Annotated in this window: 53 protein-coding genes (1 of these 53 only partly in view); 17 read left to right on the forward strand and 36 right to left on the reverse strand. The window is 66.3% G+C overall.

The window, feature by feature from the left end; translation table 11 throughout:
- From HX774_RS04775 to HX774_RS04815, 9 genes are all read right to left on the reverse strand, one after another.
- The coding region (locus HX774_RS04775; protein ID WP_218650278.1) for a hypothetical protein at positions 1 to 195 on the reverse strand (195 nt) is incomplete at its 3' end.
- Positions 196 to 200: 5 nt separating this feature from the next.
- On the reverse strand, positions 201 to 611 hold the full coding sequence (locus HX774_RS04780) for a biopolymer transporter ExbD (protein ID WP_178824695.1): 411 nt from the start codon (positions 609 to 611) through the stop codon (positions 201 to 203).
- A gap of 13 nt (positions 612 to 624) precedes the next feature.
- A complete protein-coding gene (locus HX774_RS04785; protein WP_178824697.1) occupies positions 625 to 2,352 on the reverse strand; it encodes a DUF2341 domain-containing protein in 1,728 nt (575 codons plus the stop codon).
- Positions 2,352 to 3,881: a ShlB/FhaC/HecB family hemolysin secretion/activation protein gene (locus HX774_RS04790; RefSeq protein WP_255500051.1), complete on the reverse strand. Its 1,530-nt coding sequence runs from the start codon at positions 3,879 to 3,881 to the stop codon at positions 2,352 to 2,354. The genes HX774_RS04785 and HX774_RS04790 overlap by 1 nt, the downstream gene beginning before the upstream one ends.
- A gap of 191 nt (positions 3,882 to 4,072) precedes the next feature.
- On the reverse strand, positions 4,073 to 5,011 hold the full coding sequence (locus HX774_RS04795) for a FecR domain-containing protein (RefSeq protein ID WP_178824701.1): 939 nt from the start codon (positions 5,009 to 5,011) through the stop codon (positions 4,073 to 4,075).
- A 47-nt stretch (positions 5,012 to 5,058) separates the two neighbouring features.
- Positions 5,059 to 5,604 (reverse strand): sigma-70 family RNA polymerase sigma factor, encoded by a 546-nt coding sequence (locus HX774_RS04800; protein WP_178824703.1) that lies wholly within the window; start codon positions 5,602 to 5,604, stop codon positions 5,059 to 5,061.
- A gap of 10 nt (positions 5,605 to 5,614) precedes the next feature.
- Positions 5,615 to 6,256 carry an energy transducer TonB gene (locus HX774_RS04805; RefSeq protein WP_178824705.1) on the reverse strand — a complete coding sequence of 214 codons (642 nt, stop codon included), beginning with the start codon at positions 6,254 to 6,256 and terminating at the stop codon, positions 5,615 to 5,617.
- 81 nt (positions 6,257 to 6,337) lie between these two features.
- Complete coding sequence (locus HX774_RS20365; RefSeq protein WP_178824707.1) at positions 6,338 to 6,988, reverse strand: STN domain-containing protein; 651 nt, start codon at positions 6,986 to 6,988, stop codon at positions 6,338 to 6,340.
- A 176-nt stretch (positions 6,989 to 7,164) separates the two neighbouring features.
- Entirely contained in the window at positions 7,165 to 7,377 is a 213-nt protein-coding gene (locus HX774_RS04815; protein ID WP_178824709.1) for a hypothetical protein, read from the reverse strand.
- Between the two features lie 147 nt (positions 7,378 to 7,524).
- Here HX774_RS04815 and HX774_RS04820 point away from each other — a divergent pair, with 147 nt between their 5' ends.
- Positions 7,525 to 8,721: a DUF6880 family protein gene (locus HX774_RS04820; RefSeq protein ID WP_178824711.1), complete on the forward strand. Its 1,197-nt coding sequence runs from the start codon at positions 7,525 to 7,527 to the stop codon at positions 8,719 to 8,721.
- A 79-nt stretch (positions 8,722 to 8,800) separates the two neighbouring features.
- Here the strand turns inward: HX774_RS04820 and HX774_RS04825 are convergent, their stop codons facing one another.
- From HX774_RS04825 to HX774_RS04845, 5 genes are all read right to left on the reverse strand, one after another.
- A complete protein-coding gene (locus HX774_RS04825; RefSeq protein WP_178824713.1) occupies positions 8,801 to 10,063 on the reverse strand; it encodes a peptide MFS transporter in 1,263 nt (420 codons plus the stop codon).
- A 75-nt stretch (positions 10,064 to 10,138) separates the two neighbouring features.
- Complete coding sequence (locus tag HX774_RS04830) at positions 10,139 to 12,361, reverse strand: TonB-dependent receptor (RefSeq protein WP_178824715.1); 2,223 nt, start codon at positions 12,359 to 12,361, stop codon at positions 10,139 to 10,141.
- Between the two features lie 31 nt (positions 12,362 to 12,392).
- The gene (locus tag HX774_RS04835; protein WP_178824717.1) at positions 12,393 to 13,373 is read right to left on the reverse strand and encodes a dipeptide epimerase; all 981 of its coding nucleotides are present in this window, start codon (positions 13,371 to 13,373) and stop codon (positions 12,393 to 12,395) included.
- Between the two features lie 208 nt (positions 13,374 to 13,581).
- Complete coding sequence (locus HX774_RS04840) at positions 13,582 to 14,295, reverse strand: helix-turn-helix domain-containing protein (protein WP_178824720.1); 714 nt, start codon at positions 14,293 to 14,295, stop codon at positions 13,582 to 13,584.
- A 9-nt stretch (positions 14,296 to 14,304) separates the two neighbouring features.
- A complete protein-coding gene (locus HX774_RS04845; protein WP_178824722.1) occupies positions 14,305 to 15,879 on the reverse strand; it encodes a serine hydrolase in 1,575 nt (524 codons plus the stop codon).
- Positions 15,880 to 16,091: 212 nt separating this feature from the next.
- Here HX774_RS04845 and HX774_RS04850 point away from each other — a divergent pair, with 212 nt between their 5' ends.
- The 5 genes from HX774_RS04850 to chrA all read left to right on the forward strand — a co-directional run bounded on the left by HX774_RS04850 (position 16,092) and on the right by chrA (position 20,022).
- Positions 16,092 to 16,427, forward strand: coding sequence for a helix-turn-helix transcriptional regulator (locus HX774_RS04850; RefSeq protein ID WP_178824724.1), 336 nt, complete (start codon positions 16,092 to 16,094; stop codon positions 16,425 to 16,427).
- Between the two features lie 7 nt (positions 16,428 to 16,434).
- Complete coding sequence (arsC, locus tag HX774_RS04855) at positions 16,435 to 16,857, forward strand: arsenate reductase (glutaredoxin) (protein ID WP_178824726.1); 423 nt, start codon at positions 16,435 to 16,437, stop codon at positions 16,855 to 16,857.
- Complete coding sequence (arsB, locus tag HX774_RS04860; RefSeq protein ID WP_178824728.1) at positions 16,857 to 17,942, forward strand: ACR3 family arsenite efflux transporter; 1,086 nt, start codon at positions 16,857 to 16,859, stop codon at positions 17,940 to 17,942. The genes arsC and arsB overlap by 1 nt, the downstream gene beginning before the upstream one ends.
- Positions 17,942 to 18,688, forward strand: coding sequence for an arsenical resistance protein ArsH (gene arsH, locus HX774_RS04865; RefSeq protein ID WP_178824730.1), 747 nt, complete (start codon positions 17,942 to 17,944; stop codon positions 18,686 to 18,688). The genes arsB and arsH overlap by 1 nt, the downstream gene beginning before the upstream one ends.
- A gap of 125 nt (positions 18,689 to 18,813) precedes the next feature.
- Positions 18,814 to 20,022, forward strand: a complete 1,209-nt coding sequence (chrA, locus tag HX774_RS04870; RefSeq protein ID WP_178824732.1) for a chromate efflux transporter — start codon at positions 18,814 to 18,816, stop codon at positions 20,020 to 20,022.
- Between the two features lie 169 nt (positions 20,023 to 20,191).
- On the opposite strand, the gene HX774_RS04875 is transcribed toward chrA, so the two are convergent.
- From HX774_RS04875 to HX774_RS04885, 3 genes are all read right to left on the reverse strand, one after another.
- Entirely contained in the window at positions 20,192 to 22,705 is a 2,514-nt protein-coding gene (locus tag HX774_RS04875) for a TonB-dependent receptor (protein ID WP_178824734.1), read from the reverse strand.
- A gap of 94 nt (positions 22,706 to 22,799) precedes the next feature.
- A complete protein-coding gene (locus HX774_RS04880) occupies positions 22,800 to 23,804 on the reverse strand; it encodes a FecR domain-containing protein (RefSeq protein ID WP_178824736.1) in 1,005 nt (334 codons plus the stop codon).
- Positions 23,804 to 24,364: a sigma-70 family RNA polymerase sigma factor gene (locus HX774_RS04885; protein ID WP_178824738.1), complete on the reverse strand. Its 561-nt coding sequence runs from the start codon at positions 24,362 to 24,364 to the stop codon at positions 23,804 to 23,806. Before HX774_RS04885 ends, HX774_RS04880 begins: the two co-directional genes overlap by 1 nt.
- A gap of 142 nt (positions 24,365 to 24,506) precedes the next feature.
- Between HX774_RS04885 and HX774_RS04890 the strand changes: the two genes are divergently transcribed.
- On the forward strand, positions 24,507 to 25,664 hold the full coding sequence (locus HX774_RS04890) for a metallophosphoesterase (RefSeq protein ID WP_178824740.1): 1,158 nt from the start codon (positions 24,507 to 24,509) through the stop codon (positions 25,662 to 25,664).
- 389 nt (positions 25,665 to 26,053) lie between these two features.
- Positions 26,054 to 26,569, forward strand: a complete 516-nt coding sequence (locus tag HX774_RS04895) for a TetR/AcrR family transcriptional regulator (RefSeq protein ID WP_178824742.1) — start codon at positions 26,054 to 26,056, stop codon at positions 26,567 to 26,569.
- A 3-nt stretch (positions 26,570 to 26,572) separates the two neighbouring features.
- Here the strand turns inward: HX774_RS04895 and HX774_RS04900 are convergent, their stop codons facing one another.
- Positions 26,573 to 28,363, reverse strand: coding sequence for an alkaline phosphatase (locus tag HX774_RS04900; protein WP_178824744.1), 1,791 nt, complete (start codon positions 28,361 to 28,363; stop codon positions 26,573 to 26,575).
- 63 nt (positions 28,364 to 28,426) lie between these two features.
- Complete coding sequence (locus tag HX774_RS04905) at positions 28,427 to 30,742, reverse strand: TonB-dependent receptor (RefSeq protein ID WP_178824746.1); 2,316 nt, start codon at positions 30,740 to 30,742, stop codon at positions 28,427 to 28,429.
- 28 nt (positions 30,743 to 30,770) lie between these two features.
- Here HX774_RS04905 and HX774_RS19975 point away from each other — a divergent pair, with 28 nt between their 5' ends.
- From HX774_RS19975 to HX774_RS04915, 3 genes are read left to right on the forward strand one after another with little or no spacing between them, the layout of a single operon-like run.
- Entirely contained in the window at positions 30,771 to 30,896 is a 126-nt protein-coding gene (locus HX774_RS19975; protein ID WP_255500056.1) for a hypothetical protein, read from the forward strand.
- Between the two features lie 19 nt (positions 30,897 to 30,915).
- On the forward strand, positions 30,916 to 32,166 hold the full coding sequence (locus HX774_RS04910; RefSeq protein WP_178824748.1) for an acyl-CoA dehydrogenase family protein: 1,251 nt from the start codon (positions 30,916 to 30,918) through the stop codon (positions 32,164 to 32,166).
- Positions 32,163 to 33,185 carry a phosphotransferase family protein gene (locus HX774_RS04915; protein WP_178824750.1) on the forward strand — a complete coding sequence of 341 codons (1,023 nt, stop codon included), beginning with the start codon at positions 32,163 to 32,165 and terminating at the stop codon, positions 33,183 to 33,185. The genes HX774_RS04910 and HX774_RS04915 overlap by 4 nt, the downstream gene beginning before the upstream one ends.
- A 24-nt stretch (positions 33,186 to 33,209) precedes the next feature.
- Here HX774_RS04915 and HX774_RS04920 read toward each other — a convergent pair whose 3' ends face one another.
- The gene (locus tag HX774_RS04920; protein WP_178824752.1) at positions 33,210 to 34,352 is read right to left on the reverse strand and encodes a serine hydrolase; all 1,143 of its coding nucleotides are present in this window, start codon (positions 34,350 to 34,352) and stop codon (positions 33,210 to 33,212) included.
- Between the two features lie 326 nt (positions 34,353 to 34,678).
- Here HX774_RS04920 and HX774_RS04925 point away from each other — a divergent pair, with 326 nt between their 5' ends.
- Positions 34,679 to 35,356, forward strand: a complete 678-nt coding sequence (locus HX774_RS04925; protein WP_178824754.1) for a hypothetical protein — start codon at positions 34,679 to 34,681, stop codon at positions 35,354 to 35,356.
- A 219-nt stretch (positions 35,357 to 35,575) separates the two neighbouring features.
- Here the strand turns inward: HX774_RS04925 and HX774_RS04930 are convergent, their stop codons facing one another.
- On the reverse strand, positions 35,576 to 36,166 hold the full coding sequence (locus tag HX774_RS04930; RefSeq protein WP_255500071.1) for a TetR/AcrR family transcriptional regulator: 591 nt from the start codon (positions 36,164 to 36,166) through the stop codon (positions 35,576 to 35,578).
- 102 nt (positions 36,167 to 36,268) lie between these two features.
- Here HX774_RS04930 and HX774_RS04935 point away from each other — a divergent pair, with 102 nt between their 5' ends.
- A complete protein-coding gene (locus HX774_RS04935; RefSeq protein ID WP_178824758.1) occupies positions 36,269 to 37,336 on the forward strand; it encodes a saccharopine dehydrogenase in 1,068 nt (355 codons plus the stop codon).
- Between the two features lie 386 nt (positions 37,337 to 37,722).
- Here the strand turns inward: HX774_RS04935 and HX774_RS04940 are convergent, their stop codons facing one another.
- Positions 37,723 to 39,201, reverse strand: coding sequence for an MFS transporter (locus tag HX774_RS04940; protein ID WP_178824760.1), 1,479 nt, complete (start codon positions 39,199 to 39,201; stop codon positions 37,723 to 37,725).
- Positions 39,202 to 39,312: 111 nt separating this feature from the next.
- Between HX774_RS04940 and soxR the strand changes: the two genes are divergently transcribed.
- Positions 39,313 to 39,798, forward strand: a complete 486-nt coding sequence (soxR, locus tag HX774_RS04945) for a redox-sensitive transcriptional activator SoxR (RefSeq protein ID WP_255500058.1) — start codon at positions 39,313 to 39,315, stop codon at positions 39,796 to 39,798.
- A gap of 19 nt (positions 39,799 to 39,817) precedes the next feature.
- Here the strand turns inward: soxR and adhP are convergent, their stop codons facing one another.
- From adhP to guaB, 10 genes are all read right to left on the reverse strand, one after another.
- A complete protein-coding gene (adhP, locus tag HX774_RS04950; protein WP_178824765.1) occupies positions 39,818 to 40,849 on the reverse strand; it encodes an alcohol dehydrogenase AdhP in 1,032 nt (343 codons plus the stop codon).
- 69 nt (positions 40,850 to 40,918) lie between these two features.
- Positions 40,919 to 42,436, reverse strand: a complete 1,518-nt coding sequence (locus HX774_RS04955; protein WP_178824767.1) for an aldehyde dehydrogenase family protein — start codon at positions 42,434 to 42,436, stop codon at positions 40,919 to 40,921.
- Between the two features lie 132 nt (positions 42,437 to 42,568).
- On the reverse strand, positions 42,569 to 43,537 hold the full coding sequence (locus tag HX774_RS04960; protein ID WP_178824769.1) for a GAF domain-containing protein: 969 nt from the start codon (positions 43,535 to 43,537) through the stop codon (positions 42,569 to 42,571).
- Entirely contained in the window at positions 43,501 to 43,710 is a 210-nt protein-coding gene (locus HX774_RS04965) for a hypothetical protein (protein WP_178824771.1), read from the reverse strand. Before HX774_RS04965 ends, HX774_RS04960 begins: the two co-directional genes overlap by 37 nt.
- Positions 43,704 to 44,276, reverse strand: coding sequence for a hypothetical protein (locus HX774_RS19980; RefSeq protein WP_255500061.1), 573 nt, complete (start codon positions 44,274 to 44,276; stop codon positions 43,704 to 43,706). The genes HX774_RS04965 and HX774_RS19980 overlap by 7 nt, the downstream gene beginning before the upstream one ends.
- Positions 44,277 to 44,567: 291 nt before the next feature.
- Entirely contained in the window at positions 44,568 to 46,130 is a 1,563-nt protein-coding gene (gene guaA, locus HX774_RS04980; protein WP_178824775.1) for a glutamine-hydrolyzing GMP synthase, read from the reverse strand.
- Entirely contained in the window at positions 46,127 to 46,861 is a 735-nt protein-coding gene (locus HX774_RS04985) for a 5'-methylthioadenosine/S-adenosylhomocysteine nucleosidase (RefSeq protein ID WP_370523341.1), read from the reverse strand. Before HX774_RS04985 ends, guaA begins: the two co-directional genes overlap by 4 nt.
- Positions 46,858 to 48,291 (reverse strand): RsmB/NOP family class I SAM-dependent RNA methyltransferase, encoded by a 1,434-nt coding sequence (locus tag HX774_RS04990; RefSeq protein WP_178824777.1) that lies wholly within the window; start codon positions 48,289 to 48,291, stop codon positions 46,858 to 46,860. Before HX774_RS04990 ends, HX774_RS04985 begins: the two co-directional genes overlap by 4 nt.
- A 12-nt stretch (positions 48,292 to 48,303) precedes the next feature.
- Positions 48,304 to 48,696 (reverse strand): MAPEG family protein, encoded by a 393-nt coding sequence (locus HX774_RS04995; protein ID WP_178824778.1) that lies wholly within the window; start codon positions 48,694 to 48,696, stop codon positions 48,304 to 48,306.
- 69 nt (positions 48,697 to 48,765) lie between these two features.
- On the reverse strand, positions 48,766 to 50,223 hold the full coding sequence (guaB, locus tag HX774_RS05000; protein ID WP_178824780.1) for an IMP dehydrogenase: 1,458 nt from the start codon (positions 50,221 to 50,223) through the stop codon (positions 48,766 to 48,768).
- Positions 50,224 to 50,363: 140 nt separating this feature from the next.
- Between guaB and HX774_RS05005 the strand changes: the two genes are divergently transcribed.
- The gene (locus HX774_RS05005) at positions 50,364 to 50,900 is read left to right on the forward strand and encodes a DUF2061 domain-containing protein (RefSeq protein WP_255500064.1); all 537 of its coding nucleotides are present in this window, start codon (positions 50,364 to 50,366) and stop codon (positions 50,898 to 50,900) included.
- Positions 50,901 to 51,097: 197 nt separating this feature from the next.
- Here the strand turns inward: HX774_RS05005 and HX774_RS05010 are convergent, their stop codons facing one another.
- Positions 51,098 to 51,820, reverse strand: coding sequence for an RlmE family RNA methyltransferase (locus tag HX774_RS05010; protein WP_178824784.1), 723 nt, complete (start codon positions 51,818 to 51,820; stop codon positions 51,098 to 51,100).
- Positions 51,821 to 51,900: 80 nt separating this feature from the next.
- Between HX774_RS05010 and HX774_RS05015 the strand changes: the two genes are divergently transcribed.
- Positions 51,901 to 52,365 (forward strand): peptidylprolyl isomerase, encoded by a 465-nt coding sequence (locus HX774_RS05015; protein WP_114816401.1) that lies wholly within the window; start codon positions 51,901 to 51,903, stop codon positions 52,363 to 52,365.
- A gap of 156 nt (positions 52,366 to 52,521) precedes the next feature.
- Here the strand turns inward: HX774_RS05015 and HX774_RS05020 are convergent, their stop codons facing one another.
- The 3 genes from HX774_RS05020 to HX774_RS05030 form a co-directional block, all read right to left on the reverse strand.
- Entirely contained in the window at positions 52,522 to 53,073 is a 552-nt protein-coding gene (locus HX774_RS05020; protein WP_370523342.1) for a hypothetical protein, read from the reverse strand.
- Between the two features lie 8 nt (positions 53,074 to 53,081).
- Positions 53,082 to 53,705: an isoprenylcysteine carboxylmethyltransferase family protein gene (locus HX774_RS05025; RefSeq protein ID WP_114816402.1), complete on the reverse strand. Its 624-nt coding sequence runs from the start codon at positions 53,703 to 53,705 to the stop codon at positions 53,082 to 53,084.
- Between the two features lie 92 nt (positions 53,706 to 53,797).
- Positions 53,798 to 54,754 carry a M28 family peptidase gene (locus tag HX774_RS05030; RefSeq protein WP_178824786.1) on the reverse strand — a complete coding sequence of 319 codons (957 nt, stop codon included), beginning with the start codon at positions 54,752 to 54,754 and terminating at the stop codon, positions 53,798 to 53,800.
- Between the two features lie 142 nt (positions 54,755 to 54,896).
- Here HX774_RS05030 and ligA point away from each other — a divergent pair, with 142 nt between their 5' ends.
- A protein-coding gene (ligA, locus tag HX774_RS05035) for an NAD-dependent DNA ligase LigA (protein ID WP_178824788.1) crosses the window boundary here: on the forward strand, positions 54,897 to 57,063 show its 5' portion. It continues 152 nt past the right edge of the window; the window shows 2,167 of its 2,319 coding nt (coding positions 1-2,167); it begins with the start codon at positions 54,897 to 54,899; its stop codon lies beyond the right edge, outside the window.

Consider the following 57,063-nt stretch of genomic DNA (forward strand, 5'->3'; position numbering starts at 1 on the left):
GGGCGGAGGCGGCGGGGGCGGCAGGACCACCCGCACCGTCTTGTCCTCGCGCTGACGCTCGCTGACCGAGGCGGGCCGCAGGAAGGTCGCGGCCAGCACGGCGGCCAGCACCGCGACCGCCCCGACCACCGGCCAGTTGATCGTGCGCCGACGAGGCGGCGGCGGCGGATCATCCGCCAGATAGGCGTAGGTCATGGCGCTCAGGCCCCCGCGCCGGGCGGGCGGGTCGAGGCCATGCCCAGGCTGCCGACGCCGACCTTGGAGCACAGGTCCAGCACCTGCATGATCTGGTCGTACTGCACCGCCCGGTCGCCGCGCAGGATCACCGGCAGATCCGGCGTCGAGGCGATGGAGGCGCGCAGTTCCTGCTCCAGCTCGGCCATCGAGACGGGAACGGCGTCGATCGACACCGTGCCGTCGTTGGCGACCGCGATAACCCGCGACTTGGGCTGATCCAGCACCTGGGAGGCCGAGGCCGACGGCAGGTCGACCTTGATGCCCTGCACCGCCGCCGTGGTCAGCAGGATGAAGATGATCAGCAGCACGAAGGTCAGGTCGACCAGCGGCGTGATGTTGATCTCGTTATAGGGTTTCTTGCCCTGAACCTGCATGGGTCAGCGCTCCCTATTCCGCCGCGAGGGCGGCGGCGGGAACATCCTGCCAGGTTTCAGCGATGCGCTTTTCCAGCTCGTCGACGAAGATCTGGTTGTCGGCCGTGACGTCCTCGACCCGGCTCAGCAGATAGTTGTAGCCAAACAGGGCCGGGATCGCGACGGCCAGACCGGCGACCGTGGCCAGCAGGGCCGCGGCGATGCCGGGGGCGATGGCGTTGATGTTGACCTCGCCCGCCGCCGCCACCGAGGCGAAGGTGATCATGACGCCCAGCACCGTGCCCAGCAGGCCGATGAAGGGACCGCCCGAGATGGCGATGGTCAGCAGCACCATCCACTTGTTCAGCTTCTGGCTCTCGCGCACCTGACCGGCGTCCAGGGCCGAGCGGATGGCGGCGATGGACTGCGGACGGACGGCGAAACGGCTGCCCGACGCCCTGCCCTCGGCCAGACGCAGGCCCAGTTCGCGCCGACCGATCTGATAGAGACGGGCCAGCGGCGAATGCGCGTTCAGGCTGGCGGGCAGATCGCCCAGACCGTCATGACCGTTCGAGGCGCGCGCCGACTGGCGATAGGCGTCCAGGAACTCCTCGTTGGCGCGCGTGGTGCGGCCCAGCATCAGACCCTTGGAGATCATGACCCAGATGGCCAGGGCCAGCATGAAGCCCAGGATGATGATGACCACCCAAGCGTCGACCGTCAGCGCCTTGAACAGGATGCCGAAGTAGTTGTGGCCCCCGCTTTCGGTCTGCTCGGCCGTGTCGAAGGTCAGCAGCTTGGCGCCCTGCCCTTCGCTGGCGGCCGCCAGCTGGAAGGCAGCCTGCGGCAGGGCGACGCCCGCCACGCGGAACTCGTCGATCTCGCCGGCGAAGCCCTGACCCAGAACGGCGGGACCGGACGCCAGCGCGCCCGCGACCTCGCCGGCTGGCTGGCCGTTGACGAACAGGGTCGACTTCTGGCCGTCGTTGACAAGGGCGACATGGGCCCAGGTTCCAGCCGGAAGCGCCGCGCCCGCGCTGCGCTGGCCGGCGACGTCGAGGAAGAGGGTCGCGCCTTCCGACGTGAGGGCCAGACCCGGCAGAGCCAGCAACTGACCGTCCGAACCCGGCTTGACCCAGAAGCTGACCGAGACCGGCCCTTGCGCAAAGGCTTCGGCCGGCACCGAGACAGCAGCAGCCCCGTCCAGCGTCAAACTCTGGCCGATCAAACCGCCCGTATTGCGGCCCTCGCCGCCGACGCCGTTCAGGCCGTTGGACGTGGCGTCCTGCGGCGCGCCGGCGCCGTCGAAGTGCCAGACCAGCTTGTAGTCGGCGCCGAAGGTCCCGGCGGCGTTCTGGCCGGCCTCGGCTTTCTCGTTGCCGTAGTAGGCGTAGATGGCCGAGGCGGCGCCCGGCTTCAGGTTCGACACATCGACCCAGACAAGGGCCTGCTGTTCAGCCGGCGCCCACTTCTCGATGTGGAAAGCCAGAGGCGTGCGGTCGTCGCCTGCTACGAAGCGCAGGTCCGATCCGTCCGCCTTGACGTCCGCGAAGTCAAAGTTGCCGGTGTGCAGACGGATCAGGACGGGGGCGCGGGCCACCTCGCCGGTCACGCCCGCCGCTTGGGCGTTCAGGTTGATCTTGGTGCGGTAGGCATAGTCCGCCTGCCACCAGCCCGCCGCAGCGGCCGGGGCCGCAGCCCCGATCAGCACGGCGGCGGCGAGGCCGCCGAGCAGCCCCTTCTTGGTCATCGTCAAAGCCATCAGAATTCCCCCCAGATACGGAAGCGAACGGAAACCAGGCCCGCATCGCGGCCCGGCATGGAGATCAGGGGCGTGCCGACATCGACGGCCCCGTTGAGGTATTGGAAGAGGCGCAGCCGCCCGCCGACGCCGGCGCTCATCAGCAGGGTCTCGCCCTTCTGACCCGGGAGCGGATCGTGGATGCCGACGAAGCCCGCATCCCAGAAGCCATAGAGACGCAGCTCATCGACGCCCGGCCAGTCGGCCAGAAGCGACGGCGAACGCATCTCCAACTGCGTGGCCAGACCGTAGTCGCCCATGGCCTCGCTTTCGCGATAGGCGCGGACCGAGTTCTGGCCGCCGATGCCGAACTGCTCGTTGGAAATCAGCGGGCGGTCGGTCCACTGGGCTGACAGCTTGGCCGTCAGTTGCAGGTCGTGGACCATCTCCTCGGTGTGCGAGGCGTCGACCTTGACCGTGAAAAAGCTCTGGCGCGCGTTATAGCGCTTGGCGTCAAAGGCCCACTTGTCATCGCCCAGACCGCGCACGCCCAGGACGCCGCTGAAGGTCAGGTCGCTGCGCCGCGCCTCGCCGCTCCAGTCGCCGCGCCACGAGGCCATCAGCGGGAAATACTCGATGGGCGCGGCGGCCCGGTCCGAGCCCAGGATCACGTCTTCCTTAAAGCTCTTCCAGTCGAACCCGACCGTCAGCGAATGGTAGAAGCCGTCGCCGCCGCCCAGGGCGCGGATCAAACGCAGTCCCGCCAGGTCGCCCTTGCCGATGACGTTGGTGCCGCCGACCACGGCGATGTCGCTGTCGGAATGGACCGCATAGGCCAGCAGCTGCGTGCCTACGCCGAGGCGCATCAGATAGTTGCCGGAATAGACAGTGCCGTCCGTCGTCCGTTCGGGCGCCGTTTGGGCCGACAGGCTGATGCTGTCGCCTCGGCCCCACATATTGTCATGACGCAGCGACGCCGCCGCGCGCAGCTGGGTGGTCGAGGCGCTGGAATAGTTGTTCACTTCCAGCGAGCCGTGCCAGGGCGAGCTTTCCTCGACCGCCAGCACCACGTCCAGCGTGCCCGGCGCCACGCCTGCGCGCAGTTCCGGCGTCACCCGCCGCGACGGGTTCTGGTTAAGCGCCACCACGTCCCGCTGGAAGGCCGGCAGGTTCGGCGTCTGACCCGGCGTCAGCGAGGGCGCCTGGGCGCGGACGGCGTCGGGGTTCTTCGTCCCCTCGATCAGGACCTGACCGATGGCCTGTTCGGCCACCTCCAGCATCAGGACGCCGCCCTCGACCGACTGTTCGGGAATGAAGACCGACACGGCGATGAAGCCGCGCTCTTCATAGACGGCCTGAAGCGCGGCGCGCGCCGCCTCCACGTCGTCCGAGGTCCGGCCCGGCCCCATGAAGGGATAGACGGCCCGCTCCACCACCTCAGGCGGCAGGACGGTGTTGCCCTTCACCTGAAAGGCGCGAACCTCGAAGCTCGCCGTCTCCTGCGCCGTCGCGGGCGAGGCGTGAACAGCCAGAACAGCGGCCAGCGCCAAGGCGCTCGCCGCGCCTCTCAGCGCGCAATGTCTCTTGTAAACCAGCATCAATCCCCCGTGACGCGACGGCCGCTGAGGCGACCGACGCCCCGCACTTGGTCGTCAGGGGAGAGACACGTGCGCCCGACACAGGCGCAAAGATTTAGCGTGAAGATTTCGCGACGTTTTCCAGTCGCTTATGTGCTGTTTCGTCAGGCCACGAGGACCACATCGCCGGGCAGGCGCGTGGCCCGAACCCCATAGGCCAGCCGCATCTGGTCGATGACCTGATCGATCCGATCCGTGTGGAAGGCGCCGTTGACGCGACGGTTTCTCAGGCGCGGATCGGCGATGACGATGCGCCCGGTGCGATAGCGATTGATCTCCTCGATCACGTCGCCGAGGCGCTGGTCGCGGAAGACCAGAAGACCGCGCCGCCAGGCCGCTTCAGCCTCGAGGTCGATGGCCGTCGGCGGCTGCAGACGGGTCTGATCATAGGTCACGCTGTGCCGCGCGGGCAGAGCCGCCGCCTGCCCCGCCGAGCGTACCTGGGCCGCGCCTTCCAGACAGGAAACCCGCACCTGGCCGTCCAGACAACGCAGCGCCAGCCGCGCCTGCGAGGCCGTGGTCTCGCCGTCCTGGGCGAAGATCGACAGGGGGGCGTCGGGCCGCTCGATGGTGACAACCGCCTCCCCCGTCAGCAGTTCAAACGCGCCCTCTCCCGCCTGAGGCCGCAGGGCGATCCGCGTCAGGGTGTTCATCTCAATCGACACCCCTGCCGCCAGGTCAACGCGCCGCGTCTCGCCCTTGGCCGTGGTGAAGTCGGCGGGCGGCGGCGCAAAGCGCGTCGCGCCTGACCGTTCCGCAAGAATGGCGACGCCAGCGGCCGAGGCGGCGATGGCCCCGCCCACGACCATGCGACGGCTCAGGCCCCTTCGGGCCTTCATCGGCTGTTTCGCCTGCTCGTCGCGCAACTCCAAGGCCGCTTGTCGCGCCGCCTTGTGCAGCCGCGCCGCCTGGACAAAGGCCCGCTCGTGGCGCGCGTCGGCCTTGCGCCAGACGGCCAGATCCAGGGCGTCGTCCTGCGTCGCCTCGCCTGACATCAGGCGACGCACCCAGGCCTGGGCCTGCTCGGCGACTGGGTCGCTCACCTGCTGATCTCGCCGCTCATGTCCGGCCTCTGAGCCGCCCCTGTAATTCATGACACGCCATCTTCGGAACGGCGCAAGGATATGACCTTGGGTTGAGAGAGAATTCGCTGCAACGCCTCCGTCGCCTGTTTCAGTTCGTGCTGCACCGTGCGCTGGGCCACCCCGTGGCGCTCGGCGATCTCGACCGTCGACAGGCCGTCCAGCCAGGCGTCGGTGCAGATGGCCAGACGTCGCGCCGGCATCCGCGCCATCGCCGCCTTGACCGTCGCCAGATCGGACCGAGCCTCGGCCACGGTCGCCGGGTCCGGGTTTTCATCCGGCACGTCCAGCAGGGCCGCGACCTCGTCAAAGCCCAGCAGCCGCCGGTCGCGTCGTCGCGCATTGGCGGCGATGTTCAGCGCCATACGGTACAGATAGGCGGTCGGGTGGCGCACCTCGTCCTGCGGCCCGCTGCTCGACAGCTTTACATAGGCGTCCTGCAACGCATCCCGCGCCATCTCGCGCGAGCCCAGCCGTGCGCTGAGGCCGCTCAGCAGGGTCTCGTACTTCTCGACCAGATGGCCCCGCAGACGGGCGGCGGCGTCCGTCACCACGACCGCGCGCTCATTCGCCGGTCCGCGCGCCGACAGCCTTCGTCGAGGCGGCGTAGCGCAAAGGCACGATCAGATCGATCGCCCCCGGCAGGGTCGCGGGCAGCCCCGGCAGAGGTTCGCCGCGCCGCAGGGTCTGCAGAGCCGCTTCGTCCAGAGGCGCGATGCCCGAGCTGGTCTCGATCCAGGCGTCCATAACCCGCCCGTCGCGCTGGACGATCAGGCCGACCCGCACCACGCCGGTCGGACGCGCGCCGGACAAAGCGGCCGGATAGGCGTGAAAACGCGCCAGATGGCTCTCGACCCGGCGGTAGTAGTCTGACACCGCACCGGGATCGGGGGCCGCCGCCGGCATGGCCGCTTCGCCTCCGCTGGGCGCCCGCGCTGGGGCCGCGGCGGCAACGCCGGTCGCGGACGGCGCCAGCGCTTCCTCCGGCGCGCTGACCGCCTCGCTGGCGCTGGACTGTCTTTCGGTCCGGTCACTGTCGCCGCTCTGTCGCCAGGCCATGTCGATCAGTTCCACGTTGATCGCGTGCGGCTGGACCTCGGGCGCAGGCGCACCTTGCGGGATCGCCGCCGACGCCAGCAGGACAGCCGCCGCCCCGCCGTGCAGGGCCGCCGACGTCATCGCGCCAAGAAGCCAGTTTCGCGTCATGGATGGAGGTCGAGCCGTCAGAGCCGCTGGAACCCCGCCTCCCTAAACCGTCACCGGCGACAGAACAGTGACGCTGATATGTCAGTGACGCTGGCGGACGCGAAACTCGATCCGCATCGGCTGCGGCAGGTCCGGCGGGGGGGCTGGAAACCGCAACCCCGAGGCCAGAGCCATAAAGTCGGCGTCGCGCCCTGCGTCGCCCGAACCGCGCAAAATCTCAACGCGCCGCGCCGCGCCCTGCTCGCTCACCCACAAGCGCACGCTCAAGGCATAGTCGCCGTCCGACAGCCCCGCGTCCTGACGCAGAGCTTCGACCGTTTGCCGCTGCACCGCCTCGGCATAGGCCCGCGCCTCTGGGCTCACGCCCGTCCGGCCGACGACCGGCGCCGCCGTCGCCGTGATCGGATTCAACGTCACCGCCGAGGTCGATCCCGCGTAGATCACCACCGCCCCCGCCGAGGTGAACCGCGCCGTCAGCCCTGTCCCCGCCAGCATCAGAACCAGCGCCTCACGCGGCTGCATCGCACCCGAAACCGGCGACGACCGCCGACCAGCCGCCAGTGAACTATCATAGAGCATCTGCAGCCCGGTCGAGACCGAGAAAGCCGCGAGCGCCTGATCCAGCGGCTGAGCGGGTATGACAAAGGCCCGCCCCGCCGCGTTTTCAGCCACGGCCGAACACGCGATCAGGGCCGCCGCCGCGCCGCCGAAAATGCTGACGATCTTGTTCACGACACGGACACGATGAGCCTAGGACCCCAAACCGCCCGCTCTCAGTCGACGGCAAAAAGCACGATCAACGATTTGTTTTTGCGACATTTTTTGAACCCCTCCAGAAATCACTTAGCGGGCAGACGTCGCTATGACCCGTGAGCCATGCCGATGACGAGCTTGCCACGGAGCAAGGCTCACGGTCGACGCCGCACCTCCCAGTCGAGCGTCCATCGCCCTGCTCCGGCCGGCTTGAGCTCCGACGTCGCAGCCGGAACCTGGCGGTCCAGACCATCCAGCAGCAAAGACCCGCCAGAGACCGAAGCCACCGTGGCGTTGGTCTGCCAGAACGGCCCTGACATGCCGCGCATGGAAAAGCGGATGTGAACCGTGTCGTTGACCTTGGGCATGGGCTTCTTCTCTCAGCCGACTTTCGGCCTTCTTGCGGCGTCTTCTACACGGCGGAGGCGCCGGCGCCTCCTCCTCACTTTGATCGGCGTCAGCAAGAGCATGCTATAGACGCCCAAGGGCGTTTCACTCCCGGCAAAAAGGACCTCATGGCGCGACAATCTCGGATCTCTACCCGGCTTTCCGCAGCCAGCCTCGTCCATCTTGGCGCGCCCCGGCTGGCGGACCTGCTGATCGAGGCCGGCGCCGGAAACGCCAATCTCAAGCGCCGCCTTCGCCTCGAACTGGCGGCTGAGGCCGGCCCCGACCTTCTCGCCCTCGAGATCGCCAAGCGCATCACCGCCGTCTCTGTGGCCGGCACGCGCGTATCCTGGCGCAAACGCGGCGAGTTGATCGATGACCTGAACGCGCACCGCGAGATGATCGTCGAGCGGCTGGCGCCCGAAGCGCCCGGCGAGGCGCTGGCTGTCCTTGTTCGCTGGTTCGACCTCTACCCCGGCCTCGCCGCCCGCGTGAAGGACACCAAGGGCGAACTGCCCGCCGCCTTCGAGGCCGCTGCGCCCGATCTGTTTGCCCTCGCCGAGACCGCCGGAGACGAGGCCTTGCGCGATCTGGTCGACGCGCTCCACCGACGTCCGCAGGACTATGCGCGCTGGATCTCTGCGGCCGGCGACGCCCTGGGTCGGGTCACGGCGCGCCGGCTGCTGGACAGCCTGGACGCATCAGCCCGGAAGATCCCGGCGGGCCGCAACCTGCTACGCCGCCTCGCGGATCGGGCCGACGACCTCGACCTCTGGCTCTCGCTCGTCACGCCCGAGCAGGCTGGATCAGCGGATATGGCCGCCGACATCGCCCGCCGCCTCCTTGGCGCCGGCCGCGTCAGCGAAGCCCGCGCGGCCCTGGAAGCGGCCCTCAGTCCATCGCCGCTCAACCGCCCCTGGACCTTCGGTCGCCATCAGAAGGATGGCGCGCCTCGACTGACGCCCGCCTGGGAAGCGGTTTCCATCGACGTGCTCGACGCCGAAGGCGACCGCGACGAAGCCCAAGCGCTGCGCTGGAGCCTGTTCGAGCGCGACCTGTCGGCGCCGGTTCTTCGGGACTACCTCTCACGCCTTCCCGACTTCGACGATGTCGAGGCCCTCGACCTGGCCTTCGCTCACGCTACGGCCCACCCAGACTTCGAGGCGGCCATGCGGTTCCTTATGGACTGGCCTGCTCATCGGGAAGCGGCCGCCCTTGTCCTGGCACGACCGCGAGAAGCCCGGCAGCCTCGACCCCTGTCAACGGCCTGGGCGTCACGCCTGGCCCAGCGCTTTCCCGAAGCCTCAGAAATCCTGGCAGGCTAGCTTCGCCAAGCTACGCAGGTTATTGGAAAATAATACAGTTTACGCCCAGGCATGAGACCTAAACCCGCCGAGGAAACGCCTAAGCTTCCAGCTTTCTGAACGGTCGGATCAGCCCACACAGGAGCATGACCGCGACACTGGCGACCACGCCCATCAAAGCGAAATAGCCGCTCGGCGACATGGCGCTCCAGGTCGAGCCGACGAGGCCCGCCAGCAAGTTGCCGGCGAAGGCCGCCAGGAACCAGGCGGCGATCATGGTCGCCGTCATCTGCGCCGGCGCAAGGCGACCGAACAGGCCCAGGCCGACGGGAAGAATGAACAGCTCTCCGCTGGTCAGCAGGAGGAAGAAGGCGGCGAGCCAGAGCCAGTGAACGGCGCCCTGCCCTGAAACCGCCACGACGAGAGCCAGACCGAAGAAAGCGCCCGCCACCAGGGCCGCGCCCGTCGCCATGCGGGCCAGCGACGACATCCCCCGCCCCTTCCGGGCCGAGCGGTCCCAGGCCGTGACCAGGATCGGCGTCAGCAAGAAGACCAGCAGAGGATTCAGGGACTGGAACCAGGTCATGGGAATGGACCAGTCGCCCAGCGAGCGGTCCACATCGCTGCCGATCCACAGGGCCAGGGTATTGCCCACCTGCTCATAGGCGACGCGGAAGACCACCACCGCCAGGATCACGCCGCCGAACAGCCAGAGCGACGCACGGTCCAGCCCGCCGCCCTTGACCTTTTCGCCCCGCGCCGCGCGCGGCGGATCGGCCGGCAGGTAGCGTCCGCCCAACAGATAGATGGCCAGGCCCGCCGCCATGCCGACACCCGCCAGGGCGAAGCCCCAGTGCCAGCCGTAGATCTCGCCCACCGCACCGCAGACCAGAGGCGCCATGAAGGCCCCCAGGTTCACGCCCATGTAGTAGATGTTGTAGGCGCTGCCTCGCCGCGGATCATCGGGCTTGTATAGCCCAGCCACCTGCCCCGGCAGATTGGGCAGGAACAGGCCGTTGCCGATCGCGATGACCGCCAGGGCCGGATAGAAGAGCGCCTCCGAAGCCATCATGAAGTGGCCCAGGATCATGATCGACGCGCCAAAGACCACCGAGCGTCGGCGCCCCAGCCAGCGATCCGCCAGCACCCCGCCGAAGATGGGCGTCAGATAGATGACCGCCGTATAGAGCCCATAGATGATCGAGGCCCGCCCCTGCTCGATCAGCAGGGTGGTGGTCATGTAGTAGACCAGCAGGGTCCGCATGCCGAAGAAGGAGAACTTCTCCCACATCTCGGTCAGGAACAGGACGGTCAGCCCGCGCGGCTGACCCAGAAAGCTCTTTTCGCTGGCGGCGATGCTCATGACGCTCGGCTTTCCCCTTGGCCGTGGTGGCGATGCGACGTCTCGCCCATTCGAGGCAAGACGTCGCGTCCAGGTTTAGAAATAGGCCTGGATGGTAAAGCCCATGGTGCGTGGCTGGACCGTGATCCAGCTTTCCGGCCCCGTGATGCTGACCGGGCTGGCCAGAACGCGGCCGTCGTCGTCGAACAGGTTGCGCACGAAGATCGACGCCTCGATCGGACGACCCGGCAGGCGAACCCCGGCCGTCAGATTGACCAGATGATAGTCGCCATATTCGCGGTTGTTGGCGTTCTCGACGTCGAAGCGCGTGTTCATCTTGCCGGTGTAGCTGTAATCGACCCGGGCGAAGGCGTCGCGCGGTTCGAACACCGTAAAGGCCTGACGCAGACCCGCGCTGACCTGCTCGCGCGCCACGCCGGGCACGTGATCTCCGTCCGACCAGGTGGTGAAGGGCACGTCCTCGGTCAGGGTGGAATCGGTCAGCCCCACCGTGGCGTAGACATCCAGGGCGTCGTTGACGGCGAAACGGGTCTCGATCTCGGTCCCGATGCTGCGCGCCTTGCCCGCATTGGTGCGGAACGAGAAGGAGCAGGACGGCAGACTCATCGTCGTCTGGATGTCGGTCCAGTCGATGTAATAGGCGCTGGCGTTCACGGTCAGGCGACGGTCCATGAACTGGTTCTTGGAACCGATCTCATAGTTCCACACCGAGTCGGAACCGAAGCTGCCGGGCGTCTCCGACAGGCCCAGCTTGTCCAGGTCGGCGCGACACAGATCGGCGGGAACCGTGGTGTTGACCCCACCCAGGCGGAAGCCCTTGGACGCCTGGACATAGACCATGCTGTCGCGCGTGGCGTCGAACGACAGGTTGAACTTGGGCGTGAACCCATCTTCCGAAAACTCGCCGGAGTAACGCGACACGCCGCCGTTCAGCAGACCCGACGAGAAGGTCTCATACTCCTCGCTGAAGTCGAAATAGCGCAGGCCCGCCGTCGCCGTCAGGCGCGGCGTGATCTTGTAGGACACCTCGCCGAACACCGCCTTCTGCTTCTGGCGGATGTTCTGGAAGCCGTAGAAGACCTGATCCACGCCCGGCGCGCCGAAGTCCGACGACGGAGCGCCGACGTGGGCGTCCAGACCCGGCACGACGCCGTCCTGCGTATAGTCGCGCTTGCGGTCCTGATAGAAGACGCCGGCGATATAGTTCAGGCGGCCCTCGCCGCTGGAGGCGATCCTCAGCTCCTGCGAGAAGTCCTCGATCTCTGTCGTGTCGACCAGGGGCGCGGGCGAATCCAGCCCCAGGGCTGCCTCGGTCAGGAACTCCAGGCTGGTGCGGTTGGTGTTCTTCTTCTTCAGGAAGGAGGTCGAGGAATTGATCGAGGCCCAGCCCAGGTCATAGTCGAGGGCAGCGTTGAAGATGTTGATCCGATCGGTCAGGCCGTCGAAGGCGCGGATGTTGCGCTGATAGGGCGCCGACTGACTGGCCCGCGATCCCGTCTCCAGGTCGTGATACATATAGGTCAGGTTGGCGCGCAGGTCGGGGCTGAGCTGCGCCCCCAGCTGCAGACGGGCCCCGGTCGTCGTGGCGTCGTTCTGGTTGTCCTCGCCCGTCGCCGTATTGTCGATATAGCCGCCCTGATAGGTGCGATAGGCGACCGCGCGCAGGGCCACGACGTCTGTGACCAGCGGCACATTGATCATGCCCTTGGCGCTATAGTTGGCCTCGCCGTGACGGGTGTGCGAGGCTGAGCCTTCGGCCGAGCCCGAGAAGGTCGTCAGGTTCGGCTTGTTGGTGATGATACGGATGGCGCCGCCCATGGCGCCCGATCCATACAGGGTGCCTTGCGGTCCGCGCAGAACCTCGACCCGCGACAGGTCATACAGGCCCAGGTCAGGGTTGAAGCCGTTCACCGAGATCGGCGTCTCGTCGATATAGACCCCGACCGTCTCCTTGTTCTGGGGCTCGTCGTTGCGCACGCCTCCCGTCGAAATCCCCCGCAGGGCGATGGTGGACAGCCCCGGCCCCTGGGACACCATGGACAGGCTGGGCACCGACGCCACCATGTCGGCCAGACCGTTCTTGCCCGTCTCCATGATCTCGGCGGCGGACAGGGCGGCGACCGAGTTGGCCACGTCCTGCAGATTCTGCGAGCGCTTCTGCGCCGTGACCACGATGTCGTCGACCGTCGTGGCGGGGTCCACAGCCCCCGCAGCCGATTGCGCCGCCGCCGGCGACGCCGTCAGCGCCAGAACGACCGCCAGGGAACTCACGCCCAGATACTTGTTCTTGCCGCTCATCTTGGTTCTCCCTCCCGATTTCATGATGGTCTCAACCCCACACGGCCCGGTCGAACAGGCTCAGCCGGCGCCCGTCATGGCGCACGGCGGCGTCCGCCGGGTTTTTCAACAACAGGGACACGTCCAGATCGACGACCTCGCACAACGTGCCGACCAGGTAGGCCGGCGCCATCGCCAGGCCGGACCCCATCATGCAGCCGACCATCAGCCTCATGCCCCGCGCCTCGGCCTCGCGGGCCAGGGCCAGGGCCTCGGTCAGGCCTCCGGTCTTGTCGAGCTTGATGTTGACGTAGGCATAGCGGCTCTCCAGCCGGTCCAGATCGGCTCGATCCTGACAGGACTCGTCGGCGCACAGCGGCACAGGGCCGGTATAGCCGTCGAGTTGCTCCTCCTGACCGCGCGGCAGAGGCTGCTCGATCATGAAGACCTCCAGCGCGGCCAGTTCCGGCGCCAGGGCGTTCAACTGCTCCAGCGTCCAGCCGCCGTTGACGTCCACGAACAGCCGGGTCGTCGGCAGGACGGCACGCACGGCGCGCACGCAGGCCATGTCGTCCGGCCCGCCCAGCTTCAGTTTGATCATCCCCGCGTGGCGGTGCGTCGCGGCCAGGCGCGCGCTCTCCTCCGGGGTCTCGATCCCGATCGTGACGTCCGACGCCAGATGAGCCGGCGCCGTCAGCCCGGTCAGATCCCAGATCGAGCGGCCCGTGCGCTTGGCTTCATGATCCCAGAAGGCGCAGTCCAGAGCGTTTCTGGCCGGCCCCGCCGACAGGCGCGTCTGCAACTCAAGCCGATCAACGGCGCCGCTCTCGATGTCAGGCGCGATAAGGGCGAGCTCGTTCTGCACCGCCTCAGCCGTATGCCCGAACATCGGCATCGGACAGGCCTCGCCCCGGCCGACGACGCCCCCGCCTTCGAGGGCCACGGCGACCACGTCCATGCCGGAGATTTCGCCAAAGGACACACGGAACGGCGTCGTCAGATCCAGACGGCGCCTCAAGGCTGTGAGCTTCACGATCCCTCCCAGAATTCGTTTTGCAGTCACAGCAATATTCGTGAAATTTTGCACAAGGCAAGAATGAAATTTGCAGAATCGGCACAACTCACCATGTGCAATTGCAAATTTACGCCCGCCCCAATACAGGAAGCGGCTTAAGTCACCCGGAAATAACGAAAAAACGGGGCGCTAATGCGCACGCTCGCCCTTATCGGCACACAACGGCCTATTCGGCGCCGACCCCGGAAAACGCGGCCCAGGCCTCGCGCGAGAAGACCCGGCTTTCGAAGGCGTCGTATCCCCGTCCACCGCCGTGGAAATAGGTCACCAGCACCTCGGCGGGCTGATTGACCGCTACGACGCTGTGCCAGGCGGAGGAGTCCATGTGCATGGCGTCGCCTTCCTCGAGCAGGACAGGTTCCTGCCCCTCGACATAGGCCACCGCCGTACCCTTGACGACGTAGACGACCTTCTCGCCCGGGTGACGGACGAACTCGGATTCCCAAACGCTCACCGGCTGAAAATGGAAATGGCCGCAGTCGAGCGCGCGGGTTTCGTCCGCTCCGAAAAGATAGTGGACCATGGCGTCGCAGAAGCGCTCGGGCCGGCGATCAGGCGCGCGGTCCACCGTCATCCGTCCCGCGCCCGTTCGGATCGTCGACGACCGGGCAGCGGCGCCCGGCGCATCATCAGCCCCAGCCGACGGCTCGCCCAACAGATGCTCGACGGGCACGTCCAGCGCCTTGGCCAGCAGATGCATCTTGTCGACCGTGAGCCGCAGCCGCGTGTTCTCGATGCGTGAAAGGGAAGACGTCGGTATCCCCGTCAGCTGCGACAACTGCTCCAGCGTCAGCTTGCGACTCTTGCGGATGCGGCGCAGGGCGGCGCCGCCCGTCGCGGCTTCGTCGTCGCTGGCAGGGGGGGCGTAGGGACGCGTCATCTCTCTTCCCTACGGCTGCTTCGTCGCCCTGACCAGACGCAGGTCTCTGAAATTGAACGACGGGTCTGTGCGCGCCGACACGGGGGCCATTTCGATGTCGCGAACCTGGCCGCGCGGGTCGAGGCGGAAGTTGACATAGGCGTCGGCATTCAGCGCCCGATCCCGCCAGACGGCGATGAAACGGTCGCCGTCGACATGGCGCAGCCGCCCGCTCATGGCCACCGACCCCAGGTCCATGATCAGGTCCTCGCCGTCCAGCCGCACCTCGACGGGGCCGAACCAGGCGTCTTCATAGCGACCGGCATACTGCTCCAGCGGCAGGGCCGGACGCGGAGCTTCGCCCGCCGCCGCCGCTTCAGAGCCTGCGACGGCCGTGTCCGCCTGAGCGGCGCGAATGGCGGCCATCTCCGCCCTGCCCTGATCGGCGATGGCGCGAAGCGGATTGGGGCTGAACTTCAGCGCGGCAAGCTGCTGGGCGATAGCGCGGGCCGCGCCGCTGGTCTTGTTGGTCATGACCATGACGCCGAAGCCGTCGTCGGGATAGAGGCTCAGATAGCTGACCATGCCGGGCAGACCGCCGCCGTGCTGGACCTCGCGTCGACCAAAGCTGTCCTGCACCATCCAGCCCAGACCATAGGCGCTGAAGGTCGTACCCGCCTGATAGGGCGAGGCTGCGCGCCCGAGGGGCATCAGGGTGACTGGGCTGAACAGGTCGGCGCGGCGCGCGGCGTCCAGTTCAGGCCCCTTGGCCGGATCAAGATTGAAGGCCATCCACTGGGCCATGCCGCGCGCATTGCAGAAGATGCCGCCCGCCGCCAGGGTGATGTCCGGCAGAGGGAAGTCCACCGTGGTCAGTTGGCCGTCGGCATAGTCGTGGGCCAGTGATCGCGCGACGCCCTGCGCTAGTTGCTTCTGGTCCGGCACGCAGCCGTTCATATCCAGACGGGTCAGGAAACGGCTCTGAATCTCATCCTGCCAGGACCGACCCGACACCCGTTCAATCAGGTCTCCGGCGACGATGTAGAGCAGGTTGTCATAGGCGAATTCGGTCCGGAAGCTGGACTTGGGCTCCAGGTGCGCCAGCGCCTGATAGACCTGGGCGCGGTTGGCCTTGCCCTCGGTCAACATCACCAGATCACCGGCATAGGGCGCCAGACCCGAACGGTGGCTCACCAGATCGCGGATGGTGAATTCGCGTGTCACCCAGGGATCGGACAGGCGAAACTCGGGCACGTAGTCGATGACAGGATCATCCCAGTCCAGCCGCCCCTCCTGCTCGAGAAGGGCGATCTCCGTCGTGGTGAAGGCCTTGGAGATCGAACCGATGCCGAACAGCGTATCCGCATTGACCGGCACATTCGTCCGGTGATCCACGACGCCGTAGCCCTTCAGATAGGGGGCCTGCCCCGGCTGAATCACGGCGATGGCGACGCCCGGAATCTCGAAAGACGCGATCGCCGTCTCAACGACCTGATCGATCTGCCGTTCGCTGAGACGAACCGGGTCGGCGGCTTCCGCCCATCCACCGACCGCCAATGCCGCCAGCCCAATGAGCGGGCCATAGTTCCGTAGCCGTGACAACATGATCGCCTCCCTTGCTCCGAACTCTGATTTCGTTTTGCTGTTTCTGCAAGAAATTTGTGCCGAACGTCAAAAACAGCAAACGCCTTGAGAACGCTCTGAGCTCACTGGAACTCCGCCTTGCAGGCGCGCATCCGGCGCAGCCATGGGCGTCAGGCCCATCAGACAGCCTCGGACCGCTTTGACATCACCAAAGATTCCATTATCGTGGAATTATGGAATCCGAATCCGCCATCCTCGCCCTCGCCGCCTTGGCGCAACCCACGCGCCTTGAGACCTTCCGCCTGCTGGTGCGGCATGAGCCCGAGGGCCTGCCCGCCGGCGAGATCGCAGATGCGCTGGCCGTGCCCGCCAACACCATGTCGGCGCACCTCGGTGTCCTGTCCCGCGCCGGTCTGATCAGTTCAGAACGTCGCAGCCGGTCGATCATCTACCGGGCCGACCTGGACCGCCTTCAGGCGCTGGTCCTGTTCCTGCTGAAGGACTGCTGCCAGGGCCGCGCCGAACTGTGCGAACCGCTGCTGGCGGAACTCAACCCCTGCCGCACCTGAGGCCCCCATGGACGTCGTCATCTATCACAATCCCGCTTGCGGGACGTCGCGCAACGCCCTGGCTCTGATCCGCCACGTCGGCATCGAGCCCCACGTCGTCGAGTATCTGAAGACGCCGCCCAGCCGCGCCATGATCCGGGGGCTGGTCGAGCGCATGGGCGTTCCGCTGCGCAGCCTTCTGCGCGAGAAGGGCACCCCCTTCGCTGAGCTTGGGCTGGGCGACCCCGCCCTGACGGACGATCAACTGCTGGACGCCATCGAGGCGCATCCGATCCTGCTGAACCGTCCGATCGTCGTCTCGTCGCTGGGGGTGAAGCTGTGCCGACCGTCCGAGGCGGTGCTGGACCTTCTGCCGTTCGAGGGCCTGAAGCCCTTCATCAAGGAGGACGGCGAGGTCGTCATCGACGCCGAGGGCCGGAGGGTCCGCTGATGGTCGACGCCGCCATGACTGAACAGCCGCCGCGTCGCCTGTCCTTCCTCGACCGCTGGCTGACGCTGTGGATTTTCGCCGCCATGGCGCTGGGCGTGCTGCTGGGCTCGGTCGTGCCGGGGTTGCCCGGCTGGATCGATAGCCTGTCGGTTGGGACGACCAACATCCCCATCGCCATCGGCCTGATCCTGATGATGTATCCGCCGCTGGCGCGGGTGAAGTACGAGGAACTGCCGCGCGTCTTCGCCGACAAGCGCGTGCTGCTGCTGTCCCTGTTCCAGAACTGGGTGCTGGGGCCGGTGCTGATGTTCGCCCTGGCGGTCCTCTTCCTGCGCGACCAGCCGGAATACATGACCGGCGTCATCCTGATCGGACTGGCGCGCTGCATCGCCATGGTCCTGGTCTGGAACCAGCTGGCGCGCGGCGACAACCAGTATGTGGCCGGTCTGGTCGCCTTCAACTCGTTGTTCCAGATCGCCTTCTTCAGCCTCTACGCCTGGCTGTTCCTGACCGTGCTGCCGCCCCTGTTCGGACTGGAGAGCAGCGTGGTGGACGTCAGCGTGTGGACCATCGCCGGCGCCGTCCTGGTCTATCTGGGCCTGCCCTTCCTCGGCGGCTTCCTGACCCGACGAGCCCTGGTCGCGAGGAAGGGGAACGACTGGTACGAGACGCGCTTCCTGCCGCGCATTGCGCCGATCACCCTGATCGCCCTGCTGTTCACCATCGTCGCCATGTTCAGCCTGAAGGGCGGCGAGGTGGTCGCCCTGCCGCTGGACGCCCTGCGCATCGCCGTGCCGCTGACCATCTACTTCTTCGTCATGTTCGTGGTCAGCTTCCTGATGGGGCGGCTGATCGAGACGGATTATCCGCGCACCACGGCCCTGGCCTTCACCGCCGCCTCCAATAATTTCGAACTGGCGATCGCCGTCGCCATCGCCGCCTTCGGACTGGCATCGCCGGTCGCCTTCGCGGCGGTCATCGGCCCGCTGGTCGAGGTGCCGGTGCTGATCCTGCTGGTCTCGGTCGCCTTGTGGCTGGGCCGCCGCTACTTCCCCGCGACCGCGCCCAAGAAAGACGTCTGCTGATGACCCGCCTCCGCGACCTGCCCGATCCCGACCACCTGCCCGCACTCGACCCGGCCTACCTTTCCAGCCAGCCGGCGCTGGGCCTCGGCCCGAACGATCATCCGCCGCGCATCCTGCTGCTCTACGGCTCGCTGCGGGATCGGTCCTTCTCCCGCCTGTGCGTCGAGGAGGCGGCTCGCCTTCTCCGCTTCATGGGCTGCGAGACGCGCATCTTCGATCCGTCCGATCTGCCGCTGACCGATCAGGTCGACTACGACGATCACCCCGCCGTCCACGAACTGCGCGAACACGCCCTGTGGTCGGAGGGCATGGTCTGGAGCAGCCCCGAGCGCCACGGCCAGATTTCCGGGATCATGAAGCTTCAGATCGACCACCTGCCGCTCAACATGGGCGGCATGCGCCCGACCCAGGGCCGCACCCTGGCGGTCATGCAGGTCTCCGGCGGTTCGCAGAGTTTCAACGCGGTCAACACCTTGCGTCTGCTGGGCCGCTGGATGCGGATGATCACCATTCCGAACCAGTCCAGCGTCGCCAAGGCCTTCATGGAGTTCGATGAGAACGGCCGCATGAAGCCGTCCAGCTACTATGACCGCATCGTCGACGTGATGGAGGAGCTGGTGCGCTTCACCGTCCTGACCCGCGTCCATGCCGGCCAGTTGGTCGACCGCTACTCCGAACGGAAGGCGTCAGGCACGCCCATCGACGCCGCCAATGACCTGTCCGCCATCGCGATCCGGTCGACCTGACACCTGATCGCCTCCTTAATGCCGCCTGCTTCGGAGATCGGCCGAGGCGCCGTTGATGGCATGGAAGGGAAGCCCTACTGCTCCACCGTGGTTCAAGGGTCGTGTCGATTGACGGAAGCCAGATGATGTCCGAAGGCCCTGACGATCTTCGCCCCCCGCATCTCAGCTATGGCGCCCTTTTCCTGCAGTTCCTGCGGTTCGGTGCCCTGGCCTTCGGCGGCCCCGTCGCCCAGATCGCCATGATCCGGCACCGGCTGATCGACGAAGGCCGGTGGATGTCGAGCGAGCGCTTCAACCGGCTGCTCGCCGTGCTTCAGGTCCTGCCCGGCCCGGAGGCCCACGAACTCTGCGTCCACCTGGGCATGAGGGCGCGCGGCCGGATCGGCGGCGTCCTCGCCGGTCTGGGCTTCATGCTGCCCGGCTTCGTCCTGATGTTGGGCCTGGCCTGGCTCTATTTCTTGATCGGCGTGCAGTCAGGTTGGATGACCAGCGCCTTCATCGGGGTCCAGATCGCTGTCCTGGCCGTAATCGTGAGAGCCGCCCACCGAATCGGCCGGCACGTCATGATCGACCGCAGCCTCTGGACCATCGGCGCCGCCAGTTGCGCAGCCTCGTTGCTGGGCGTGAGTTTCTGGCTGATCCTGCCTGCGGCCGGTCTGGCCTACGCCCTTGTCCAGGGCGGTCGCCGTTTTGAAGCCGCCGCCCTCTTAATCGTGACGCTCTCGGCGGGTCTGGCGGCGCGCTACTGGCTCGACGACCACAGCGCGCCCCTTGTCACGGCGACGGCCTTCGCGCCGATGAGCGCGTCAGCCGCCGTTCTTTTCTTCACCGGCCTGAAGGCGGGACTTCTGACCTTCGGCGGCGCCTACACCGCCATCCCGGTTATGCGGGCCGACGCCGCAAGAGGCGGCTGGATCAGCGACGGCCAGTTCCTGGACGGCGTCGCCCTGGCCCAGGTGATCCCGGCGCCCCTCATCATCTTCGGAACCTTCGTCGGCTATGCCGGCGGCGGCTTTCCGGGCGCGCTGGCGCTGACAGCCGGAATCTTCCTTCCCGCCTTCGCCTTCTCCCTCCTCTTTTATGATCGCCTGGAGCTGGTTCTAGAAAACAAGTCGCTGCACGCATTGCTGGACGGCGTCGCCGCCGCCGTCGTCGGCCTGATCGTCGCCACCGTCCTTCAACTGGGAGCCTCTTTGATCGACACGGCGCCCGTCTGGCCCTTCGCCGTGGCGATCTTCAGCGTCGCCCTCGTCGCCGCCTACCGTTGGCGCGCGCAACTGGCCGTACCCGCCATACTGGTTCTGGCCGGCATGGCGGGCGCCCTTGCCTTCTGAGGACCTCGCACCGGGTGCTTCAGACGCAACAGAGCGCCCTCGCCATCGTAGGCAGGTCGGATTAGCGAGCGTTAGGTCCGAGACCAGCCGGCGTTTCCGTCGGCCCCTGCGCCCCCTCTAAACGGCTTGCGCCGCCTCCTGACACCTGGGAGACGGCGCAAGCACGGCTTCAGAAGCTGTAGCGTAGCCCCACGCCATAGGTCGCCGGGGCGCCGACCAGACGCGAGGCGCCGTTCAGTTCCGGGAAATAGACCTCGTCGGTGATGTTGCGGCCATAGGCGTAGACCGCCCAGTTGGCCGCCGTCTCCAGCTCCACCCGGGCGTTCAGCAAGGTGTAGGCCTCCGAAGTATTGCCCGGCGCCGCGTTCAGGCGGTTGCTCTCCTCGCCGTGGTGCGAGACGGACAGACGGCTGTCCAGGCGCCAGCCATTGGCCAGCATCAGGCCATGGTTCAGCGAGACGGTCGCCGTCACGTCCGGCGCGCCCGGCAAGGGGTCGCCGACGGTCGACAGCACCTCGGCCACGCGCGCGGAGCTGAACGAGAGGATCTCGGTGTCCAGGAAGGCCGCCGCGACATCGAGATCCAACGTCTGGTTGGCTCCCTCGAACAGCAGGGCGTTAACGGCGAACTCGATCCCCTGGCTTTCGGCCTCACCGACATTGGCGCGACCGTTGGTGTCGTTGGCCAGGCGGGTCGTCGCCTGCAGTTCCTTGAACGCGTAGGAGAAGACATCCACCGACAGACGCAGACGGTTGGTGGTCCAGCGCAACCCGGCCTCATAGGCGGTCACGGTCTCGGAATCGAACGGCAGGGTCTCGGCCTGGGTGAAGATCGAGGTGCCGTCGAAGCCGCCGCCGCGATAGCCCGTGCCCGCTGAGACGAAGACGTTCAGGTTCGGCGTGAAGGCGTATTTGGCCGTGACCCGGCCAGAGACATTGTCGTCCTCAAACGCACGGTCCCAGATGAAGGGGTTGGTGGTGGCGAAGGTCGTCGTGAAAGTCGAGATGCCCCAGGGGTCCAGGTCGTCGTTGCGCCCGCTGAAGGTGGCTTCGTCACGGGTGTAGCGCAGGCCGCCTGACAGGGTCAGCTTGTCGGTCAGATCATAGTCGACCTGGCCGAAGACGGCGAAGCTGTTGCGCGTCTGCTTGTGCAGGTTGTCGTACTGGGTCCGGGCCGTATAGCTGGTCCAGTGGGTGTCGAAGTCGATGTCGTCAGAGACGTAGAAGGCGCCCAGAATCCAGTCCAGCCGGCCGCCGGTGTCGTCGCTGAGGCGCATTTCCAGCGAGGTCTGGCTCAGGTCCTCGTCCGCGTCGAAGCGCGAGGCCGGATAGGGCGAGCCGTCGCCATTGCCTTGGACCGAGCGGGTCGTGCCCTGGACGTTGCCGATCACGGCCAGGTTCAGGTTGTCGGCAAGCTGATGCTCCAGCACCGCCGACACGCCGTAGATATCGATGCTCTGGGTCGGATATTCCGACGAATAGAACTCGTAGGGGTCGTCGTTCTCGCCCGCGTTGGCGATGTTGCTGTCCAGCGCCGCCGAGATGCGGTCGTACTGGCGCGTATCGCCCCGGTCGCGACTGCCGAACAGCTTCAGCGTCATGCTGGTCTCGGGGCTGAAGTCCAGGGCCACGGTGGCGCGACCGGCGAACAGGTCCTGGTCGCCGAAGCCTTCACGACGGCCCGGATCGACGATGGCCGGAACCTGGGTCTGGACAACGCCGCCGATCACCGGGCGATAGCCGGCCAGATCGCCCGCGCCCGCGCCCGTCATGAAACCACCGCCCTGCTCCGCCAACACGGCCAGGCGCACGCCGACCTTGTCGCCCAGAGGACCGCCGACGGCCGCCTCCATGGCCAGGTAGTCATGGCTGCCGACCTCGACGCGCCCGGAGCCTTCGACCACGTCGCCCGGCCCCTTGGTGATGGCGTTGATGACGCCCGCCGTGGTGTTGCGCCCGTACAGGGTGCCTTGCGGCCCCTTCAGGATCTCGACCCGGTCCAGGTCGAACAGGGGCATGCCCAGGTAAGCGTTCGACGTCTGATAGACGCCGTCCACATGCAGGGCGACCGAGGGGTTGCCGTTGGGCTTGTAGTCGTCCGCGCCGCCGATGCCGCGAATGCTGATCAGGCCGTAGTTGGTGCCGCCAAAGGCGTAGTTCACCGACACGCCCGGAACCTCGTCGACCAGATCGGTCACGCTGCTGATCCCGCGACGCGCCGCGTCGTCGCCGTCCAGCACCGTGACCGCCAGCGGCACGTCCTGGATGCGCTGGGCGCGCTTCTGGGCCGTGACGATCACGTCCTCGACCGCAGTGACGCCTTCGGCTCCGAGGTCGGCATGGGCGACTGCAACAGAAAAGGTGCGAGCGCCGACCGGCGCCACCGTCAGCCCCGTGCCCTCGACCATCCGACGCAGGGCCTCGGCGGGGGCCAGGACGCCGACGACGCGGTTGGCGCGGCGGCCGCGCACAGCCTCCGGCGCGAACAGGACCTGCACGTCGGCGGCGCGCGCCAGGCTGGTCAGCGCCTCCTCCATCGACTGGCTCTCGATGGCGAAGGAAACGGCCGCGCCGCCGCCCGGCGACTGGGCCAGAGCCGGCGTGGCTGCGGCCACCGCTGCGACGGCCGAGCAGGCGAGAAGCATGCCCTTGAAGGCGACGGCGCGCGGCTTGGAAATGAACATGGTAGCCCCTGAGATCTGGTCAGCCGCTCGTCGGCGGCTCCCCCTCAGAAACGGAAGGCGCCCCGCAGACCCCCACCTCGTCTTGGAAATTTCATCAAAGCGTAGCCGCTCCGTCAGACGCCTTTTGCGGCGATCCGATGCGCCAGGACCCGTCCGCCGTGCGCCGCACGGACAGGTCGAACCCTCGCGCCAGGGCCAGGGCGAACTCCTGCCCGCCGTCATAGCGGAATGAACCGGAGATGCGGACTTGGCCGGCCTGCGCGTCCGCCAGCGTCAGCCTGTCGGCCGAGTAGCGGTTGAAGCGTTCGACCACCTCGCTCAACGGTCGGTCGCGCACGACCAACCGCCCCATTCGCCAGGCCGTCTCAACCTCGACATCGGCGACGGCAGCCCGCCGTTCGTCGCCCTGACCCTCCCAGCCCTGCCCGGCTGTCAGGATCAGCGGCGCTCCGCCACCCCGTTCCGCCACCTGCACTCGGCCCTGCTCGACCACCACCTCCGGTCGCCCGTGCGCGTGGCTGGTTTGAAACCGCCCCTGGTCAATCATCATTAGCCGGTCGCCGACCCGCAGCACGAAGGGCGCGGCGTCGGGCTGGATGTGAAAATAGGCCTGGCCGGTTTCGAGCACCGCCGCCCGTCGGTCGGCGCCGTAGTCGAGGCGCAAACGCGACGACGGCGCCAGCGTCACCTCGGACCCGTCCGGCAGCGGCGCGGTCAGCCTCTGGCCCGCCTCCGTCGAGATCAGAGCCCGCGCCGAGGACGCCGCCGTCATGACCCACAGCCCGCCGCATGAGGCCGCAATGGCCCCGCCGGTCAGGCCGAACAGGGCGCGCCGCCGCGTCAGGCGATGCGCGTCAGACCCCAGGGCCGTGGCTCGCAACGCCAGCACCTCAGCCTCCCCGGCGTCAAGCTCCAGCACGCGCCAGGTCTGCTGGCAGCCGCGATAGGCCATGGCGTTATCGGCATCTTCGCTCAGCCACCGGCGGAACTCGGCCTCGTCCTTCGGATCAACGGCGTCGCCGCTGTTCATCCGCGCGAACCAGAAGGCGGCCAGGTCGGCGTAGTCGTCGTTGCCCGGCTGAGGGATGACGGAAGCCATCAGCGATCGCCCTCGACCAGATCGAGGCGCAAGGCGGTCATCGCACGCGTCATGTGCTTCTCGACCGCGCTCACGGATATGCCCAGGCGCCGGGCGATCTGGAGATAGGTCAGGTTCTCGAAGCGCCGCAGGATCACCACCTGACGCGCCCGAGGCGGCAGGGCGTTCAGCGCCGTCAGCATCTTTTTCAATCGCTGCTTCCCCGCGACGATCTGCTCAGCGCCCGGCGCCTCGCTGTCGGCGACCAGGTCGTCAATCTCGACATGCCGCCCCTGCCCCCTGGCCTGTTCGTAGCGGCCACGATCCCGCGCCATGTTGGCCGCCGCCTCGAACACATAGCCGTCGACGTTCTCTAGGCTCAGCAGATCGGCGCGGCGCAACAGGCGGACGAAGAGATCCTGCACCATTTCCTCGGCGTCGGCGGGCGATCGCGTCCGGCGCAGAAAGAAGTGAAACAAGGGGCCGCGAAGCCTTCGGGTCAGCCCCCCGAATCCGTTGTCGGGTGCGGCGCCCGGCGAGGGGAAGCGCGCGGCGGCTGAATTTTCAAACGGCTGGGTCACGCCCGGCTGATGAGGCCCAAGCGTCACCGTCTGATGTCGGTTGCGCGACAATCCCGTCGCAATTCCTCGGCTTCGGACGAGTGGGAAAAACCGTCACACAGCCTGGCTAAGGCGACCGAACACGACGGATCGGAGCAAGCCTATGAACATCTTCAAACGGATCGGCGCGGCCTTCGCCGTCACCCTGTCCCTGGGCGCATCGCTCGCGGCGCCTGCGCCGGCATGGGCCGAGGTGTTCACCGTCGCCGTGGTGTCGGACACCCAGAACTACGCCGACATCACCCTGCCGCAACCACGCGGCGCCGACACCTTCGACCAGCAGATGCGCTATCTGGTCGATACGCAGCAAGAAAAGAACCTGGCCTTCGTCACCTTCGTCGGTGACATCGTCCAGCACGGCGACGGCCAGTTCCGTCGGTCGATACCCGACGCCGAAGGCGAGTACCGCTACTTCGACACCCGCGAGGAATGGGACATCGCCAACCGCGCGATCTCGATCCTCAGCCGCAGCCGCGTGCCGTTCGGCATGGTCCCCGGCAACCACGACTACGACAACTATTCCTGGTGGACCCAGGACGGCGGACCGGGCGCCTCCAAACCCCTGGCGGGCGGTCGCACCTGGAGCCTCTACTTCGGGCCGGATTCGCGCCACTTCCGCGGCAAAGCCTGGTATGGCGGCGCGTCGGACAACGGGCTGAACAGCTACCAGACCTTCAGCGGCGGCGGACGGGAGTTTCTGCACCTGTCGTTGGAGATGGAACCCCCGCAGTCGGCGCTGGACTGGGCTCAAGCCGTCATTGACGCCCATCCGGGTCTTCCCGTCATGATCACCACCCATGAATGGCTGCGCCCCGACGCCCATGAACGGTCAAACGGCTACGCCAGCTATTTCCCGGGCGCCGACAACCTCACGCCCGATCAGATTTGGGACCGCTTCATTCGCAAGAACGCCATGATCTTCATGGTCCTGAGCGGTCATAACTACACCCGCCCGGTCGAGGGCGTGTCCAACGGCGAGAACCTGCGGATCGACCTCAACGACGCCGGACATCCCGTCTATCAGCTGATCCAGGACTATCAGGGCAATACGGTCGGGCCGGACGGAACGGCGGACTCGGCCAATGGCGGCGCGGGCTGGCTCAGGTTCATGACCTTCGACACCGACGCCCGGAAAATCCGCTTCTACACCTACTCGACGCTGCTCGGCCGCAATGCCGGCCTTGACGGCGAGGCCACCTTCGGGGTCGCGCCGGAACGATCAGCCTTCGAGTTGGACTTCCCGCCACAGCTTCAGCACTGACCTTGGTCCGGCGCAGCAACTTCTCCGTCCCCGCCGGGGAAGTTGCGCCCCTCCCTCATCGAGCAGAAAATGACCTTGCGATGTTCGTAGCCACGCAACGAATATCCCGTCCAGCTGGCGAAACCGCAACAATCACGACGGAGTGATAGACCTCGGACCAGCGAGGAACGTTTGATGCAAACTGGAAATCTTGAAATTCCAGAACTACAATAACGACAAAATTAGCTATACATTATTGTGTAGATATTACATATAATTGTATCAAATATTAATCGTTACTGCAGCTTTCCGGCAGCATCAGGGACTGAACATTGACTTCGGAAAAAAGATCTCGCGGCCGACCAATCGACCTGGAGAAAAGTCGCCAGATCGCAATAGCGACCTGGAACGTGCTGTCCGAACGTGGCTACGACGCCCTCACATTCGAAGCCGTGGCCAGCGAAGTCGGGTGCAATCGCGCCACCATCTATCGGCGGCACGCGTCCAAGGCCGAGCTCGTCGCCTCGGTTCTGCGCGAAACCCTGCTGTCTTTCGCCCCGGCCATCGACGAGGAAACCGCCCCGCGTGACGCGCTGCACGCCCTGGTGGACACGGCCGTAGCCTATCTGTCGGACGCGCGCCCAGCCGCCATTCTGCACATCGCCTCGCTGGCGCGACGGTCGCCGGAAGTGGCCGAGATCCTCGGCATTCACCTCACCTCGACTGAGCCCTACTATATCAGGCAATTCAGACGACTGGCGCCGAACGCCGACATCGAGCATCTGCAGTTCGTCACCCACACGCTCCTGGGCAGCGTCGTCTATCACCTGACTTTCCGGCCGATCCGCCTGACGCCCCAGCAGATCGACGCCCTGGTGGACAGGGCGATCGCCATGCTGCCGGTCGGCAGCGACGACCGCCCCTGATCCCTAGATTTCCTCGACAGGACCGATCCCGCCCGACGGGTTCGGACGAACCCGATAGGACTTCAGGACGAACCGCTCATATTCGCGCTGACGCACCGTGCTCATGCCGATCAGGTCGATCCGGGCCTCATCCGCGCGCAAGGTCACAAGGCCATAACCCTTGGTCAGATGCTGGCAGAAGCGCACCTCGGGACAGGCTTCGGAAAAGGCCGCACCCAACTCCACATCGCCCAACATATTGCCCAGGCTGCTGCTGGTGATGGCCGTAACCCCCACCTCAGCGGCCACACGCCGATCCTCGGCGTCGTGCAGTTCGTTGACCCAGAAGGCGTGGCTGTCGCCGGACAGGACCAACGGACGACTGGCCGTCTCGGTGAACATGCGGTCCATGCGGGCCCGAGCGGCGGGATAGGAATCCCACCCGTCGAATTCGAACGGCACGTCCGTCGGCAAGGTCTCCAGTTGCTGAAGCCAGGGCCGCAGAATCGGAGACGCCTGCTCGAAGGCCTGCGCCCAACGCTCCTTGCCCATGAAGCCGACAATGTCGGCGCCGGTCGTATGCGCCATGACCATCTGATTGCCGATGACCTGCCAGGGCTTTCCAGCTTTCACCGAGCCTTCGAGGCGATCACGCAGCCAGGCCTCCTGGGCAGCGCCGTAGACGCTGCGCTCAGGCCGGGAAATGGACCGTAGGATGGAGGCGGGATCGATCCTCACCCCATAGGGCGCCGGCGCCGGTCGTCCCTGGCCGAACGCCGTCAGGATCTCGCGTCTCAGACCCGGATCGTTGATGACGACAGGCTGATCCGGATTGCTCAGATCCACCGCATTCCACGTCACATCCTCGGGATTACGCAGATTGATCTGACGATCACGACCGAGGAAGCGGTTTTCGACCATGATCAAGGTCGCCAGATCGCCCAACTCGAAGGTGCGGTTGATCGCCAGCAAGGACGTGCCAGGCTCAGGCTCGCGAATGGGAATCCACTCATAGAAGGCGCGAACAGCGGCGTCGCGGCGGTCGCTCCAGACGCCCTCCTCGGCCTGATGGTTCTGGGCCCCGCCGCTCCAGGCGTCATTGGCCGTCTCGTGATCGTCCCAGACGCAAATCCACGGCGCGCGAGCGTGCGCCGCCTGCAGATCGGCGTCCAGCTTGTAGCAGGCGTGCCGCTCGCGATAGTCGGCCAGGGTGCGCGCTTCATGCGCCGGCGTGGGCGCACGGCCGATTTTCTGGCCAATGCTCATGCCCAGTTGGTCGGGTCCGCCCCCGTACTCGTAGATATAGTCGCCCAGGTGCAGCACCAGGTCGACACGCTCAAGTTCGGCGATGTCACGATAGGCGTTGAAGAAGCCGGTCGAATAGAGCGAGCAGGATGCGACCGCCAGAACCATTTCCGACACCCGCCCCACCGGCAGGGTGCGGGCGCGGCCCGTCGCCGAAACCTGATCGCCGCAGCGGAAGCGATAGAGATATTCGGTATTCGGCCGCAGCCCCGTCACATCGACCTTGACGGTGAAGTCGCGGGCGCTGTTCGTCGTGACCACGCCGCGGCGGACCCCACGCTGAAAGTCTGCATCCTCAGCCATCTCCCACTCCACGGAAACGGCGGCGGCGTCAGCGCTTCGGGGCGTGGCCCGCGTCCACAGGATGACCCGGTCTCGCAGGGGATCGCCCGAGGCGACGCCGTGCAGGAAGTCAGCGGGCTCATTGGAAGCCCCCGCCGCCTGGCCGGCGGTCGCCGCACAGGCGGCCAAGCCGACAAGGCCAAGGGCCGCGCGTCGGTCTAGTTTCATGTTTCTGTTCCTTGAGAGGGCGGCGAACAAAGCGCGGACGCTCCGCCTCGCCGCCCGTTGTCATCAGAATTTGGCGCTGACTTCGAACCGCACGTTGCGACGCGATCCCACGATGAAGGTCGGCATGCCGAAGGAATCCCCAGTATTCCCGGCGTCCACGACGTACTTCTCGTCCAGCAGGTTTTCACCGAAGACGGTGAAGGACCAGGGCCCCCGTTCGGGCGTCAGATTGAGGCGAAGATTGAACAGGCCGAAGGCGTCCTGGAATTCATCGACCGCCTTGTCCGAAAACGCCGGCCGCGAACGCACCTGAAGATCGGCCCGATCATTATCGTCAGAGAAGAAGATCTTCGACTGCCAGCTGTAGACGGGGGTTATGGCCAGCTCGCCGAAGCGCGTCGGGATCACCGCATTGACCCCGAAGGCGAACTTGTCGTCAGGGCTGCTGCGGAAGCGGTTGCCGTCGTAGGCTCCGCCGCTGAAGCGCGCATGATTGTAGGCATAGCTTCCGAACACGGACAGCCCGTCCGCCAGACGCCAGGTCGCCTGGGTCTCGAAACCCGTCGCCTCGGCCGCACCGGCGTTCACCGGCTCAAGACGGTCGCCGTTACGCTGGAACGTCTGGAAGTTGGAGTAGTCGAAGCGATACACCGAAGCGTCGCCGAACAGCGCCCCGTCGAACAGGCGATATTTGACGCCGACTTCAGCCGACGCCAGTTCCTCGGCGGGCAGGATTCTAGCCGCGCCGGAAGGGTCCAGATCAATCACCTCGGGACGCTTTCCAACGCCATAAACCGCATAGACATTCACATCGGGCGTCAGTTCGTACCTCACCCCGGCGCGGCCGGTGGTCAGATTGGAAGAGTGGCTGCCCCGGACAACCGCCCCGCCCGGCGTCAAGGTCATCAACAGGGCCGCGCCGGTCAGACGCGAGACGCCCGACGGCGTGCTCACCTGCATCGACACCGTCTTGTCGTCCCAGGTCAGGCGACCGCCGACAAAGGCCTGGAGCCGGTCGGACAGATGGAAGGTCCCGTCGGCGAACAGATCATAGGTCTCGATGTCGGCGGTCTGGCGTCGGCGATCCAGGTGGAAGGCCTTGTAGTTGGCCGCAGCCGTGCCCAGGGCGGCGTTGATCTGATTGTTCGTCAGGCCATTCGGCGCATAGCGATGCAGCACCCCGGACAACAGCAGCGCCATGGCGCGCTCGTCGGCGCCCAGGTCCGTCGTCTGGGCGTTGCTGGCGGTGAAATAGCTGGCGCCGACAAAGCCCTCGAAGGGGCCTGAGCGACGGATGTTCAGGCGCAATTCCTGTGAGAACTGCTCGCCGTCGTTGCACAGATCATAAGCGATGATGTTGGTCGGCGTGCCGTCGATGTCGCCCGCCTGACAGGCCGTGTACCAGCGGTAGCCGCTGATTGCGGTCAGGTCGAGACGATCGCTCAGGGTCAGATCAGAGGTGCCGCTCAGCCCGACGATCTCGCGCCGGCTATAGGCCTGCGCCAGATCGCCGAAGGTGCTGAGATGGGTCGGCGTCCAGAAGCGAACGTCGCCTTCGACGGCGCCGGTCTGCTGGTTGCGGGGGGCGAAGACGTTGGATTTGAAGGCGCCGCCGCTGTCCGTATCATCGACGTCATAGGTTCCCGCGAACCGGAAGCTGAAGACGTCATTGGGCATGTAGCGCGCCGTCAGACGATAGGCCTGACCATCGACGCTGTTGTAGGTTCCGCCCTTTGTGTCCTCAAGGAAGCCGTCTCTCTGTCGCTTCAGGGCGCCGAACCGCACACCGAAGCTGTCGCTGACGGGGATGTTGACGACGGCCTGCAACAGACGCTGACCATGGTCGCCGACGCCCGCCTTGGCTTCCAGCCCGAGGGTGTCGCCCGGCATCTTCTGGAAAATGGAAATGCCGCCATTCAGAGCCGAGCGGCCGTGCAGAGTCGACTGCGGCCCCTTCTCGACCTCGACGCGGTCGACGTCGAACATCTCGCCGTAGGCGGAAGCGATCTGGGTGATCGGAACCCCGTCCTGGAACAGCGCCACGCGCGGTTCAGCCGCAGGAGAGGTATCGTCCGACGTGATGCCTCGCAGCGAGATGCCCGGCAGCAGACGGTCCTGAAGCTGGATCACCAGTCCGGGCGTCATCTGGGCGACACGGTCCAGCTCGGTCGCCCCCAGGCGCTCCAGCGTCGCGCCGTCATAGGCGCTGATCGACATAGGCACTTCCGAGATTCGTTGCGTGCGCTTCTGCGCCGTCACGATGATCTCCCCGACTTCCGAAGCGGCCTCGGAAACGGGCGATGTCTGCGGCTGCGACTGAGCATAGGCCGAACCGGCCCCCCAAAGCATGGTCGCCGCCAATAGGCAGGATTTCTTCATAGCTAACGGTTCCTCCCGAAAACACACGATGCCCATCGACATCGCCCCGGCCATTTACGGCTCGTTGGTGTACCGAAAATATGTGACACGCCCGTTGCAAGTTGGCAAACATCGTTTTCACGATCCGCCGACCAGCCCGAACGACGCGATTTGACCATTGAGGAGATGTACCGATGGACTTCACCCCGACCCCGCGTGAACGCGAGTTTCAGGGACGCGTCCGCGCCTTCATGAATGACAAGGTCCGCCCCCGCGTGCCCGCGGTTCATGCCGAAATCGCCGGCGGCGACCGCTGGACCGCCCCCCTGGCCTCAATCGAAGCCTTGAAGATCGAGGCTCGCGCCGCGGGATTGTGGAACCTGTTCATGCCGCCAGCGCCGGCAGGCCTGTCAGAAGCCGACGACTTCGAATTCACCGGCGAGCGCCTGACCAACCTGGAATACGCCCTCTGCGCAGAGGAAATGGGTCGCATCGACTGGGCCAGCGAGGTGTTCAACTGCTCCGCGCCCGACACCGGCAACATGGAAGTGCTGCACCGCTACGGCTCGCCTGAACAAAAGCAGCGCTGGCTGACGCCGCTGATGCAGGGCGAAATCCGCTCAGCCTTCCTGATGACCGAACCGGCGGTCGCCTCTTCCGACGCCACCAACATCCAGACGGACATCCGTCGCGACGGCGACGACTATGTGATCAACGGTCGCAAATGGTGGTCGTCCGGCGCCGGCGATCCGCGCTGCAAGGTCGCCATCGTCATGGGCAAGACCGATCTTGGCGAAAAGACCTATCGCCAGCAGTCGATGATCCTGGTCCCGCTGGACGCCCCCGGCGTGAAGGTGGAACGCGCCCTCACCGTCTATGGCTACGACCATGCCCCGCACGGCCACATGGAGGTCAGCCTGACCGACGTGCGCGTGCCGGCCGCCAACATCCTGCTGGGCGAAGGCCGGGGTTTCGAAATCGCCCAGGGACGCCTGGGCCCGGGCCGCATCCACCACTGCATGCGCACCATCGGCGCCGCCGAAGAAGCTCTGGAAGCCATGGCGCGTCGCCTGCTGTCGCGCACCGCCTTCGGCAAGCGGCTCGGCGAACACTCGGTCTGGGAGGAGCGGATCGCCCGCGCACGGATCGACATCGAGATGACCCGGCTGCTCTGCCTCAAGGCCGCCGACATGATGGACCGCGTCGGGAACAAGGCCTCCCGGGATGAGATCGCCATGATCAAGGTGCAGGCGCCGACCATGGCGCTGCGCATCATCGACGACGCCATCCAGGCCCATGGTGGAGCCGGTGTATCGCAGGACTTCGAGCTGGCGGCCATGTGGGCCAATATCCGCACCCTGCGCTTCGCGGACGGCCCCGACGAGGTCCATGCCCGCGCCATCGCCCGCTCCGAGTTCGCTCGCTATGCTGAGGCTGGCCGATGAGCGATCTCGACACCGCGCGGCTGGCGGACTGGCTGGCGCCCCTTCTGCCAACGGCGCCCACAGCCCTTACGTTGGACAAATTCCCCGGCGGTCAGTCAAACCCGACCTACAGGATGACCGTCGATGGCCAGGCCTATGTCCTGCGCCGCCGCCCCTTTGGCGACCTCCTGCCCTCGGCCCATGCCGTGGATCGGGAACACAGGTTGATTTCCGCTCTGTCCTCGGCGGGCTTTCCAGTCCCCAGGCCCTTCGCCCTATGTCGGAACGAAGGCGTCATCGGCGCCGAATTCTACGTCATGGAGATGGTCGAAGGCCGCACCTTCTGGAACGGCGCCCTGCCCGACCTGTCGCCCGACGAACGACGCCAGGGTTATGAAGCCATGGTCGACGCGCTGGCCGCCCTGCACACGCTGGACTACGAGGCCCTCGACCTTGGCGACTTCGGACGGCCTGGCAACTATTTCGAACGTCAGGTCAGCCGCTGGACCAAACAGTACCGCGCCGCCCAGACCGACGACCTGCCCGATGTCGAAGCCCTGATCGAGTTCCTGCCGCGCACCATCCCCCAACAGACGCGCACTTCAATCATCCACGGCGACTACCGCATCGACAACCTGATCTACGCGCCCGACGCCATGACGGTCAGGGCCGTCCTGGACTGGGAACTGGCGACATTGGGCGATCCCCTGGCCGATTTCGCCTATATGGCGATGAACTGGATCCTCCCCGCGGATGGACGATCCGGCCTGAACGGCACGGACTTCGCCGCGACCGGAATTCCGACGCTGGACCAGATCACCCGTCGATACTGCGCCCAGACTGGGCGGGACGACCTACCGGACCTGCACTGGTATTTCGCCTTCAACCTGTTCCGGCTGGTCGGGATCATCCAGGGCGTTAAAAAGCGCATGCAGAGCGGCAACGCCTCAAACGCCAAGGCCGCCGAAACCGTAGCCATGCTCGCCCCCCTGGCCCAAGAGGCCTGCCGAGAGGCCCGACTGGCCGGCGCTGACTTTTGAGTCGGCGCCAACTTACCATTTGTCTCAGGCGCCGCCTGTGGAGACTGCCGTAAAGGCCCGCCCCACCTGCTCGCGCAGAGGCTGGAGACGGGTGAAGCCCCGGTTGGTCAGAATGACAAGGACAGCGTCCTGATCGGGCAGTTGTTCGAAGTCCGCGATATAGCCGTTCGTGCCGCCGCTGTGCCCGACCATGGCCTGGCCAGCCGCCGAAGAAACCACCACGCCCAGCCCATACCCCCTGGGCCCGACCACAGCCTTGCCGTCCCGGCTCACCACCGGCGCAGCGCGCATCTTGGCCAGGCTTTCGAGCTTCAGCAATCGGCCTTCATCCAGGGCGCGGTCGAGCGCCAGCATGTCTGCAAGACTGGCGCGGACCGCTCCCGCGCCAAGTTGAATAAAGGCCCAATTCTCGGCCTGGCTCAGGGCGCCAGGCGCGCCGTTATAGCCGATCGCCAAGCCTTCTTCCTGCACAGCCACCGGGTGACCGGCGACCAGATTGGGCGCTTCGACGCTGGCGGTCGTCATTCCGGCTGGCTTGAGCACCAGCTCATCGAGGAGGCGGTCGAAGGGTTCACCCCGGGTCGCAGCCGCCGCATGCGCCAGAAGCTCGAAACCGAAATTATTATAGCGGAAGTTTTCGCCTGGCGCTTCCAGGGGGCGGGTCTCGTCCTCCGGGAGGTCGTTCAGAACCGCCTTCATCGCCGTCGGGTGATCGACGCTGAAACGCGCCAGCATGGCCTCCGTCAGGTCCGGCAGACCCGAGGTGTGGTTCAGCAGGTTCCGCACGGTGACGCCCGCCCAGCTCGAAGGCGCATCGGGGAGATAGCGACTGATCGGAGCGTCGAGATCCATCTCGCCGTTTTCGCACAGGCGCAGGATGGCGATGGCCGTCAGATACTTGCTGGTCGAAAAGATCTTGAACCGCGTTTCGGGCGTGTTGGCGACGCCATTGACGGGATCGGCCTGACCACAGACATGCTGGAATAGCATCTCGCCGCGCCGCGCCACCGCGAGCACCCCGGAAAATTCACCGGCCTCGCACGCTGTGACGAGTTGCGCTTCAAGAGGCGCGAAATCAGGTCGCTCTGCGGCGGAGGCCGTCATGGGCGACAACAGTAGCAGTGAGGCCAATGCCCCGACGGGAAGGCTATGCTTGATAAGGGTCATGACCGCAGCCTAGGGAGCGGCCCCTCCTCTCCTCAAGTGAAGCTTGAGTCAGGTTGCGGCCATTAACGTGACGAACGTCGCCCCTGCAGAAGCGCCGTGTCGCCTTCCAAGCGACGGGCGGAGCAACGAAGCCGCAGGCCCAGCCCCTCAATGCTGCGCAGAACTCAGGGACGCACCACGTCGCCAACCCAGGCGAATGAATGCCCAGAGCGGCTGTTCGGTTGTCGTAGGCGGCCTGGCCGATTTTCGGCAACCTTGAGCCATCTACGCTCTCCTTGAGCGAGGATTTCTGTATGGTGCCCCCCATACTTTTGGGGGGAAGTTGCATGGTTACCGAGGTTGAACGCGAACGAGACATCGAAAACTGGAAGCGAATGCAGTTCGCCTCCGACGGGGGTTCAGGTGGCGATGGTTCGGACGGCGACGGGCTCGGCGGCGGTGACATGGGCAGGGACCGAAAGCTGCTGCTGGAGATACTCGATGATCTCATCGCCGACCTCGGCGTCTTCGGTCAGGCGCTCGACACGCCCGCGCTCTATGAGTTCGTTCGGGAAGGCACCGATCGGACCGAATTGCTGCACATGGGGCAACTCGCTCACGGCATGATCGCCAATGACGCCATACCCAAGCTCAAGGTTCTGCGTGCGGACTTGGAGATCAACTATCCGCTCCGACACGCCTTCCTTTTCTCGGCCGGGCTAACGGGCAATCCGCTCTTCTTCAAAAGGCAGGTGTCAAAAAAGTGGGGTCTACCGAAGGATCTGGCGTGGGCTGATCGGCTCGCCGTCGTGACTTTCCTCAATCGCGCACGCGAAAATTTCGAGATGGGCGCAAAAATTCTCGGCAGCCTAGAGGAGGCGTTGAAGGAGTTTCCAGGGATCAAGACCCTGCTCGAAGCCATCGACGAGCTCCTGTCGATCTTCGACTTCTGGTCTCGACACATCACCCGCCAACATAACTACAGAACATATCCGAATATCGGTGGGCGGATAATCTTCGCCTAGGAGTAAGGGGAAGCGCCCTGCCCTGAAGCTCGTTGCTCCTGTACCAGCGCAGCCTCCTTCGCCCGACCGGCTGGCGTCTCACAGCCACGGACGTAGGTGTGCCTGCCGCAACCTTGCGATCTGGCGGGGTCATCAGGCAGGCTGGCAGCATCACAACTGGCTGCCCCGTGAAGGCGGCCTATCCCGAGGATCAGGCGCGCTTGATCGCCTTCGGCGCGGTCATGCGGAGCGAGCGGCTGTTGGTGGCTTGGCCGCCGAAAGAATGAGGGCATCAACGGCGGTGTGAACCTGTGTTCGTGCATGTGGCGCAAGCACGGCCTCTCGCCCCGCGCCGCGCAGGATCGACAGTCCTTCAATCAGGGCGACGATCAGGACCGCGCAGTCCCGCGCTGTATCGGGCGCCAGGTCTGGTCGCGCCGCTGACGCCAGATCGGCCACCCGATCCAGATAGGCGGCGTAGAAGCGGGTCAGAGCGGCGTCGGCGGCGGGATCGCGGCTGGACATGGCCCACAACTCCCACAATAGGCGACAATCCTCGCCCTGGGTCTGACTGTCCAGAACGGCGTCGATCGCCGACGGCAGGTCCCTCGCCGTCTCGCCCAGCCGAGCGTCCCAGTCGGCGAGGTAGCGGTCCACCAGGGCGCTCAAAAGCGTATCCAGAGAGGTGAAGTAATACTGGACGTGACTGAGGCCCAGTCCCGCCTCGGCGGCGATGGCGCGCAGGCGAAAGCCATGCGCCCCTTCGCGCGCCAGCACCGTTGTCGCAGCCGCCAATATGGCTTCGCGCCGCGCCTCGCCTCGTTCCGCCATCACCTTCGCCTTCCTGTTCGCGTTGCGGATTTTACAGAGACTTGTTCAAACGACCAAGTTCACTTATTTGGTCAATCGACCAATTTTAAAAGTGTGGATGAGATGCAAACGAAGACAGTGATCCTGGCGGGCGGCGCAGGCGTGGTGGGGTGCCAGGTCGCGGCCATCCTGCGGCGACGCCAACCGGACCTGCGGCTGGTCCTGGCGGGGCGACGGCTGGATGCGGTGCAGGCAGCGGCCGCACCGCTGGAGGCAGAGGCGATACGGCTGAATATCGATGCGCCTGATCTCAGCGGGGCGTCCAGAGGGGCGATCATCGTCGGCCTGGCCAATGATCTGAACGATCGGCTGCTGACGGCGGCGCTGGACGCCGGATCGCCCTATCTGGACGTGACGCGCTGGACGTCGGCGCAGAAGCAGGCGCTGACCACGGTCAGTGCCCAGGGACGACCCGCCGCGCCCGTCGTCTTCGCCTCCAGTTGGATGGCGTCGACCATCGGCTTGATAGCGCGGGACGCCGCGCGGGAGCTGGCGTCAGTCGAGCGGATCGACATAGGCGTTCTCTTTGGACTGGCGGATCGAGCGGGGCCCAACTCGGTCGCCTACATGGACCGCATCTCGACGCCCTTCCTGACGATGGAGGACGGCGTCTGGCGCGAGCGACGCGGGTTCCGCGACGGTCAGGTCAGGGATTTCGGCGAAGGCGGCCCTCACAGGCTCTATCGTTTCGACACGCCCGATCAGGCCAACCTGCCCGCCCTGACCGGGGCTCGCACGGTGGAGGCGCGCATCGCGTTCGACGGTCAGATCGAGACCCGCCTTGTTCACGTCTTGGTCGCCAGCGGCGTGTGGAAGGCCCTGTCGGGACCGCGTTTCGAAAAGCTGCGCCGATCCATGCTCTACAACCCCGGCGAAGGGGCAGCGCACCGGGTGCGGATCGAGCTGGAGGGACGCGACGCCCAGGGCGAGACTATCCGACAGACAGTGCAGGTGGTCGATCCCGAAGGGCAGACCCATCTAACCGCCCTGGGCGCCGTCGTTCAGATCGAGCGGCTGCTTGGGCGGCTCGGGCCTGCGCTGGAACCCGGCGTGCACCTGGGCGAGGCCATGCCAGACCCGGCGCTCGCAACGGCTCTGTTGAAAAGCGAGGGCGTCTGTATCAGCGGCTAGGTCGCCGTGGATGGGTGCTTGGCGAGCAGGTGCTGGCAATGTCTCGACGGTGAAGCGGCGCAAGCCTGCGAGAAAAGGCCGAGGTCGCCAACCCGGCCGACACCGCCGCATCGACCGGTGACGATCTGCCGCCCAGGAAGACTTCGATCGTCAGACAAGGGTCATGAGCATTCAGACGAGCCCGCAGGGACTTCGGGTCCAGCGACGTGCGCGGCGATCCCGAGAACGAAACGACGTCGGCCGCCGCCCAGCGAGGACAGGGCCTGTTCGTGGGCGCTCAGAAAAGTCCGCGCAGATTCCGGGAACAGCGCACAGATCGCCCCTATCGACAGCATCGCCATTGCTCCAACCGAATCGAGGATGAGGCGCCGGTCGGCCAAGCAGCTTCAGACCCTGGCGATACGCCTCACCGTCACAAGGCAAAGCAATGGTGCAAGGGTGAAGACGCCGAACAGCCAGCGCGCCGCACTTGCGGTTCCCGCCGTCCCGCCGGGATCGATCAAGCCCCCGGCATTGGCCACCATTCCCGCGAGCGCGGCGCCCATGGCCGTGGAGAATAGCTGGACGGTTGTCAGGGAGGCGCCGGCCAGTTCCTGTTCGCTCGGGATCGCCGCCTTGATCACCCGGGTCAGCAGATGCGGCCATGCCAGGCCGACGCCCATCCCGATGCCGGCCAGGGCCAGACAGATCGGGACCAGTTCCAACCAACCGCCGGCGCTGACGTTTGGCGCCAGCACGGTCAGAACCACCATGCCGACCAGGACAAGAAGCGGGCCGGCCATGACCATGCGATCAGCGCCGCGCCCGCCCGCCCCTGCACTGGCGATCGAACCGAGCGTCCAGCCGGCAGCCATAAGGGCCGCGAGATAGCCTGCCACGAGCGGAGATTGATGATGCAAAACCTGCAGGAAGAGAGGCACGAAAATCTCTCCGCTTGTGACCGCCATGGAGAGCAGGAATATGGTCGCGTAGAGCGCGGCGATCGATGTTGTCGGCCGAAACGCCCCAAGGGGCAGCAGCTTCAGCCGGGCGCGCCCCTCCACCCAGACCAACAGGCCCGTCAGAACGATGGCTGCGACGACGCCGAGAATATTCCAGGTCAGGCCGGGCAAGGTGCTGCCGGCCGAGATCGCCAGCACTGCGGCCATTAGCAAGGCGATCTGCGTGAAGGGGATCGCCGATCGCTCAGCCGGCCGGGCATCCCCCTTCGGCAAGGCCATCGCCGCCAGCAGGGCGAATAGAATGGCGACCGGAGCGAGCGACCAGAAGGCCGCCCGCCAGACGCCAAGCTGAGCGAATACGCCGCCGACCGCAGGGCCGACCAGGGTCGCGACGCCCCACATGCCTGAAACGAGCGCCATCGCGCGCGGCCAAAGGGCTTCGTGGAACACCACCCGGATCATCGCATAGGCAAGGGCAAAGAGGAATCCGCCGCCGAGTCCCTGGACGAGACGCCCAATCAACATGATCGGCATTGAAGGCGAAACCGCACAGATCAAGGCGCCGATGGCAAAAACCGCAGCCGCGATCGCATAGCCGCCCCTTGGCCCCGCCCGCTGGAGCAGCCTGGTCGAGAGCGCGGACCCCATGATGGAGGCGACGACGAAGACCGTCGTGTTCCAGGCATAGAGATCCAGCCCTCCGATATCGCGAACAACCGAAGGCAGGATGGTGGTCGCGATGTAGACGTTGATCGCATGGAGAGCGACGCCCCCGACAAGCGCGAGCGACCGTACGCCGTTCGCGCCGGACAGCAGGGCGGCCCAGCCGACCCTCGGCGGGACGAGGAGCGCCTCACCTGTATCGTCGTCCGCCGAGCGTATGGGTTGCGAGCGCGGCTCGGACGGGATGTCGCGAGAGTTCATGTCAGCTCCACTTCGGGATCTCATCCGCAACCGCGGATGCGAGCTTGCAAGGGCAAGCCGACACGCCTTATGAAACCTCAACCATAGTTGAGGTCAAGAAGCTTCATGAACATGCCGATCGACGTCCGCATCCCGCTTTCGGTCGGAGACATTGCGCGTCGCAGCGGCGTCGCGGTCTCGACCATCCACTTCTATGAGGCAAAGGGGCTGATCCAGGGATGGCGTAGCGACGGCAACCAGCGCCGCTATTCCCGCGACGTCCTGCGCCGCGTCGCCATCATCAAGGTGGCTCAACGCGCGGGCATTCCGCTGGCGGCGATCAAGACGGCGCTGGCCAAACTTCCGTCCGACCGAGCCCCCGCCCTGGACGACTGGCGACAGCTCTCCACAAGTTGGCGCGACATGCTGACTGACCGCATACGCAGCCTTGTTCAGTTGCGTGACCAGCTTGACGGGTGCATCGGCTGCGGCTGTCTTTCAATGGCCGACTGCCCCCTCAGAAATCCGAGTGATCGTTTGAGCCAACTCGGCGAAGGCGCTGTCCTGCTCGAAAGAGACACGACAGCAGACCTTCGCAAAGGCAGCGACGATGAGTGAACTCAACGATATTCACAAATCAACCGAGCGACATGACCACCCGCCCTTCGATCTGGCCCCTGTGCATGCGGGCGAAGATGTCGTTGATGTTGTCCAGCGGTTCGACTGTATTGATCGACTTCACCTTGCCGTCGGCCGCAAAATCCAGGGCTTCCTGAAGGTCCAGTCGCGTGCCGACGATCGAGCCCCGCACCGTCGTCCCGTTCAGCACCATGTCGAAGATCGACAGGGGAAAGTCGCCAGGCGGCAGGCCGTTCAGGGCCACCGTCGCCCCGCGCGAAGTCATGCCCAGGGCTTGCTCGAACGCCTTGGGCGACACGGCCGTGACCAGCACCCCCTGGGCGCCGCCGTCGGTCTGGCGCTTGATGTCGGCGGCGGGGTCGTTTGAGGTCTTGGCGTTGACCGTCACGGTCGCGCCCAGGCGCCGGGCCAGGTCGAGCTTGGCGTCGTCGATGTCGACCGCCGCCACGTTCAGGCCCATGGCCTTGGCGTACTGCACCGCCAGGTGGCCCAGACCGCCCACGCCCGAGATCACCACCCAGTCGCCCGGCTTGGTGTCTGTGACCTTCAGCCCCTTGTAGACCGTGACCCCGGCGCACAGGATCGGCGCAATCTCCTCGAAGCTGATGTTGGCCGGCAGGTGGCCGACGAAGTTCGGGTCGGCGACGACATATTCCGCAAAGCTGCCGTTGACCGAATAGCCGGTGTTCTGTTGATCATGGCACAGGGTCTCCCAGCCGCCGAGGCAGTGCTTGCAGTGGCCGCAAGCGGTGTAGAGCCAGGGCACGCCGACGCGGTCCCCCTCCTTCACGTGCTTGACGCCTGCGCCGACGCCCGAGACATAGCCGACGCCCTCATGGCCCGGAATGAAGGGCGGGTTCGGCTTGACCGGCCAGTCGCCTTCAGCCGCGTGCAGATCGGTGTGGCAGACCCCGGTGGCCTCGATCTTCACCTGGATCATGCCGGGGCCCGGCGTCGGGATCGGCGCATCCTCGATCACCAATGGTTTGCCGAACTCACGCACGACAGCGGCCTTCATGGTCCTGGCCATAATCACTACTCCTCGGTTGGATCGCGAAAGAGAAAAGGCGCGGACTGAACGTCCGCGCCTTCGAAAGGATCAGAAGAAGCCCAGCTTGTCCGGGCTGTAGCTGACCAGCAGGTTCTTGGTCTGCTGATAGTGGTCCAGCATCATGCGGTGGTTCTCGCGGCCGATGCCCGACTTCTTGTAGCCGCCAAAGGCCGCGTGCGCCGGATACTGATGATAGCAATTGGTCCAGACCCGCCCGGCCTGAATGGCCCGGCCGGCGCGATAGGCGGTGTTCATGTCGCGTGACCAGACGCCGGCGCCCAGGCCGTATTCGGTGTCGTTGGCGATCTCCATCGCCTCTTCGAAGGTCTTGAAGGTGGTCACGGCCAGGACCGGACCAAAGATCTCCTCCTGGAAGACCCGCATGTCGTTGGTGCCCTTGAACACCGTCGGCTTGACGTAATAGCCGCCCGACAGGTCGTCCGGCAGCAGCGACTGGTCCCCGCCCGTCAGGACCTCGGCCCCTTCGTCCTTGCCGATCTTCAGATAGCTCAGGATCTTCTGTAGCTGCTGGTCCGAGGCCTGGGCGCCGACCTGGGTGGTCGGGTCCAGCGGATCGCCCTGCTTGATGGCCTCGACGCGGGCGATGGCCTTGGCGATGAAGGCCTCATAGATGTCTTCGTGGATCAGGGCGCGGCTGGGGCAGGTGCAGACCTCGCCCTGGTTCAGCGCGAACATCGCAAACCCTTCCAGCGCCTTGTCCAGGAAGGCGTCGTCGGCGTCCATCACGTCCTTGAAGAAGATGTTGGGCGACTTGCCGCCCAGCTCCAACGTCACCGGAATGATGTTCTGCGTTGCGTACTCCATGATCTTCTGACCGACGGCGGTCGAGCCGGTGAAGGCGATCTTGGCGATGCGCGGATTGGTGGCCAACGGCTCGCCGACCTCGACCCCCGTGCCGGAGACGATGTTCAGCACGCCGGCGGGCAGGATGTCCTGGATCAGTTCGGCCAGCAGCAGGATCGAGGCCGGGGTCTGTTCCGCCGGTTTCAGCACGATGCAGTTGCCCGCCGCCAGGGCCGGGGCGATCTTCCACGCCGCCATCAGGATAGGGAAGTTCCAGGGGATGATCTGGCCGACCACGCCCAGCGGCTCGTGGAAGTGATAGGCGACCGTGTCGTTATCCAGCTCCGAAATGCCGCCCTCCTGGGCGCGGATGCAGCCGGCGAAATAGCGGAAGTGGTCGATGGCCAGGGGGATGTCGGCCGCCAGGGTCTCACGCACCGGCTTGCCGTTGTCCCAGGTCTCAGCCTCGGCCACGGCCTGAAGATTGGTCTCGATGCGGTCGGCGATCCGATTGAGGATCAGCGCGCGCTGGGCGACGCTGGTCTTGCCCCAGGCGTCCTTGGCGGCGTGGGCGGCGTCCAGCGCCAGCTCGACGTCGGCCGCGTCCGAGCGAGCCACCTCGCACAGGACGCGGCCGTTCACCGGGGAGGTGTTCTCGAAATAGCGGCCGTTGACCGGGGCGACCCATTGGCCGCCGATGAAGTTGTCGTAGCGCGTCTTGAATTTGGGCGTCGCGGCGCGGATGAATTCGGGCTTGGTCACAGAGAGCCTCCTGCTGGTTTCCTGGGGCGTCGATTGTTCGACGTCGTTTGAGGCCAGTTTGGTCGGCAGGGGACGAAGCGCCAGACGCAGGCGCAATGGTGCGGCGCAAACCTGTCGCAGGATTGCGACAGGTCAGTGCAGGTCGATCAGACCGAGACGATGCAGCTTGCGATGCAGGGTGGCGCGACTGACGCCCAGGGCCCGCGCGGCGGCCGAGACATTGCCTCCGCTGCGGGCCAGAGCCCGCCGCACGGCCCCCCGCTCGGCCTCCAGCAGGTCCGCCTCGGCCCCGCCGGGCGTCAGCAAATCCGACGCCGGCAGCTGGGCCGCGATCCGCTCGTCGGTGATGGCCAGCGACAGACGCGCCGCCCTTGTAGCCCCGATCACCAGATCATGCCTGTCGACCGCCAGCAGGGCCGCTGCGTTCCGCTCAGTCGCCCCGCCCGCCAGCACGATGCGCGCGTCGGCGAAGGCCTGCAGGAAGGTCTGGGCCTCGATGGCCTTCGCCGCATCCGACACCGCCGCCGAGATCAGCCCCAACAGCGCCTCGGTCGCATCCGCCCGACAGGACGACACATCCAGCGCTCCGGCGAGCCGCCCCATGTGGTCGTGGATCGGGTGGGTGATGCAGCTCAGCCCCGTATTGCGGGCGTGGAAATGCTGTTCGCGGTGGATGGTCACGGCGCGATGCTCGGCCAGGGCCGTGCCGATGCCGTTGGTGCCCTCGACCGCCTCGGACCAGACCGCGCCGGGCCACAGACCCCAGCGGTGGAAGGTCTCGTCGTCGGCCGCCGCCCCGCGCCGCTCGACCGGCACGCCCTCGGCGTTGGTCAGCAGGACGCAGCACCCGACCCCTCCGACCGCCAGGAACAGCCGATCCAGCACGCCCTCGGCCGCCCGCGTCAGCGGCTCCATGGCCTGACGCGCCTCAAGAAGCTGCTGCTCGGTGACGGTTTCGACCCGGCCATGCTCGACGGGATCGAGGCCGTAAAGGGTCATAGAGCGCCGCCACGACGCCGCCAGCGCCGAGCGCGCGCCCGCTCCCTCGTCCAGCGCCTGCCGGATCAGACTGCCGTGATCACCGCGCCACCGATCAGCCATCGGTCGGTCTCCAAGGGTTCCCTCGACGCAATTTGACGCCCCACTGCGCCAAACGTCAACAGCCCGCTCAGGGCAGCCGACGCCCAGTCCGCTTCCTCAAGGTCCGCGAACTCGTCGGGGTGGGTGCCGATGACCTGCTCGTGGCTAAAGGCGAAGATGCGCCGGTTCAGCATCCGAACGGCGTCGTCATCCAGCTCGTCTGCTCGCCCACGACGCCCGGATTGTCGAGGTGTTCCATCAGAGCGGCCACCGTCGGGCCGAGTGGATAATAGAGCGCCAGATCATTGTGGCCGACGGGCTCCAGCAGGTTCATGACCGGCTGGTCTGACGTGATGAAGCGACGGATGCCGGCGGCGCGCACCGTGCGAAGCCTCCATCGTTGTCGATCCGCGAAGAGCGAGAAGCCCATGTTTGCCGCGAGGACATTGCGCATCACCGGCCAGATATTCTGGAATTCGAGAGGCAGCCCCGACGGCAGTCTGCCGTCGCCGATGACCTCGGCGATCCGTTTGGTGCGGAGGTGCTGCACCGAAATGAAATGGCTGAAGGCGATGGCCGCGTCCTCTTCGTCAGGCCAAAAGGCCGCGCCGCCCCTACGCAACCTGTGAACAAGAGGCAGTCGTACTTGAAAGCGATGCCTCCTGACGGTGTTACGAGCACGTAAAAGACCGTCCCTGTCGGTCTTTTTATACGCCTTTGATTTTCCTCGCGTATTCATCAGTTCTGCGTCGGTAAGCATGCCATTTCCCTTTCCAAAAGACCGTCAGGCGTTTTCGGGGTCCTTGCCGGTCACTTTTCCAAAACAATTCAAAAGCTTGTTTCGAAAAAAAGACCGTCAGGACGCCCTGGATGGGGTGACGGTATGAAGCAGGGGCGGCGGAAGCAACGGACGCGAGACCGTCAGGAATACCGTCACCACAAAAGCGAGACCCTCCGAAAGTCTTCGAAGGGCCTCGTCAGAATTTACTTTTACGTCAGCGACTTACAAGCAACTTCGCAAGCGATCCCGAAAGCTGCCGAAAGGCATGAATTATTCCCACTCGATGGTGCCGGGGGGCTTCGACGTCACGTCGTAGACGACGCGGTTGACGCCTCGGACTTCGTTGATGATCCGCGTGGCGGTCTTGGCCAGGATGTCCCAGGGAAACTGGTAGAAGTCGGCGGTCATGCCGTCGGTCGAGGTGACGGCGCGCAGGGCCAGGACCTTTTCATAGGTCCGGGCGTCGCCCATGACGCCGACCGTCTTGACCGGCAGCAGGACGGCGAAGGCCTGCCAGATGTCGTCGTAGAGCCCGGCCTTGCGGATTTCGTCCAGATAGATGGCGTCGGCGTCTTGCAGGGTGGCGACCGCTTCCGGGGTGATCTCGCCCGGAATACGGATAGCAAGGCCCGGCCCCGGGAAGGGGTGGCGTCCGACGAAGGCGTCGGTCAGGCCGAGTTCGCGGCCGAGGGCGCGGACCTCATCCTTGAACAGCTCACGCAGCGGCTCGACCAGCTTCAGCTTCATGAAGTCCGGCAGGCCGCCGACATTGTGGTGGCTCTTGATCACCGCCGACGGGCCGCCCGAGGCCGAGACGCTCTCGATCACGTCGGGATAGAGGGTGCCCTGGGCCAGGAACTCGGCGCCTTCGATCTTGGCGGCCTCGCGGTCGAAGATCTCGATGAAGACGCGGCCAATGGTCTTGCGCTTGGTCTCCGGGTCCGAAATCCCGGCCAGCTGGCCGAGGAATTCCTTCGACGCATCAACGTGCACCAGCGGGATGTTGTAGTGCTCGCGGAACAGTTCCGTGACCTGCTTGGCCTCGTCCTTGCGCAGCAGGCCGGTGTCCACGAAAACGCAGGTCAGCTGATCGCCGATGGCTTCATGGATCAGGACCGCGGCCACGGACGAGTCCACGCCGCCCGACAGGCCGCAGACCACCTTGGCCGAGCCGACCTGCTCGCGGATCTTGGCGATCTGCTCGTCGCGATAGGCAGCCATGGTCCAGTCGCCGGTCAGGCCGGCGATGCCATGGGTGAAGTTCTTCAGGATCACGGCGCCGCGCGGGGTGTGCATCACCTCCGGGTGGAACTGCACGCCGTAGATCTTGCGCTCCTCATTGGCGATGGCGGCGTAGGGCGCGCCTTCCGAGGTGGCGATGACGTGGAAGCCTTCGGGGATGGCGGTGACGCGGTCGCCGTGGCTCATCCACACGGTCTCGCGGTGATCGACGGCGCCGATGCCGGCGAACAGCGGACTCTCGCGGGTGATGACGATCTCGGCGCGGCCGAACTCGCGATGGTGGCCGCTCTCGACCTTGCCGCCCAGCTCGGCGCAGATGGTCTGTTCGCCGTAGCAGATGCCCAGCACCGGCACGCCGGCCTCGAACAGGGCGTGGTCAGCCTTGGGGCTGTCGGCATCGGTCGTCGAGTTGGGGCCGCCCGACAGGATGATGGCCCTGGGCGCCACCGTCTTCAGCGCCTCGCCCGCCTTGTTGAACGGATGGATCTCGCAATAGACGCCGGCTTCGCGCAGGCGCCGCGCGATCAGCTGCGTCACCTGACTGCCGAAATCGACGATCAGGACGGCTTCATGGGTGTGTGGCGCGGTCATGAGGGCTCAGAATCCGAAGCGGGCGTTGATGGGGCGGGTTCTTGACGGGTGAAGACGTCGGGATCAAGTCGCGATGCGGGCACATCGGCCAATGCGGCCAACCCTTGCGTCGTCAGCACCTCGGTCAGACGGTCCCAGGCGGCGGCCAGGTTGGCGTCGACGTGGTGCAGGGTGGAGGTCCAGTCCTCCAGCTTTGTCAGCTCGCTCTTGCCGTCGCTGACGCCGCGCAGGGCGACCAGGGGCACCCCGAACGTCTGGGCCACACGCAAGAGGGCGAAGGTCTCCATATCCACCATCTCGGCCTCGATGGCGTCATAGGCGGCGCCGGAAACCACGTTGGCCCCGGTCGACAGGGTCGCGGTCGGCACGCCGGGTATCGGGCAAGGCAGAGGCAGAACGGCGGGCAGGTCCAGCAGCGGAGTCCGCCCCTTCTCGAAGCCCAGCGGACTGGCGTCCATGTCGCGATAGGAAACGGACGAGGCCTGATAGACCGCCGCGTGGTCCAGGTCGCGCGATCCGCACGAACCCAGCGACACGATCAGGTCCGGCAGGACGTCCTCGGCTTCGAGCCGCGTCAGGGCCGCGGTCAGGGCGATGGCCGCCTCGACCGGGCCGATGCCGGTCATCAGCGGCGTGATCCGCGCCTGAAGGGCGGCGCCGTACTCAGCGGGCGCCGCCATGACGGGCAGGACCGTCAGGCCATAGATGTCTTCGGAACGCCCCTCGCTCACGCCGTCCGCTCATAGACGGCGGCGAAGAAGCCGTCGGTGCCGGTCGAGGCCGGCGACAGGCGCAGGCGATGACCGCCATCGGCCAGAGCGCCCAGACGCTCGCGCGCCGCATCGGTCAGGGTCGAGGCGTTCAGAGCCTGAGCCACCGGGACCGGCGCGAACTCGGGGTGGTTTTCCTCGAAGGCGTCGGCCGTGGCTTCGTTTTCGCCCCGCAGCATGGAGCAGGTGACGAAGACCAGACGCCCGCCCGGCTTCACCAGGGCCGAGGCGCGGTCCAGAATCTGGACCTGCAAGGCGTGCAGGCGCTCCACCTCCGACGGCTTCAGACGCCAGGCGTCCTCGGGACGACGGCGCCAGGTGCCGGAACCGCTGCACGGCGCATCGACCAGAACCACGTCGGCCTGACGCACCAGGTCCTCGACCCCGCCGCCGTTCTGGCCCAGCAGGCGCAGGTCGGCGGTGACGCCGGCGCGGGCCAGGCGCGGACGGATGTTGTCCAGACGCTTCTGCACCACGTCATAGGCGAACAGGCGGATGGTGCTGGTGATCTCGACCGGCTTGGCCTTGGGCTTGGGTTGGGGCTGGGGCGCAGCGCCCTCCCCGCCGACCGGCGACCATGTGGCGACCGGCGCGGCCTCGGCTTCAGCCTTGGGCGCCTTGGTCACGATCGGCTGGCCCAGCATGGCCAGACCCAGGGTCTTGCCGCCGCCGCCGGCGCAATAGTCGACGACCGTCATGCCGGGCTCGACGCCGGTCAGCCAGCAGGCGACCTGACTGCCTTCGTCCTGAATTTCGATATGGCCCTGCTTGAAGGCCTCCAGCGCCTGGACGTTGGGCGGGGGCTCGGCCGACAGGCGCAGGCCGACAGCGGACCAGGGCGTGCGCTCGGGCGACAGGCCAGCCTCGGTCAGTTCCGCCTCGACGCCCGCGACCGTGGTCTTGGCCACGTTGACGCGCAGGTCGATGGGCGCGCGCGGCGCCATCAGTTCGTGGGCTTCTTCAGTCCAGCGGTCGCCGAAGGTGATCTTGAAGTCCTCGACCACGAACTCGGGCAGGCCGGCGGCGACCCAGCCGGGCAGTTCGCCCGGCCCGGCTGTGATACGGGCGCGCTCCTGCTTCGACAGGGGACGCGGGCCGTAACCCTCGCCCGAGTGCAGCAGCTCGATCTCGTCCAGCGACAGGCCGTCGATCAGCGACAGCGAGCCAATGACCAGGGCGCGACCGTCTTCACGACCACCCATGGCCCAGACCAGACGCCCGCGGGCGCGGATGACCTTGTAGACGCGGTCGGCGATGGCGCGACGATCCTTGGACCCCGCATAGCGGTTGGCGGCGCCCCAGGCCTTCAGCACCACCTCGGCCGGCTGGCGGCTGTGGGCGATGCTGTCGAGGACGGAGGCGGCGGCGGCGAGGCGGGCTGCAGGGGTCAATCGGGTCTCGGATCAGTTAAAAAGAGCCGCGAGGATCATGATCAGTCCCGCAAGCGAGACCAGCCAGACCAGCGACCGGATATAGGGCACGCCAAAGGCGTAAAGCGGAACATAGACGACGCGCGCCCAGAAATAGAGGGCGGCGCCCCACAGGGTCAGAGCGCTCTCCGCCCCCGTGACGTGGGCGATCAGAACGGCGCCGATGAACAGCGGCAGGGTCTCGTACAGGTTGGACTGGGCTCTTTCGAGGCGGCCGACGACAGGGTTATGCGATTCCGGCGTCTGATCGCGGGCGCCGGCGTTCCATTTGGAGCCGAACTCCAGGGTCCGCGCTCCCGCCGGCAGGAAGATCTGCACCAGGGCCAGAACCAGCACCGCCGCCAGATAGGTCAGTTCAGTCGTCACGTCCTAGCCCCTCCGCATTCAGTCACAGACAAAACCGCTCCCGATCCGAAGACCGGGAGCGGATCAGGGTCAGCCCTGACGATAGTTCGGCGCCTCGCGCGTGATCATCACGTCGTGGACATGGCTTTCGCGCAGGCCCGCATTGGTGATGCGCACGAAGCGGGCGCGGTCCTGGAAGTCCTTGATGGTGGCGGCGCCGACATAGCCCATGGAGGCGCGAAGCCCCCCGACCATCTGGTGCAGCACCGGCGAGATCGGCCCCTTGTAGGCCGTCTGCCCCTCGATGCCCTCAGGCACCAGCTTCTCGGTGGAGACTTCCTTCTGGAAGTAACGATCCGCCGAGCCGGCGCCCATGGCCCCGACCGAGCCCATGCCGCGATACGACTTGTAGGACCGGCCCTGGTACAGGAAGACCTCGCCGGGGCTCTCGTCCGTGCCGGCGAACATCGAACCCATCATGGCGACCGAAGCGCCCGCCGCGATGGCCTTGGCCAGATCGCCAGAATACTTGATGCCGCCATCGGCGATGACCGGAGAACCGCTGTCCTTGGCCGCACGGGCGGCGTCCATCACGGCGGTCAGTTGCGGCACGCCCACGCCCGCGACGATGCGGGTGGTGCAGATGCTGCCCGGACCGATGCCGACCTTCACGGCGTCGGCGCCGGCGTCGATCAGGGCGCGGGTTGCGTCATAGGTGGCGACGTTGCCGGCGATGATCTGCAGACGGTTGTTCTCGCGCTTGATGCGCTCGACCACCTGGGCCACCGAGGCCGAGTGGCCGTGGGCGGTGTCGATCACCACCACGTCAGCGCCCGCTTCGGCCAGGGCCATAGCGCGCTCGTACCCGGCGTCGCCGACGGTCGAGGCGGCGCCGACCAGCAGACGGCCCTGCTCGTCCTTGGCGGCGTTCGGGAAGGCCTGCGCCTTCTCGATGTCCTTCATCGTGATCAGGCCGACCGCGCGGTAATCCTCGTCCACGACGATGACGCGTTCGATCTTGCGCGTGCGCAGCAGGTTGCGCGCCTCGTCACGACCGGCGCCTTCACGCACGGTGATCAGGTCGCCCGTGGTCATCAGGGCCGAGGCCTTGATCGAGGGATCGCTCTCGAACCGCATGTCGCGGTGGGTCAGCATCCCGACCAGCTTGCCGGTCGCCGGATCGACCACCGGGAAGCCAGTGATTTTCTTGCGGTCGACGATCTGGCGAACCTCGCCCAGGGTCGTGTCGGGCGACACCGTCACCGGGTTGATGACCATGCCGCTTTCATAGCGTTTGACGGCGCGGACCTGCTCGGCCTGCTCCTCGATGGTCATGTTGCGGTGAAGCACGCCCAGGCCGCCAGCCTGCGCCATGGCGATGGCCAGGCGGCTTTCGGTCACTGTGTCCATGGCGGACGACAGCAGCGGGATGTTCAATTTGATGTTGCGCGTCAGCTGGGTCGAGACATCCGCCATCGCTGGCATGATCTCGGACGGGCCGGGTTCGAGCAAAACATCGTCGAAGGTTAGGCCTTCGCGTATCTCCATAGGGAGTCTCCGTTTTGCGGGCCGCGTATAACGCCCCATGGCGGGGAACCGCAACCCCAAGCGCGGGCTATAGGAAGAATAAGAGGAATTGCCTTGCACCCTGAGGCGTCCAGACCCAAGTATTGCGAATGGTTCGCATATTGATCAGCACCGCCCGACGCCTCGCGCTCAAGATCGCGAGCTACGGCCTCATGCACCTGATCGTGGCCATCCTGGTCGCCTTCGCCCTGACGCGAGACTGGCGCATCGCCCTGGCCGTCGGCGTGGTCGAGCCCATCTTCCAGACCTTCGCCTATTCCATCCACGACCGCATCTGGCACCGGATCGAGCAGCGCCGAATGCGCTCGGGCTTCGAGGAAACCGCCGAGGCCGTCACCGCCCGCCTGGAGCTGATGACCATGGCGGAGCAGGACCGCGTCCACGGCGGCCATCACGGCCACAGCCACGCCCTGCCCCGCAGCCTGAAGCAGGTGGCGCTGAAGACCGTGACCTATGGCCTGATGCACTTCACCGTGGCGGTGCTGGTCGCCTTCGCACTGACCCGCGACTGGCGCATCGCCTTGGCCATCGGCACGGTCGAGCCCCTGGTCCAAACCGTCTTCTTCACCCTGCACGACCGCATCTGGACGCGCATCGAGGCGAACAAGGCCCGTCGGGCGGCGGGAGCGGTCGCGTAACACCATCCTCCCCTGCGCAGCGGGGGAGGGGGACCATGCGCAGCATGGTGGAGGGGGCGAGATTAGACACGCCGGTTGAGAGCCCACAGCGAACAAACCCTCGATTTGGAAAGGTTGCGGACGTCTCCGCCCCCTCCACCGCCTGCGGCGGTCCCCCTCCCCCGTTTCACGGGGGAGGATCGAGCGTGTTTCCTCACCTACCGCTTGTTCAGCGCCACCAGAAACACCTCGGCGCTGCCCTTGCGGCTCGACTCCGGCTTCACATACTTCACCGTCTCGAACTCTTCGCGAAGCCGCGTCAGAACCCCGCCGGCGTCACCGCCCTGGAAGTTCTTGGACACGAAATTCCCGCCCGGCTTCAGCGTGCGAATGGCGAAGTCGGCGGCGATCTCGATCAGGGCGATGATCTTCAGGTGGTCCGTCTTGCGATGGCCGACCGTGTTGTGCGCCATGTCCGACAGCACCAGGTCCGGCCGTCCGCCGATGGCGTCGATCAGTTGCTGGTCCACGCCCGGATGGGTGAAGTCCGCCTGGATCAGGGTCGCGCCGGGAATCGGCTCTATCATCAGCAGGTCCACCCCCGCCACCGCCGACGCTCCGCGATCCAGCGCCACCTGAATCCAGCCGCCCGGCGCCGCGCCCAGGTCGATGACCCGCGAGCCCTTCTTGATCAGGCGGAATCGGTCGTCGATTTCCAGCAGCTTGAAGGCCGCGCGGCTGCGCCAGCCCTCGGCGCGCGCGCGCTCGGACCATTTGTCGGCCAGCTGGCGCTTGATCCACTGCTGGCTCGACATGGACTTGGTGTCGGCCGTCTTCATTTTCTGGCCCAGGCCGCGCCCTGCGGCGGTGCCGCCCGTGGGCGGACGAACCATCCGGCGGCGTTCCGGCGGCTTCTCAGTGGGCTTTTCGTCGTCAGTCATGCTTCCCACATAGCCGTGACAGCGTTCAGCCGCTATGACCCGCGCACAATTCTGACCCGCACACCCCCAAGGAGAGCCTGATGGCCGACCAAACCCTGACCTTCACCCTCGACACCGGCGACGGCGAAGAACGCAACGTCGTGATCAAGCTGCGCGACGACCTGGCCCCCGGCCACGTCGCCCGCATCACCGAGCTGGCCTCGGAAGGCTTCTACGACGGCGTCGTCTTCCACCGCGTCATCCCGGGCTTCATGGCTCAGGGCGGCGACCCGACCGGCACCGGCACCTCGGGCTCCAAGAAGCCGAACCTGAAGGCCGAGTTCTCGAAGGAACCGCACGTCCGCGGCGTCTGCTCGATGGCCCGCACTTCGGATCCCAACAGCGCCAACTCGCAGTTCTTCATCTGCTTCGACGACGCCCGCTTCCTGGACAACCAGTACACCGTCTGGGGCGAAGTCATCGAAGGCATGGAACACGTCGACGCCCTGCCCAAGGGCGAGCCGCCCCGCGCTCCGGGCAAGATCGTCAAGGCGACCGTCGCCTAAGGAACTCTCCTCCCCACTCTGTGGGGAGGGGGACCACGAAGTGGTGGAGGGGGCGGCGGAAACGCCCGCCGTTGAGACGCCCCCTCCGTCACGGCCGCTATCGCAGCCGCGCCACCTCCCCATCTCTACGTGACAGGGAGGAAAGAGCATCGGACCTCAGTCCCCCGCCCACCACCGCATCGATACGTTGTTAAAGGTCCGGTTTCCGACCTTGAGCGTCCCCTTCAGGACCACGCCCTTGTCTCCCAGATTGCGCCGCGCCGTCGCCAGCGCGCCCTGGTCGAGCTTTCCATCGAACGACACCGCGCCCAAGCCCCCCGACAGGGCCTGAACCCGCACGCGATCTTCGGTCACGTCATAGGCCGCCGGGATCAGCCGCAGGCGACGACGGTTCCCGTTTTCCAGCGGCGGGCCGACCATGTCCTCAAACTCGATCATCACCGGCGCAAAGCCCGCCGGACGCTGACCGCCCTCCCAGGCGATGAAGTCGGGGACCTGACCCATGAAGACATGGTGCAGCCGCCAATTATCGACCCGCACCTCTTCGCTCGGGATGTAGTAGCCGGACACGTCCTCGGGCAGATCATGCGCGAAGGCCGCCGCCTTGGACGCCGCCGGCGCTTCCGGCGACTTCGCCGGGCCATCACAGGCCGTCAGCGCCATCAGCCCGGTCAGGGCCGCAGCGGCGGCGAAACGCTTTATCTTCACAGGCGACCTCACGGCAGGCGGATCAGAGCGGTAAGCCAGCCGATGTCCTGCAGCCTTTCAACCGACTCGAACAGGGGCACGGCCAGCAGGAAGACCAGGCCATCGCGCAAGGTCGTCAGAAAGAAGCGCGGCCGCACGTCCAGCGACTCGGCGTCCCGCCACTTGGAAAAGTCTGGCCCAAAACGCGGCGTCCGCGCGCAATAGTCCAGGTAGGTTGGCCCAAAGGCCTCCGACAACCAGGCCTCCTCGCGACGCACCGTGGCGTAGAAGACCGCGACCGTCAGGATCAGGAACAGGGCCGCCAGCGTCAGGCTGCCCGTCTGTGCGCCCACGCCGAATGCGCCCATGAAACTGAAGATATAGAGCGGATTACGGCTGATCGAATAAGGTCCGCGATCAACGATCTCAGCCTTCTTGCGCCCGCCGATATAGAGGGAGCACCAGGCGCGACCGACAATGCAGACCGCGATCAGGGCCAGTCCGAAAGCTTCCAGCCCTTCGTGCAGCGCGGTCTCGCCGCCCATGGAGCGGGTGACAAAGGCCAGCCCCACGACGCCGACCAGACCGACCAGCAGCGCCAGCTTGCGCAGCCTCTGCACTCTTTGAAGATCAAACCCCTGAACCGCCGACATCCGCATTTCCTCGACTGATGAGGCTGCGACAGAACGCCGCTCAGAGGGCGCTTTCAAGACCTATGTTTGCGACCGTCTCGCGCTCGCAAACCTCACTGGTCCAGCCAGGCGTCTAGCGCGCGAAAACCCTCAATGGCCAGCTCGGTCGAGTCCTGGAACACGGCCGGATTGATCTTCTCCAGGTCGTCGGTCGGACGGTGATAATCTGGGTGATAGTTCACCCCGAAATACAGGAAGGGCAGGCCCGCGCGGTGGAAGGCGGCATGGTCCGACGCCTCGACCCAGTTGTCGGCCCCCTTGTCCTCGGGCGTATCCTTGCCGAAGGCCAGGGCGACGTTGGCGCGGGCCGGCAGGCGCTCCAGCACCGGGCGGAAATAGGGGTGCTGATAGGTCCCAGTGACCCACAGCTTGCCGTCGGTATCGGCCCGCGCCGTCATGTCGAAATTCAGGTTCATCGAGATCGACGACAGCGGCACCGGCGGCGCCTCGACAAAATGCTTGGCCCCCAGCAGCCCGCGCTCCTCCCCGTCCAGCGCCACGATCAGCACGCTGTGCTCCGGCGGGTTGGCCTTCAGCCGCTTGGCCAGCTCCAGCATGGTCGCCACGCCCGAGGCGTTGTCGTCTGCGCCATTGAACACCTGACCGTCGTTGATCCCGACGTGGTCATAGTGGGCCGTGACCACGATGTACTTGTCGGACACGCGCGTGCCGGGAATGACGCCGATGATGTTGGTCCCGCTGAAGGTCTTGGTCCCCTCGCGCGTGCGGCCCTGCATCTCCCATGGCTGCAGCCGCCCCATCGGCGACGGCTGGACGCCCAGAGCCTCCAATCGACCGACGATGTATTCCCGCGCCTTGGCCCCGCCTTCAGACCCGGTGTCCCGTCCCTGCATGTCGTCCGCCGACAGGATGCGCAGGTCGTCCATCAACTGGGCATAGTCAGCGCTCGCCGCGACGGGCGCCTCAGTCGCGACGGGTGTCGCGGTCTCACAGGCGGCCAGCGTCAGGGCGGCGGCGATGGCGGTCAGGCTGGCGAGAACAGGACGCATGGAGGGCTCCGGGCAAATCAGTCAGCGGGACGCTAGCGAGCGTCGCGCCCTGCGTCAGATTACGTTTCTGTCATGGACGCTGCGATCCCGCCGCCGCCGGTGCTAAACAGCGCGACTGATGAAGGCTGACCGCGCGATTCCCATGTCCCAAACTCCCGTCGAAACCCTGACCGAAGACCAGGCCCGCGAGGAGTTGGCGCATCTGTCCGCCGAACTGGCCCGCCACGACGCCCTCTACTACGCCGACGCCGCGCCCGAGATTTCCGACGCCGACTATGACGAGCTGAAGCGCCGAGCCCTGGCGATCGAAGCCGCCTTCCCGGCGCTGACCAGCCCCGTCACCCCGTCACAGCGCGTCGGCGCCCCCGTCTCCAGCCAGTTCGCCGAGGTCCGCCACGGCGTGCCCATGCTGTCGCTGGACAACGCCTTCGACGAGGGCGAGGTGCGCGACTTCGTCGCCCGCATCGCCCGCTTCCTCAAGCTGCCAGGCGACGAGCCCATCGCCTTCGTCGCCGAGCCCAAGATCGACGGCCTGTCGGCCAGCCTGCGCTATGAGAAGGGCGTTCTGGTCCAGGGCGCCACGCGCGGCGACGGCAAGACCGGCGAGGACGTTACCGCCAACCTGCGCACGCTCGACAGCATCCCCCAGACCCTGACAGGCTCGGGCTGGCCCGACGTCATTGAGATCCGGGGCGAGGTCTATGCCCCCAACGACGCCTTTGACGCCTTCAACGCCGCTGCAGAAGCGGAAGGCCGCCGCACCTACGCCAACCCGCGCAACTTCGCCGCCGGCTCCCTGCGTCAGAAAGACCCAAGGATCACGGCCAAGCGCCCCCTGACCTTCTTCGCCTACGCCTGGGGCGAGACCTCGGCGCCCTTCGCCGACACCCAGCACGGCGCGCTGGAGGCCTTTCGCGCCTGGGGTTTTCAGGTCAACGACCGCTCGACCCGTGTCGAGGGCGCCGAAGGCCTGATCGCGGTCTATCGCGGCCTGGAAACCGACCGCGCCCGCCTCGGCTACGACATCGACGGCGTGGTCTATAAGGTCGACCGGCTGGACTGGCAGCAGCGCCTCGGCTTCATCGCCCGCAGCCCGCGCTGGGCCATCGCCCACAAGTTCCCGGCGCAGCAGGCCACGACCGTGCTGGAAGGCATCGACATCCAGGTCGGCCGCACCGGCTCCCTGACCCCCGTCGCCCGCCTGCACCCCGTCACTGTCGGCGGCGTGGTGGTGCGCAACGCCACCCTGCACAACGAGGACGAGATCGCCCGCAAGGACGTGCGTATCGGCGACACCGTCATCCTGCAACGCGCCGGCGACGTCATCCCCCAGATCGTCGGCGTGGTCGAAAACCTGCGTCCCGCCGACGCCGTTCCCTTCGCCTTCCCTCACGTCTGTCCCGTCTGCGGCTCGGAGGCCGTGCGCGAGGGCGACGAAGTCAAACGCCGCTGCACCGGCGGCCTGATCTGCGACGCCCAGATCATCGAACGCTTGAAGCACTTCGTCAGCCGCCGCGCCTTCGACATTGAAGGCCTTGGAGAAAAGCAGCTGATCGCCTTCCACGCGCGCGGCTGGATCAAGGAGCCGGCGGACATCTTCCGTCTCGCCCGCGACGAGGAAAAACTGGCCCTGCTGCGCAACGAGGACGGCTATGGCGAGACCAGCGTCCGCAACCTGGTCGCCGGGATCAACGCCCGCCGCACCATCAGCCTCGACCGCCTGATCTTCGGGCTCGGCGTGCCCGATATCGGCGAACAGACCTCCCTGGTCCTGGCGCGCGCCTTCGGCAGCTGGACCGCCTTCCGCGACGCCTGCATGGCCGCCGCCCACGGTCTGGCCAGCGACGACTGGAAACGGCTGGCCGCGACCCACGCCATCTCGCCGCGCGTCCTGACCCTGATGGCCGAGGCCCGCCCGCCCGTCGAAGATCCCTGGCCCGAGGCGCCTATGGACCAGAAGATCGCCCTCGCCTTCCCCGGCATGGCCGCCCCCGCCCGCCGTTCGCTGGCGGAAATCTCCAGCAACTGGACCGACCTGACCCGCTGGGCCGCCGTGGCGCGCAACGAAGGCCCCTCCGAAATCCTGAACCAGATCGCGGGCGTGTCCGGCGTCGGCCCCGTCGCCGCCGAGGCCCTGGCCCACTTCTTCCACGAGCCGCACAACCAGGCTGTCATGGACGCCCTGCTGGCCGAGCTGGACGCGGTCGAGGACGTCGCCGCCCCCGTGACCGACAGCCCTGTGGCGGGCAAGACCGTGGTCTTCACCGGCTCGCTCGAACGCTTCACCCGCGACGAAGCCAAGGCCCGCG

The organism is Brevundimonas sp. P7753, from assembly GCF_013386595.1.
GTDB lineage: Bacteria > Pseudomonadota > Alphaproteobacteria > Caulobacterales > Caulobacteraceae > Brevundimonas > Brevundimonas bullata.

What these genes read in the sequence shown, in the direction of transcription:
- soxR (WP_255500058.1), top strand. Translation starts at nt 39,313, where the DNA reads ATGCCGATCGACGTCCGCATCCCGCTTTCGGTCGGAGACATTGCGCGT.
- HX774_RS04840 (WP_178824720.1), bottom strand. Translation starts at nt 14,295, where the DNA reads ATGACGCGTCCCTACGCCCCCCCTGCCAGCGACGACGAAGCCGCGACG.
- HX774_RS04940 (WP_178824760.1), bottom strand. Translation starts at nt 39,201, where the DNA reads ATGAACTCTCGCGACATCCCGTCCGAGCCGCGCTCGCAACCCATACGC.
- HX774_RS19975 (WP_255500056.1), top strand. Translation starts at nt 30,771, where the DNA reads ATGCCCATCGACATCGCCCCGGCCATTTACGGCTCGTTGGTGTACCGA.
- HX774_RS04915 (WP_178824750.1), top strand. Translation starts at nt 32,163, where the DNA reads ATGAGCGATCTCGACACCGCGCGGCTGGCGGACTGGCTGGCGCCCCTT.
- guaA (WP_178824775.1), bottom strand. Translation starts at nt 46,130, where the DNA reads ATGACCGCGCCACACACCCATGAAGCCGTCCTGATCGTCGATTTCGGC.
- HX774_RS04880 (WP_178824736.1), bottom strand. Translation starts at nt 23,804, where the DNA reads ATGGCTTCCGTCATCCCTCAGCCGGGCAACGACGACTACGCCGACCTG.
- HX774_RS05030 (WP_178824786.1), bottom strand. Translation starts at nt 54,754, where the DNA reads ATGCGTCCTGTTCTCGCCAGCCTGACCGCCATCGCCGCCGCCCTGACG.
- HX774_RS19980 (WP_255500061.1), bottom strand. Translation starts at nt 44,276, where the DNA reads ATGCTTACCGACGCAGAACTGATGAATACGCGAGGAAAATCAAAGGCG.
- arsH (WP_178824730.1), top strand. Translation starts at nt 17,942, where the DNA reads ATGACCCGCCTCCGCGACCTGCCCGATCCCGACCACCTGCCCGCACTC.
- chrA (WP_178824732.1), top strand. Translation starts at nt 18,814, where the DNA reads ATGTCCGAAGGCCCTGACGATCTTCGCCCCCCGCATCTCAGCTATGGC.
- HX774_RS04905 (WP_178824746.1), bottom strand. Translation starts at nt 30,742, where the DNA reads ATGAAGAAATCCTGCCTATTGGCGGCGACCATGCTTTGGGGGGCCGGT.
- HX774_RS05015 (WP_114816401.1), top strand. Translation starts at nt 51,901, where the DNA reads ATGGCCGACCAAACCCTGACCTTCACCCTCGACACCGGCGACGGCGAA.
- HX774_RS04780 (WP_178824695.1), bottom strand. Translation starts at nt 611, where the DNA reads ATGCAGGTTCAGGGCAAGAAACCCTATAACGAGATCAACATCACGCCG.
- HX774_RS04935 (WP_178824758.1), top strand. Translation starts at nt 36,269, where the DNA reads ATGCAAACGAAGACAGTGATCCTGGCGGGCGGCGCAGGCGTGGTGGGG.
- HX774_RS05010 (WP_178824784.1), bottom strand. Translation starts at nt 51,820, where the DNA reads ATGACTGACGACGAAAAGCCCACTGAGAAGCCGCCGGAACGCCGCCGG.
- HX774_RS04920 (WP_178824752.1), bottom strand. Translation starts at nt 34,352, where the DNA reads ATGACCCTTATCAAGCATAGCCTTCCCGTCGGGGCATTGGCCTCACTG.
- HX774_RS05025 (WP_114816402.1), bottom strand. Translation starts at nt 53,705, where the DNA reads ATGTCGGCGGTTCAGGGGTTTGATCTTCAAAGAGTGCAGAGGCTGCGC.
- HX774_RS04875 (WP_178824734.1), bottom strand. Translation starts at nt 22,705, where the DNA reads ATGTTCATTTCCAAGCCGCGCGCCGTCGCCTTCAAGGGCATGCTTCTC.
- HX774_RS04960 (WP_178824769.1), bottom strand. Translation starts at nt 43,537, where the DNA reads ATGGCTGATCGGTGGCGCGGTGATCACGGCAGTCTGATCCGGCAGGCG.
- HX774_RS04890 (WP_178824740.1), top strand. Translation starts at nt 24,507, where the DNA reads ATGAACATCTTCAAACGGATCGGCGCGGCCTTCGCCGTCACCCTGTCC.
- adhP (WP_178824765.1), bottom strand. Translation starts at nt 40,849, where the DNA reads ATGGCCAGGACCATGAAGGCCGCTGTCGTGCGTGAGTTCGGCAAACCA.
- HX774_RS04925 (WP_178824754.1), top strand. Translation starts at nt 34,679, where the DNA reads ATGGTTACCGAGGTTGAACGCGAACGAGACATCGAAAACTGGAAGCGA.
- HX774_RS04900 (WP_178824744.1), bottom strand. Translation starts at nt 28,363, where the DNA reads ATGAAACTAGACCGACGCGCGGCCCTTGGCCTTGTCGGCTTGGCCGCC.
- HX774_RS04965 (WP_178824771.1), bottom strand. Translation starts at nt 43,710, where the DNA reads ATGCTGAACCGGCGCATCTTCGCCTTTAGCCACGAGCAGGTCATCGGC.
- HX774_RS04825 (WP_178824713.1), bottom strand. Translation starts at nt 10,063, where the DNA reads ATGAGCATCGCCGCCAGCGAAAAGAGCTTTCTGGGTCAGCCGCGCGGG.
- HX774_RS04850 (WP_178824724.1), top strand. Translation starts at nt 16,092, where the DNA reads ATGGAATCCGAATCCGCCATCCTCGCCCTCGCCGCCTTGGCGCAACCC.
- arsB (WP_178824728.1), top strand. Translation starts at nt 16,857, where the DNA reads ATGGTCGACGCCGCCATGACTGAACAGCCGCCGCGTCGCCTGTCCTTC.
- HX774_RS04820 (WP_178824711.1), top strand. Translation starts at nt 7,525, where the DNA reads ATGGCGCGACAATCTCGGATCTCTACCCGGCTTTCCGCAGCCAGCCTC.
- HX774_RS04785 (WP_178824697.1), bottom strand. Translation starts at nt 2,352, where the DNA reads ATGGCTTTGACGATGACCAAGAAGGGGCTGCTCGGCGGCCTCGCCGCC.
- HX774_RS04910 (WP_178824748.1), top strand. Translation starts at nt 30,916, where the DNA reads ATGGACTTCACCCCGACCCCGCGTGAACGCGAGTTTCAGGGACGCGTC.
- arsC (WP_178824726.1), top strand. Translation starts at nt 16,435, where the DNA reads ATGGACGTCGTCATCTATCACAATCCCGCTTGCGGGACGTCGCGCAAC.
- HX774_RS04830 (WP_178824715.1), bottom strand. Translation starts at nt 12,361, where the DNA reads ATGAGCGGCAAGAACAAGTATCTGGGCGTGAGTTCCCTGGCGGTCGTT.
- guaB (WP_178824780.1), bottom strand. Translation starts at nt 50,223, where the DNA reads ATGGAGATACGCGAAGGCCTAACCTTCGACGATGTTTTGCTCGAACCC.
- HX774_RS04805 (WP_178824705.1), bottom strand. Translation starts at nt 6,256, where the DNA reads ATGACGCGAAACTGGCTTCTTGGCGCGATGACGTCGGCGGCCCTGCAC.
- HX774_RS04930 (WP_255500071.1), bottom strand. Translation starts at nt 36,166, where the DNA reads ATGGCGGAACGAGGCGAGGCGCGGCGCGAAGCCATATTGGCGGCTGCG.
- HX774_RS04845 (WP_178824722.1), bottom strand. Translation starts at nt 15,879, where the DNA reads ATGTTGTCACGGCTACGGAACTATGGCCCGCTCATTGGGCTGGCGGCA.
- HX774_RS04815 (WP_178824709.1), bottom strand. Translation starts at nt 7,377, where the DNA reads ATGCCCAAGGTCAACGACACGGTTCACATCCGCTTTTCCATGCGCGGC.